Below are 54,570 nucleotides of genomic sequence, written 5' to 3'. Positions count from 1 at the left end.
GATCAGCCGACGCATCGCCGCCGACATGCAGCGGGAGGCCCAGACGATCGGACGAACCCAAACCACCCGGTCACTCCACGAAAACCGGAACCGATGCCAAGTGGCCCGGTATTGATGCTACAGAGACGATATCTAGGTTGATATTTGTGGGGTTGGCCGACCCGCGCGGCTTGGCATTCAACACGCCTTTCCCCTTCGCCAGAGATGCGCCCAACGCCCAGAACCATGCCAGAAAACGGGCAGACGCGACAGATGGTGGAGACGCTGTACAATGGCCGACCACGGCCCGGCAGCGTAGCCAGTCGAGGTCACATGGGAAACGTCGGTTCTCGCAGCATCTGACACTATCCCATGATGCTGCTGACGACCTGACCTCGATTGATCTGGCTACGCGCGATGCCAGAGATCGGAGATCTGTCCATGCTTCGCTGGAGCGTTATCCCACTCCTCGTCGCCAGTATGCCCTGCTGGGGCAACACCTCGGAATCGTTTCCGCTCCGCGAGAATGGCACCATTCCGGTCTGGGTGATCGCCGGGCCGTTCCCCAACGCCCGCGTCACCGACCACGGCCAAGCCTGCTTTGGCTACTTCACGGACTATCTCAAAGAGCAAGGCGGGGAAGCCGAGGTTTCGCCCTCCGAGGGTGGCAGAATCGCCGTTGGGCAGGATCAGCCCGTCGTTTGGAGGGCGGTGTTCAGCAAGCTTTCGGGGCTACTCGACTACCGCGAGCTACTGGCCACCGGCCCCGAAACGGGCGGCGTTGCCTACGCGTTCTGCCACCTTGACGCCGATGCCACCGAGTCAGCACTACTCACGATCCGCAGCAATGACGGCGTGCGGGTCTGGCTCAATGGCCGACTGGTACATGATCATCATCTTGGCCGAACGATCGATTCTGGCGAGGACCAGATGCCCATCACCTTGCAGAAGGGGCCCAACCGGTTGCTCGTCAAAGTCGACCAGGGCGGGGGCGACTGGGGCCTGCTGGTCCTTTTCCGCCGGCCCGACGGCTCCCCACTGTCAGGAGTGAATTCGACTGTTAGAGTCAACGAGCCTATCGGCGGCCGGGTCCTCTCCGTCAGGCTGGTGCCGGCCCTCCTCTGCCCGAATATGCCGGATCCTGGTCAGGAGTCCGCCACCCTCAAGGTCGTTTCGGGTGGGCTGAAGAACGTCACCTGCCGCATCGCCTTGAAATGCTGGGCGCAGCCCTGGACTGTCCACGTCGGCGACCTGCCCGTCGGGGAGGCCCAAGTTCCAATCACCATCCCGCCCATCACTCGGGGCGGGCCGGCAGCCATCGAACTGCGATCGTCCACCATGCGGCGCGAGTTCACGGAAGTGCCGGTCGCAGCCCCCCGTCCCTGGCTGGTGTACCTTGTCCAACACACCCACACGGACATCGGCTACACGCGGCCGCAGTCGGAAATGCTCGCCGAGCACCTCCGTTTCATCGACAGCGCCCTGGACTGCTGCGACGCCACGGACGATTACCCGGACGACGCGAAGTTCCGCTGGACGTGCGAGGTGTCCTGGACCGTGCGCGAGTATTTGGCCCGCCGGCCGGCGCAACAGATCGAGCGTTTCAAGAGGCGAATAGCCGAGGGTCGAATCGAAGTGACTGGCATGTTCGTGAACATGTCCGAGATCGCTACCGAAGGCAGCCTGGCCGCTTCTCTGCAGCCCGTCCGCGGCATCAAGGATGCGGGTATTGCCGTCCGGCTTGCCATGCAGAACGACGTCAATGGCGCCGCATGGTGCCTCGCTGACTACTGCCCCGATGCCGGCATCAAGTACCTGACCATGGGCATCAACGCGACGCGCTCCCTGCTCCCCTTCGACTACCCGACCGCGTTCTGGTGGGAGTCCCCTGCTGGGCGGCGCATCCTCGCCTTCCGCCCGGATCACTACCACGAGGGCAACCTCCTCAAGATCGGCGACGGGAAGCTGGGGGTCTTCGAGGGCAGCCTGATGAAGTACCTCGGTGAGCTTGAGTGCGTGGGTTACCCGTTCGATCGAATTCCACTGCAGTTCTCCGGTTACTTCACGGACAACTCTCCGCCGGCCATCAGCGAGTGCAATCTCATAAGAGCATGGAACCTCAAGTACTCCCGCCCCAAGCTGCGGAGCGCCACCGCCAGTGAGTTCATGGACTACCTCGCCACGCAGGAGCCAGACAAACTGCCCGTCTACCGGCAGGCATGGCCCGACTGGTGGACCGACGGCTTCGGATCGGCTGCCAGGGAGACTGCCGCCTCGCGCCGAGCCCATGCGGACATGCTGGCCACGCAGGGGCTGTTCGCGGTCGCGTCTTTGACCGGTGAACCGCTCGGGCGCGGCACGGTCGCACGGGCTATGGCCGTCCACGACGCCATCACCTTTTATGACGAGCACACTTTCGGATCATCACAAAGCGTGGAAGACCCCACCGTTGAAAGCACCGTGGTGCAATGGGGCCAGAAAGGCTCGTACGCATGGGAAGGCGTCAAGCTGGCAGCTCTGCTGCGGGAGGAGGCCATCGGCGCGGTTCAGCACCTCACCTTGCAGGACCATCAGCCTCGCCTGACGGTGTTTAACACCCTCAACTGGACACGCTCGGGGATGGTGACTGTCCTGATCGAGCACGAGCTGCTCGGGCGTGGAGTCAAGGGCAGGTTCATCGACGAGGAGACGAAGGAAGAACTCGTTGCCCAGCCTGTCTACGAACGGCCGGAGGGGACCTTCTGGCACGTCTGGGCCAAGGACGTTCCCCCCCTGGGATGCAGGAGCTATCGCATCGAACGGGCGGGGACGTGGACCCCACTCGTACTGTTTGATCCCGCCGGGCGAACGCTGGAGAATGCTTGGTACCGCCTCACGCTCGATCCCTCGGCCGGAGCAGTCGACGGCTTGTTTGACAAGGAGCTTGGCCGCGAGCTGATGGAGAAGCACAGCCCCTGGCGGCTGGGGCAACTCATCTATGAAAGTATCGAGGGCGGGGGCCGGGAGTTTCGCAAGGACGCGTTTCGGCGGACCTCTATCCGCGACGTGTCACTCCAACCCGGGTCGGGAGGACCGGTCTACAGGAGCATCGCTCTTCGGGCGAACCTCGATGGCTTCGAGCCTAACAGCGTCGGGATTGAAATCCGCCTCTACGAAACTCAGAAGCGCGTCGAGCTCTGCTTCGACGCCCGCAAGCTGCCCGTCCGGAAGAGCGGGGGCGTGTATGTGGCGTTCCCGTTCCAGTGGGCCGGCGGCAAGCTCGTCTACGAGGCGCAGGGCGGCATGGTGACCCCGGGCGAGAACCAGATCCACCATTCCTCGTCCGATTGGCAGACCGTTCAGGACTTCGCCGCGCTGCGCGGCCGCGACGGCCAGATCATCTGGGGTAGCACTGAGATCCCCCTGGTGCAGTTCGGCGACCTCAACTGCGGAAAGTGGCAAGACACAGCTCAGGTCGCAAAACCGTTCATTTACTCCTGGGTCATGAACAACTACTGGTACACCAACTTTAATGCCACACAGGAAGGCCAGTTCAAGTGGAGCTATTACCTGACGTCGGCCGCCGACCCGTCCAACGCGACGGCCACGCGCTTCGGCTGGGGCTCGCGCGTACCCCTTGTCGCCCGCGTGTTGCCGCCTGGCAGCGGCCGCGCCCAGGCCACGGGCCCGCGGCCGGCATCACCCGTCTCCCTCCTGCGATGCAGGACCCCGAACCTACTGCTCGCCGAGGCTCGCCCCGCCTGGCACGGTCCAGGCATCATCCTCCAGTGGCGCGAGATCGAGGGCCAGCCTGCCACGTTCGATGTGGCCGATCAGCCGTTCACGCCGCATCTCCGCTCGGCCGACGAGGTGAGCGTGCTCGAGGAGGTCATCGAGCCGGACTGCCGATCCCTGTCCTTTGCCGCGCACGAGGTCAAATTCCTGCGCCTCACCTTCAAGTGACCGACTCACCTCGTTCGTCACGTTCAGCTTTAGCCTGGCGTGATTGTTGGACGGGCTCGGCCGGATGGCGCTTATGAATGCCCTCGAAGCGGAGGTGGTCAGAATGCGGGTTATCTGGTGCATCGGGGCGGAGGAGGTAGCGGCGTCAGTGGGCGTGGGTCGCGCGACAGTGGAAGGGTACTGGAGAGTCGCCCGCGTTCAGCTGAAGAGGGAGCGCGCGGCGCAGGATCGCTGAACGCAACCAGCGGGAATCCCCGCCCGCGGCCGGTTCCAGACCTTCCCCGCCCCCTTCGGTACGATCGTGCGACCTTGCTCCCTGCTCGCCTGATTGGGGATGTGCCGATTCGGCATGAGTATTGTGTCATTTTCAGGAAACCCCTGGGCTTGCTTCCCAGAGGCGCAGATAATCCCGCAGGAGTTCAGGCTTCTCCCAGTACTTGGGGATCAACATGAAGTTGAAATCCATGAACTCCCTCGCATGGCGTGAGTGCTCGCAGTTCTCGAAGGCATGAAGCGCGGTGCAGACGACGTTTCGGATGATCGGGTTGAGCTGCTTCATCTGGGCGTCGGTCAGGTGCTCATGATGGAAGTCCTCCATCGCGTTCCGGATCACCATGGCGATGTGACTGGCGAGCTTCCTGGTGTCCGGCTGGAGTTCGGGCACTTGGCTCTGGGGCATGCGGGCACCTCTGCTCTCTTCGGGCCTCACAGAATCGGACGCGAGACTGCGTGTGGGCTATGCCCGTGCTGTCGCGATACAGCATACCGCCTCGCCATGTGAGCGAGCCGTCCAGATTGAAGAGCAGGGAACGGCAGTCATGCACGTAGCCGCACTCGCCGTATGGAAAACCGCCGCCGAAGAGACCCTGCTGGACCATGTTGAGGATCAGCATGCACTCGCGGAAGTAGCAGACGTTCTCCGCCATCATGTAGAGCTTGCCGGTCTCCTCGACCGCGCGGACGAGCGCCCAGCAGTCGTCCATCGTGACTGCGGCGGACACTTCGCTGAGTACAGCCTTTCCGGCCCGGAGGGCATCGATCGACATAGTCGCGTGATCGGAGATGGGCGTCGCGATGATGACGGCGTCGAGGTCTTTGCGATCGAGCATCCGGCGGTAATCGGTCGGGCCCTTCTCTCCGTCATCTTCGGGAACCGGCCGGCCAGCCCTGACCAGGATGTCCCGGGCGTTCTTCGCCTGCCCCGCAGCCACGTCACAGACCGCGACAACGTCGACGTCCTTGGTGTTTGTTGCCAGCAAAGAACGCGAAGACCAGGACGAAGTCAGGCAGCACGGTGTCGAAGATCTCACCAAAGGCGAAGGTGGGGAAGGGGTTTGCTGGGAACATGAGGAAGGGGCGGGGGCTGGAGTATTTGAATGTGCCGAATCACGAGATGCTGAGCATGACTGCCGTATGTGTGAGCCGGGCGTCAGACGAAAAGATCGCGGCCTCCTGCTGCCGTCGCGGGGGGCATCTCGTCTGCCACCGGAGGAAGGCCTGACCAGAGACGCCCGTCGGCGCGCGCCAGCGCTCCATGTTGCCAGGCTTCGACCCTCTTGGCCCCTGGGCCTGAGCCAGGGCCTGATCAGCCTTGGGGACTTCGGCCGCAATCCACTCGCAGAGAAGTCGCGCCTCGGAGCAGCCATCCATGTGCCTTGTCCCTTTGACAATGACTTCGGCCGGCTCTCCGGTTAGCGATAAGGGTACACCGCGGTGCCATAAGCCACACCCGTGTCCGTTGGCTCAAGTGTGCCAACCTCATCCTTGCCTTCATCCCGCGCTATTTCAACTCTTTCAGATCAATGTTCTTGAACTGCACTTTCATCGGTGGTCCGGGGTGCATCTGCAGCGCGATGATTCCGCTCTTGACGGCGGTACCTGCGTCATTGTCGGTGATCTGGCACATCAGAACGCCATTGACATAGAGCGTGATCTCCGAGCCGCGACAGATGATTCGATATTGGTTCCACTCCTCTTTTTTGAACGTCTTCAGAAGCTCGGCGGCATCTCCGATCTTCTGGACTTCCTTCTTGCCATCGGCAGCGATGGTCACTTTCTCGCCGCGCTCCGCGATCAGCCCGCGCTTGTGATGATAGACATACCCCACCAGGCCGCCGTCGCCGCTCATGTCGGCCTGGTAGCCATAGGTGTCCCAGTTGGGCCGGCTTTCGGAACGGATCTGGACGCCGGAATTCGCGGAGGTGCTCAGTTTGAAATCGCAGGTCAGTTCAAAGTCGGACGGCTGGTCGCCTTTCCAGATAAGGTAGTTGCAGTCTGTGCACGGTTTGTCCGGTGTGCTTTGGGCAGTCAGCGCTCCATCCTCCACCTTCCACCAGCCGGGCGCGCCTTCCCAGCCGGCAAGATCCTTGCCGTTGAAGATGCGGATCATGCCGTCCGAGGCGGTTGCCGGCGACGAACGCCTCAGCCCCAAGAGCTTCATCATGGCTTCGACACAGGCATTGCCGACGAGCAAATACGTCTCTGCATTGTTCCATTCGTGACAGGCCCATCCGCCCGGTGAATCTTTCTCCTCCCGCACGAACTCGTGGGTTTCCGCGAACAGGACATTGCCCCGGAACTCCGGATGCGCCGCTGCGGCCGCTTGCGCCTTCCGGAGTTCGTTCCACTCCCCGTCCGCCTTCACCCAGGGACCCGTCAGTTCGCCGACCACCACCGGCAGCTTCGGGGCCTTGAGGTCCCGGCGCAGGTCCTTGACCAGGTTCACCAGATTCTTCTCGTACTCCGGCACGGCGTTCTTCGGATCACAGCCGTCGTTCCAGCCGTGCCACCAGACCAGGCCTGACAGCTCATAACCGCCGCCATCGTAGCCGGGGAACTCGATCTTCAGATTGGCCAGCACCTTGGCCACCGTCTCCAACATTTGTTTGTAGTTCGGCCCGACCACGCCGCCCGAACTGGGCGGGCGGAAATCAGTGTAGAGACTCTTCCCGCCCCACGCCGTCTTGATGATGAGCACCTGGTTGTCGAGGGCATCTCCCATCACGTGGCCGAACTGAAGCTCGGGTCCGAACAGGTTTGTGCCGGCCCCAAAACCGGCCGTCAGCCCACCTTTGCGGCCGTTGAACCAGACCCAGACGTCATCGCGTACCTTCCAGCGTTCGCCGCCTTGGCGGGAGTCCGCGAGCTTCCTCACTGTCTCGGTCACGTCGCGCATGGCTCCCTCGGGAAGGTCGCCGTAGGTAGCTCTCCGGATCACCACTTGCCCCGGCCTCGCGGCTAGGGTCAACGTCTGTCCCTCGTCCACGGTGCGTTCCTGCAGCCTGCCTTCCACCGTGTACTCGACCTTGAGCTTCTTCCGCTTGTTGGGGGCGGGATCACCAAACTGATCGTTGGTGGCCTCAATCGCCACCGCTTCGGGAACGCGTGCCAGCTGTTCGTCGTGCAGGTGCTTGACCGTCGCAGCTTTCGCGGGGTCGTGCAGCAGGTAGGCCAGCGTTCCCTTCCACTCCTTCCCGTCCTTGTCCAAGCCGGTGACCGTGCCGTAGCCCTCCATGTTGGACTGCCCGGCCAGAATGAAGACTTTGAGCGGGCTCTTGCCGGCCTGTTTCAGCGGGGCACCAGCAGTGGCCGGTTGTGCAGACGCCGGCTCGGCCAGCACGGCCAGGGCGACGGCCAGCGGCAGGACGAACGGGGTGACTTTCTTGTTCATGATCCAGGTTCCTTTGCGGGTTGTTTGATTGCAGCCACACCACTTGGGTTGAGCCAACACGACAACGACACTTCATCGGCTGGTCGTCGGCTCGGAACCGGCTTGTAGGCAAGCGGCTCTCGGTCATGAGTCCCCGGCCTCCTTCATGATCATTGTGCGGTTTGACGCGTGACGATGGGGACGTACCCCGCCCCCAGGCCCTTGGGTGGCGTCACCAGCAAAGCCGGATCGAGTGCCACGAGCGTTCCGCGACTCGGAGGCGCCATATAGTCCCGGTCAATCAGCCAGTTCGCATGGATCTTCTCCACGAAGGCCTGCAACTTCGCTTTCTTCTGCGCACTCCAGCCGTACTGCTGAAACGATGGCTGATCGATGAAGCGATACCACGAATACGTTACGACCGAGCCATCCGCGAGCTTCACCGTGAACGGGCCCGCTTTTGGCCCGGGTTGGGTCCAGGCGCCGCTTTTCGGTGATGTGTAGGGAGCACCTGGCCCGGCCAGCTTGAACTGCTGCGTGTGCAGTTGCGTCTCCGCAGGAACGTCCGCGGCTGCCACCGCGACTCGTCCCTCCCCGGCGTGTTTGAAGTACTGAGGGAACACGCCCTTCGGACTAATCTTGCTCTCAAACCACTCCAGGCCCCACACGTTGCCCTCGAACACCTTGGTGTCGAAGACGCGCTCAACGCCGGTGATCTTCTTTCCGGCCTGGTCGTAACGCGTGGTCTGCGTCGTCAGCGTGGACTTCCAGGCGCCTTTCTCGTCGAACCGTCCGGAGCAGGCCGGGCCACCGTTGCGCCAGGCCTTGAAGGCATCGTGGAGGGCCGCTTTCGAGTAGTAGGTCACATCCTGCACCAGGAGGGTCCTGCCCTGGCCGTCCACCGGGAACTGCAACCTGGGAATTCTCGAGTAGACGACTCCGTGTGCGTGTGGAGCGTCGAACCGTGGCACCGTGTTGATTTCCATCGCCCCGCCGCCCATGTTGCCCGGCCGAGCGTCGAGTCCGCGCCCGTACAGGAAGGGATAGTTGAACAACCTGCCGACCTTGCTCCACGTTTCCGGAATGTAGTACGCAATCGGCCCTTTGAAATTGGCCGCACTCAAGAAGCAGGTCCAACTCTGGTCTCCGGTGGGCGGGTCTTCCGTGGTCGGCTCCGTGAAGGGCAAGGTCATCCAGGTGTAGCCCAGGAACTGGCCGTTGGGATTCCCCTGAAACGGCAGGGCATCGGGAGGAATCAGCAGCCGGTTACTCAGTTGCGCGATGCCGAGTCGATTGTCGGGCAGAGCTTCGTTGTCGTAGAAGAACGACCAACCGGGTGAACCCACCTCGTAGTCGTAACACTGCGGCGTGGCGTTCATGCTGAACTTTGGCGGGCCGTAGCGGAAATGGTTTCCCGCCCAGTAGCCCAAGCCGCCCTCCACGGTCTGGAAGACGCTGGCCCAGGTGGGGCCGCGCTCTTTCCATGTCCGAGCCAGCGTGCCTTCCGGAGCAAGCGGCTTGTCCTTGTTATCTGAGTTGTCCGGCGTGATCCAGGCGCTGGGCAGACCAATCTGAAAGTCGGCGAGCGGCTGGTCAATCAGCGGCCAGACAGCCGAGTAGAAGCCCATGCCCGCACTGTACTCAGACCTGGCGGGTGGGCGATCGGCGTCGAAGCCGATGTACCCATGCAGGCCGTCGGATCGCGCGATCACCTTGCCTGCCTTGGGGGCCGCTGCGTCCTGGACCTGGGTTTCCTGCGCGGCACAGAGACAAGTGATGAAGAAAACGGCTGCAGCAGTCAGCGGTGTGATTCTCATGGTTGCTCCGATTGTGCCAGGGATATCACCTCAGACGATCTCTTCCTTTGCCGTGTCCCAGCGGACCACCCGCCGCTGCTGATACGAAACCAGCGACATCAGGAACGTCGCGGTTTCGACAAACGCCTCGTCCGTCGAGCATTTCGGGATCCCTCGGCTCCGGATGCAGTTGATCCAGTCGTCGAGGTGATTGGGCTGGAGGGGTGTCTTGCTCTGGTCATAGCCCTTGGGCAGGTCCGTGCGCTTGTTGTGTTCCTCGGGGATGATCTGGAACCGCGTGGCCGCGTGGGCAATGTCGTCAAACCGCAGTCCACGTACGCCTTCACATCGGGGTTGCGACTGCGTTCGATACCTTTCTGGCGGTGCGGGCCATAAACGTCGCAAACCGCCACCACCTTGACGTTGGGTACGGCGACGACTGAACTGATGAGGTCGCCCCCGCGCGTGCCCAGGCCGATGCAGCCCACGCCAATCGTCTTGCCGGGGGATGCGGATGAGAGAATCGCTGGAGCAGAAGTGGAAGCGGCCGCGAGCGTCGCAGCCGTTTGGCCAGTGGTGCGTAGAAACTGACGGCGGTTCAGGGTGGGCTTGTCTTTCATGAGTGTGAGCCTTTATGTCGTCTTGTTCAACCGGACAACTGTCACATCAGGGTAGAGTATTGTCGGAGAGCAGGCAATCTCTTTCGGTTCGCAGTTAAACGGAGACCCCGTCGCGAGCCCGAGGATGGCCCGAATACTCCGCCGGCCCTGGCGGATTTCCTCATCGCGGACTTCGGCTTGAACATAAAGAACGACGGGTTGCGGGCCGAACAAGTCGGCGGATCCAAACTGTGCGAAGTGAGGATCCGCCCCGCTTGTTCTCCCTGCCGTGGTGTCAGGACGGTACTCCGCGGGAAAGCCGCGCCCCAGCCGGAAGTTGTGTCGATGTTGTTCCAAACCAGCCTGAAGACAGTCCAAAACCAGTCGGCATCCAGTGCGCACTCAGTGTGCAAGTCCAATGAGGCTTAACGCTTAGAGGGCGTGGAGCCTCATTGCGATCCACCCTGCCGGCCAAGCCTTACTCCGGTTAAACAAAACAAAGCAAGGCTGTGCCGGCCGGCCCAACGGAACGGGCAACGGGTCCGGGCGCTCAACTCCCTAGCCCGGGACGACACAGCCTTGCTGGAGGCGACGGATGGGGCGCATTCAGTATTCAAAAGTAGACACTGAGTTTCAGTTTAACCTCCTTGAAGAACTCGCCGGTCGTGTTGGGTGGAAGCGGGTAGTCCGTCCTGTAATCGCGAAGATAGTCGTACCCAAAGTCGCTTTGGAAACCTGACTCCGAGAAGGAGCCCCACGTATCTCGGACCGTCTGCTCGCGCAGCAGATTCACGCACCCATCGGTGATTCGGTAGGGCTGCGGGACCTCACTGCCATCGGGTAGCCCGATACCGGGGACGTCAAAGATCGGCTCATCCTGTCTGCAGGTGATTTCGGCGGTGATCTTGACTGTCCATTCCCGGTCATCGTAATCGGTATACAGCGTGTCCCCGCATCCCTGCACCGGCACGGCCGACACAGTGGTGAGGTGCCGCGTTTGACGCACCTTCGCAGTTCCCTCCAGCAAGCGTGACCCTGACTCGGCTGCAAGATCGAATTCGATGTGCGTGCGGGCGTCGCGAGTGGCCAGGGAGTCAGTCGAGTTGGGATTGCTGGCAAGCAGATTGACAACGACGTTTTCGACCTCGTCGATCGTTCCGGTCAGCGTCGCGACTTTATAGAGGCAAGGACTGTCGTCGGAGGCAGGCATGTTGGAGTAGCATGTCAATCCGGCCGTGGCCATGATCAGGAGACCTGCCGATGCCGTTCCTGTGGATCCTGCTTCGATCCTACGGTGACGTTTCAGCGTTGTGAGGGCTGCGGCGGCAAGCCACAACGCATGGTCCGGCGCTAGTGCGGCCATTGCGGCCAGGATGTGGCTTCACAGTTTCTGTTCGACGGCCTGGTCTTCGATGCCGAGTACTTCCGGCAGAAGATGGCTGAAAGCCGGGAGCGTAAGCGCGAGCTCCGAGAGCGGGTCCGGCAGATGCTGGCCCAAAACCGGTCACCGGCCATCCAGCCGGAAGCCGTGGATTTGGCCGCGATGCCAGATCTACTGGAAGCACTCGATGGCCTGGTGCAAGCAGAGACCGGCGGCTTTGACGCGCCTTTGCCGCCAGCCTTCAGCCTGAACCGCTACCAGGGCCACGTACAAGCCCATATCCGGTCGTTCCCGATGGGTTTCGATCAGATACCACCCCTCAGTGAAAACACCCGCCTGGACCGAATCTGAACTAAGAGCTTTTGCGTCGGCTTCGCGACGCAAAAGCTCTTAGTTCATTCGATGACCTGGGATGCCTCGCAGTGCCTAAGTGTTCTTGGCTAGAGGATTTAGAGTTGCCGGTCAAATCACCGCCTCCAGCCCCCGCAGTGCCGGCAAATGACGTGCCGGGTAAGGGGATGTCGCCAGCGTGTACAACAGGGCGTACAACGGGATGGTGATCATCCTCAGGTGTTGCATGGGCAGTCTCCACGCCCGGCGTGCCTAGTACCTTCGGCAGGCTGTTGACTGCGCCCGGCGTATCCAGCAAGTAGCGTTCAGCGGCGTCCTCCGGCTGACCACTTCACGATCACTTCGCGCAGTCCGGGTCGGCCGGTTTTCCGGTTCCGCTGTAACACCGCTGGAAGATGCCGAAATCGGACTGGTCCACGTCACCGTCACGATCGAGGTCGGCCTTGGCGCAGTCGCCCATATAGGCAATGGCAGGACCCGACGTGCAGGCCTCAAACGGAATGAAGTCATCACCGTCGACGTCCCCATCGCAGTCCGAATCGAATGACAGCGGCGATCGCCACGGCCGAGCGGCGATTCGTGCCTGGGCGGCGGCGAGCATCTCCGGCCAGGAGGCATCATCGATCGGGAAGCCGTACCGGCCGGCAAACAGGCTGCGCAGGTCTTCGCCGACCGATGCGCTTACTGCCGCGACGAACCAGGTGGCCTGCTTCGCCTCGCCGTCGATGACGCACGGGAGCGGCTGGTCGGTCGGCGTGAAGGTGCTGAACAGCTCGTACCAGACGCGGGGGCCGTAGGCATCGAACAACTCGCAGAGGATGCCGTCGAGCACGTTGGCGTCAAATGCCGCGTAATTGGCTCCTGCGACGCGGTAGTCGGACAGCATTTGCCGGAAAAAGCCCATGTAACCTCCGAGGTGGGCGTCGATATCGCTGACCGCGAGCGACCCCAGACCCGCCGGACAGGAGACGATGGAGTGATGGACCCACATGGCCGCCAGTGATGCCAGGCCCTCGCTGTATGTGGTATTGTGCGCCGGTGATGGCCCGGAGCAGAACTGGCCGAAGCTCCAGGACGACCACGTGAAGTTGTGACCCACCTCATGGAAGATGACGAACCACTGCGGCGTGCGATGCTCGGGGGCGTTGATGATGTAGCAACTGTTGTGCTCGGTCTTGCCCCAGAACCAGCCCAGGCGCATCGGGTTGCCGCTGATGCCGCAGGGCGTGGTGGGTTCATGATCGGAGACTTCGAGGATGAAGTACTGCACGCCCCCGTTGAATGGCCGCACGTCGGTCAGCGTCCGCTCTGCGACGTAGGCCCGCTCGGTCGCCTCCGGAACCTGGTAGGCAGTGGTGATCGCGTCGAGGTCCACGCCCTGGATGGTTGACGGCAGGTAGAACGCGATGTGCTCGGCCGGATACATCTGGTAGGAGAGGCCCAGGTCGGTAAACGTGCTGCGGACGACAGCGGCGTTGTCGGATGGCACGCCGTCGGCGGAGACCTGGACGTAGGACATGTGGTGCTCCGGCGTCGGGAACGTGTGGATCGTGGCAATGCCCGCGGCGTCGACGGTCGCCGTGGCTTCGTCCGAGCTGGTAAACGCGAGATGATAGTCCTCACTGGGAAGGAGGTTTCCGGCGGCGTCGCGGATCTCCACCGTCAATTGGCCCGTTGCCGGCCCTGTTGGGCATAGCGGCAGAAAGGGCGTCACGATGGTGACGTGGGCTGGTGGGGCAAACGGCAATACGCTCGCGAGGGCGGTGTCTGTCTCGTGGTTGGCTGAGACGCATACGTTGGCGATGGCAAGGCAGGCGTCGCAGCTCCAGCGAAACGCGGCTGGGTTGCCGATTTGCCCGAGCCCGATCGTGATCTGGATCCGGTTCCCCAGGACGGCCAGAGTGCCCAGCCCACCGCCCGGGACCGTTCCAGTCACATCTACGAATCCGCCCCCGTACATCCCGCTGATGACCGCGCGCACGTTGAACTCGCTGCCGAGGTTCTGGTGCGGCTGGCCGGTAAGGGGATTGTCGTCGGTGTCTACGAGCCAGATAAAGGTAAGGTGATCTTCCGGTTCAGCCAGGCTCGGGGGGATCTCGCCCCGAGTCTCTATCACGAAAGTCAACAGGCCGCCATCCTGCTCAACCCAAGCCGAAAGGATATCCACGTAGGCCACCTCGGCCGGCTGCTCCGGATCAGCGAGCTGGCCGATAACCTGCCCGCCGCTCACCGCAGGCGCGAATGCAAGAATGATTGACGACGCCCACATGTGCCGCACATCTGCTCGGATCAGGCTTGACATGCTTCTATCCCTGATATGTGCCGGGTGACGCTGCCGAACAGCCCGCGATCACGGCGCGTTCGCGCTTGGCGCGGTCCCCGGCCTGGCCGCTGGCGCCGATCAGTCCAGCCAGCATTATCGGGTGTGTGCCGGATGAACCGGCCCGGCTACACCGCCGGGCCATTTGCGATCCATTGTACAGCACCACCTCGCCTCGCGCCTAAGAATTTCTTCGGCATCGAGGCCTTGTCTGACCTCTCCTGCGCCGGCAACAGACGTTCCTCGACCAGCCCGGAAAAGCCATGTTCCTCCAATTGGCCCCTGATTGCCCCTCGGACTATCGGACGGGGGAAGAGCCTGAGGCGCCCGTCCGGTCATTCCTGAGGCGTCAAGCCAACCGCAACCGCGATTCGTTCGCTGTACTTCCGGATGTCGGTGAGGTCGGGCGCGTGAATTGACAAGCGTCGCGAGTCGCCTTTTTTCGAGTAATCCGCCCAGCAGCCCGCGACGGGAAGCGGCTTCGGAGTCCGCTGTTGTTTGGAGTTCTCAGCGGTTTTCCCAGGTTGCCCTTCATGTTGCCGGTCCCGAGTTCCTCGCTGCCGAGCCTGGTTTCTCCCGCACCGGCCGTAACGGTACGATTTCACTTTTCTTGAGGAGAAGACGTGGCGCGGGCCAGCTTATCCCGCAGGAAGGCTACACACCCGGGTACCTGTGCTTCGCTCAGACCATGCAGCAAGAGCGGGCCCCGGAATCGGTAGCGATGCAGCAGGGAGACGTACCGATCGTAGTTCAATTTGCCTTGGCCGGCCGGGAGGTGGCCGGCGTCCCCATCGTGATCCAGATCCTTGGCGTGCGCCAGCACGATGTCCTTGCCCACCAGCGCGAATGCTCCGTCGAGCATCTCGTTCATTCGCGGCAGTTCGCCGGCATGAAACAGGTTTGCGGGGTCGATCGTGACTTTGAGGAACGGGGACCCGATTTCATCCAGGAGTCGCCGCGCCTTCTGCGCCGAGTCCACGACGTTGTTGACCTCCGGCTCGAAGGCCAAGGTAACGCGCGTCTGCCGGGCGAAGTCCGTCGCTTTGCGCAGGCAGGCGACCAGGTCCTTCCAGGCAGCCGGCGAGTCATTGTCCGAATGACGCCGCCACATGTTTTCACGGTCGCGCGTGCCAGTGCAGATGTGGATCCTCGATGTGCCCATTTCGGCACAGGCCTCAGCCAAGACCCGGAGCTGTCTGAGACCCCTCCGACGATGCTCGGCATCCGGGTGACTCATGTTGAACGTTCCCTGCGCGGCGGCGATCGTAATCCCGCGGATCTTCGCCTCACGACGGATGTGGGCGGCGACTGCGGTTGGGATTTCCTCGGGCATGTCGGACAGGCCGGCGCTGTCTAGGCTGAGCTGAACGCAGTCAAGTCCAGAGTCCTTGACGGCATCCAGACGCGCCTCCAGGGTCCCGCGGCCGAAGGTTCCCAGCAGGATTCCCACCTGGATCAACGGCGCTTGCTGTGGGTCCTGACCATCGCGGCTGGTGGGCTGCGTAGCGGCGGGTGTGGTCTTGGTATCCGCCCGAAGGCCTTGCCGGCCTGTTACCCCTAGCGCCAAGGCTGTGGCCAGTGCAGAGCTCTTCAGGAGTTCACGACGCTTCAGTTGCCTGACAGGGCCGTTCATGGACGTCAGTGTATCAAGAAGCCGAGCCTCATGTCCACAATAACCACTGATCCATCGTCATCTCACCTCTTTTCCTGCCACAGACAGATAAACCAGCACACGAGCCCGCCGAACGCAAAGCAGTCCAAGAAGCATGGCCGGCGAGAGCACGTGGTGGGATTGGCTGGTGGAGTGGCTGTAAGACGGTGCGGCATCGCTGCTTGTTCGCATCTCCCCGTCGTTCTACCCTGATAGCCATGGCCGTGATCCCCGGAACTTAGCAGCTGTTGATCAGGCTGCGAAGCGCGGCGTCCATTTGCGTCGGGAGGCTTGGTCTGTGCCGGTTCCCGGCTGGCTGGTACGTATACACAGGCTCGGCCAGGAACGGACCGACTCAAAGGGTCGGGTGGCACCTACGTCACGACAAACTCAAGCATTGGCACATCGACTACCTGTTGGCGATCGCGGACAGGGTGGAGGCGTTCGTGTTGCCAGGGACGGTGGTGACGACGTTTATGGAAGCGCGTGCGCAAGCTGCTGCGCGCGACCGGGAATGTCCCCCACGGAGCTGATCGTGATCACCATCACAGCGACACCCCATCTTGGTTGTTGTTGATTTAAGGGACGAGAAGGATAGACTTTTGAGGATCAGACCATCCGTCAGAAGCGAGATTGTGGCCGAGGGAGACGCATGATGTCAGCGCTAATCGCCACCGGGCTGACCGTGATTCTGGCACTCGCCGGCGCCGACAAGCGCGACATCGAGGTAGAACTGAGTGCCGAGCAAGTCCCGCGCTTTACCAAGCTCGAGATGACTCTGAACGCCCAGTCCGCGGGCCATAACCCCTACGATCCCGCCGAGGTGGATTTCCAGATCGCCATCAAGTCACCGTCGGGCCGGAAGCTATCTGTGCCGGCTTTCTGTTACCAGGATTTCGAGCGGCGGCCCTTGAGCCGGGGTGGAGCCAGCCGCGAGTGGCTGTACCCGGTGGGACAGTCCGAATGGAAGGCACGCTTTGCTCCCACCGAGGTGGGCACGCACACGTGCACCGCCGTACTCAAGGATGCGGCTGGCACGGTGCAGTCGGCGGCCTTTCGATTCGAGTGCACGGCTTCAAAGAAGGAAGGTTACATCCGGGTCTCGAGCCGGGATCGGCGCTATCTGGAGTTTGAGGACGGCACGCCGTTCTTCATCGTTGGCCAGAACGTTGCGTTTGTACACAACGGCTACCAGGCCATCGAGAAGATCCGCAGGCTGGGTGAGCATGGGGCCAATTTCGCCCGAGTATGGGCCTGTGCCGAGGATTGGGCCATGGCCATCGAGGCCCGCAAGAGCGCCTGGGGCCGATCGTGGGACTGGGTTCCTCCGATTGTGGCTACCCCAGGTCGGGACGGGTACCACTCGTCGAAGCTGTGCGTGAAGATCAGCGGCGAGGCCGGGGTGCGCGCAAGGGTGTCGCCGGCGCACCCGGTGGGCCTGCGACCGGCAACGGGCTACGTGCTGGCCGGCCGGATGCGGGCTGACGACGGAGTCGGCGTGGCGTTGACTTTGGGGGGAGACCAAGTCATCGCCGGCAAGCCGCAGTGGGCGCCCTTCAAGCGGGAGTTCACATCGGGATCCGACCAGTGGTGGTTGGGCGATGTCGACCTGCGGTTGACGGCCAAAGGTGCAGCCTGGATCAGCGACTTGTCTTTGCGTGAGGTCGGCGGCGGGCCGGAGCTGCTCGGAGAAGCAGACGTAAACCGCCCCGTGCTTGGATTCTATAACCAGGCTGATTGCTTCCTGCTGGACCAGGTTGTGGAAGCGGCGGAGCAAGCAGGTGTCTATCTCCAGTTAACCTTGCTGACGCGCAATCTCTACATGCCCATGCTCACCAAAGCCGGTTCGGCGGAGTACGCCGAGGCTATTCGATACGGCCAGCGTCTCATTCGCTACTGCGCCGCGCGTTGGGCTTACTCGACGCATGTGGCCGTCTGGGAGTACTTCAACGAGATGGACCCAGGCTTGCCCACCGAAAACTTCTATGAAGAGCTGGGCCGGGCGTTCGAAGCAGTCGACATCAACCGGCACTTGCGGGCCAGCAGCACGTGGTCGTCGCCGTCCAAAGACTACCGGCATCCGCAACTGGACACCGCCGACATGCACTACTACCTGCGGTCGGCCAACGGAGAAATCTGGAAAAATGAGGTAGCGTCGATCCTGGCCCGGCGGGATATCCTTCGGCAGAACGTCACCAACAAGCCCGCACTGCTCAGCGAGTTCGGTATGACGGATAACCAGTGGCAGCACGCCCCTGAGTTGGACCAAGACACCGAGTACATCCACCTGCACAATACTCTCTGGGCTTCCGTGATGAGCGGTCTGGCCGGTACCGCGTGCCACTGGTTCTGGGACGACATCCATCAACGCGACTTGTACCGCCATTACCTGCCGATCAGCCAATTTGTGTCCGACGTTCCGTGGACGACTGGACATCTGCGGGACACGTCTGCCACGTGCGACGGTGGCGTTCAGGTGGTTGGTCTTCAAGGTGTGCGGGGGGCGTACCTTTGGCTGCACGACAAGCGAGCCACGTGGTGGAACATCGCCATCGAGAAGCACAAGCCCGAGGAGATCAGCGGGGCGTTGTTGAGCATTGATGGCCTTCCTTCGGACACCTATCGGGTCGAGTGGTGGGATACGTCTGAGGGCAAAGTCACCCGGCGTGAATCAGCCAGGCCGACCGGGAACCGAATTGAACTCGACGTGCCGACGTTCGCGGGTGACATCGCCTGCAAGATCGTCAGGAACGGCAGGCAGTAGGCTGGCTTCGGACCTTCCGATAGTCGGAGACCACCGAAGCAGTGGCGAAAGTAAGGCGTCGGGGCCAGGTGGGGCTGATGGCCTGGTCGACGACACTATCACAGTTGGCGTCCAGGTCTTCCCCGTGAGGCCCGGCGGCGATGGCCAAGCAATCAGAACCGGTACTTCAGTTCGCGCAGTTCGGATCGGCAGGCACGTTCGACCCACTGAAACACCGCTGGAAGATGCCAAAGTCGGACTGGTCGACGTCACCATCCTTGTCCAGATCGGTTCTCTGGCAGGTAACCTCGTTCAAAGGAATGGCCGGTCCCGAGCTACACCGCAAGAGCAACTCAGAATCAGCGGTGTCAACATCGCTGTCGCCGTCGAAGTCCCCGGGGCCAGGAATCGCGACAACGCGGAACCCAATGCTGTTGTCCTCGACCGCTGGACTGCGCCAGCTGCGATACGACGCGAGCAGGTAGTAGTCGCTGGTGTAAAACGCCCCACCCCGCCAGCCGCGATACGCGTACGTGGCATCTTGGGACACAATGGCTTCATTCCACTCCCACACGTTGCCGCCCTGGTCAAACGTACCGTGCGGACTTTCGGAGTTCTGGAATTCGCCGGCGACCGTGGTGTACTTGCCCGAATCGATGGGGTACGGACCGCTGCCAGTATGCTGGTTGGCGTTGTTGCCGGAGGCATCGGTCATATCTCGCCCCGGGGCCGTGTCGCTGCTTGTCGCGTAGTCCCAATACCCCGCATTGGTCGCTCCGCCCTTGTAGTGCGCCGCCTTGTACCACTCATCCTCGCTGGTCACAGCCCACTTCCACCCGACGTTCCGCTGGATCGTCCGGCCGTCGAGACCGTTGTACCCACTGAGCGTATAGGCCCCCGTCTCCGTCGTGCCCGGGCCCTGAGCGCCCGTTGGCTGGTCGTTGTGCAGCCAGTTGGCAAACCGGCAGGCGTCCCAGAAGCTCACATAGTTCACCGGCCGGTTGGCGAAGTCGGCCGCTACCGAGTAGATGTACGGGTTGCTCACGGTTCCCCCCCCGCTTCGCGTGATCCCGCTGCCATTATCGAGCCGTGACATGCTCGGGTTGTATAGCCAGTAGGTGTCCGCCCCGGCGACTGCATTCAGAAACGCCGTATACTGACCAGCCGTGACCTCATACTTGCCGATGCGGTAGTCGTAGGCCACCGCACCACAGATGCGATCGGGGCCGTAGCCGCCGGCACCAGCACCCGACCGCTCCCCCACGTTGCCCGGATTCCCCACGGGGACAATCTCGATACTCAGCCCTGCAGCAGAGCTCACGGCCAGACCGAAGACAGCCAGACAGCACGATGCCGTTGCGCGGAGTGTTTTCATGTTCCGCCTCCTCAGTGCGATATGCTTCCGGTGCGGGTTGATCTTCCCCCACACTGCGATGATCGTCTTGGCCGGAATCTCCGGAACCGCTGATGGAGCTCTGTCCTCGGCTGACCTCGTACTCAGCATACCGTATTCCGGCATGACGCGCATGCCCAAAAAGCCAGATTGCAGTGGGAGCGGAACAGATTCGCAGACTGGCGGGAGCCGCCGGTGGCGGGCTGCTGTCCTTCAAGTGCGGCGGGACCATGGAGATCATCGCCTTCATCGAGGCCCACCAGGACGAAACTATCCGCATGGTCCTCGAACACTGCGGACTGTGGCAAGACCCGCCGCCCCGGGCACCGCCTCGGCCCTCGCCGCCATGCCGGCCGGTTCGGTCGAGCCCCGCCTCGGAGCCGGGAATCACCCACGAGGTCGATCCCGAGTTTCTGGAGCACCTCCGCCGCGAGGCGAGCGAGCAGCCCGAACTGGCCTGGGAAGCGTGATCCCGTGCGGGACATTCTCGATTTCGTTCTTGAACGGGCCGGAATCAAGGGGTATGGTGGGCCCATGTTGCCCGTGGACGGTCCACGAGCGCCCGGAACGCCGGGCTGACTCTGCGACATGGGCCCAAAGTGTCCAACCGCCGGTGGGAGCGGACACCCTGAAGGGCTGGCATGAATCCCCAGACGACCCCCGCCCACCAAACCTTCCCCCGGGGCCACGCCGTCGCTCCTCGCGGAATCAAGTCTCCTCTCAGTCTATCAGCGATTGCTTCGCCCTGGATATCGAGAGCGGTACGGCGCTGGTTCGCGGCTGCGCTTTTCGGTAGAACCTCCAGCAGATCCGCCTCGGCGAGGCCGTCTCCCGCGCGGTGATTACCGGCAGTGTTTTCGCCGGAGAGCAGCGGATCGTCAACAACTCCAATGGTCGGGTGGAGATCGGAATGAATGTCGGGGAAAGGTGAGGACGGAATGAACTCGTATAACCGACTCGTGGAAAGGTGGAGATGGCTCAGTCTTTTTCTGGGTGTCGCGGCGACGGCAGGTTGCTCGGCCGCGCCGGCGGAAATGAAGTTTACCGGAGGCGACCTCCAGGCGATTCTGGACAGGGCGCCAAAAGACGCGATTGTGGTGTGTGAACAAACGGAGCCGATCCCCGTCGCACGAACCCTTCGGATCGAGCGGCCAATGACGCTGAAGGGCTTGAAGGCCGTCCTTCCGGAGCGACTCGGAGACACGATCCTGCTGTCGGTTGAGGCCGGGGGCGTCACGCTCCGCGACCTGGAGTTGCGGGGCAACTACGATACAGTGGATCAGAAAAACCGCGCGCCGCTGATTCATGTCAAGGCAGGACCCTTTCGGATTGAACGGTGCAGGTTCTTCGACGCCAGCAAAGACGGCGTCATGATCACGCCGGACGATGGGACCGGCGATATCGTCGGCGGGGTCGTCCGCGAGATCGAGGGGATCCGCATGGGGCGAGACGTGGTGTCCATCAGCGGGGGCAACGGCGGCCAACGGGTCCGGGATGTTACGGTGGAGACTGTCCGGCTGAAGACAGGATTCTACCGGGGTGCTGTCGAGGTCAGCGACGGCACCGACAACATCACGGTTCGGCATGTGGTTGCCGAGGATGCGGTGTATGCCCTGGATGTTCAGGACCACGGCGCCCGGCAGGAGGGAAAACCAGCGCCCTGCGCGCCCAACACGAACATCACCGCCGAAGACATTGAGGCAGTCCACTGCAAGCACCTGATCCGGACCTCGAATCATCCCCTGGGACATGCCGGGCTGGTGTTGCGGAACCTGCGGGCAAAGCACTGCGCAGAACCCGTTCGGATCTCGAACACCAAAGAAGTTCGAATCCAGGGCTTGACGATTGTCAATGACCCGGAATTGAAGAAGACGCCGATTTTGATCCGAAACTGTGAGGATACGGAAGTTCGGAATGTCACGATCACGGGGCTTCGGGAGGGAGTCGAGCCGATCCTTGGTCAGGAGATGAAGAACTTCCGGATCGACGGGATTCAACGGAACAAATGAAATCGAATCGCGCGGGAGCATGCAGGGATCAGGTAAGGGATCGCGATCCAGCCGAAGCTGTTGATCGTTGTCTTCGAGACCGTCCGCACACGATTAGCCCCCGATCTGTTCTCCGCCGGGCCGTGGTCCAGTCCCGGGCGAAACTGACTCCCCGGAAAGACCCGCCCCCTCCACCTCCGGGACCGCGCCGCCGCCCCTCGCGGAATCGATTTCCTATCCGTATCAGTATCAGTTAGTATCGGTTGCTCCGGGCGGTCCTCTCGGACAGCGTGTCCGTGCCGCCCGGGCTGCGATTTCACGCCGTACATGGCCGAAAGGCGAAGAGGTTCCGATGTGTGACCAATGCACGAGACGGACGTTCCTGGGGACGGGTGTGGCGGCTGGCGGGCTGATGCTCGCAGGAGCGGCTTGGAGGCACGCCTGGGCCTCCGAATCGCCTCCCGGGCCCTCGGGCAAGGCACGGCTCTGCGTCATCTTCACCGGCTCGCCGGGACCGAACGACCGAGGGTGGAACACCGATCCGCCGCACTTCGAGGCCATGAAGGCCCGTCTGGCCGAGGCGGAGAAGAAGCTGGGGAACGTCGAGCTGGCGATCGGTCAGTCGAACAGCGTCGAGGAGACCGCGGCCCTGCTCAAGGCCGCAGGGCCCGGCGCACCGGTGCTCGCCATCAACCTGAGCTGCTTCGCCCTGACCAGGGTCGTGGGCCCGATCCTTGAAGGGAACCACCCGATGGTCGTCTACTCCCTGCCGGCGAGCGGCCACGACTGGATGTATCCTCACCGCTGGCAGCGCCGGGGTCGCCCGGTCACCCTCATGCCCACGAGCGACTACGGTGACCTCGAGCGTGCCCTCCGCCTCCTGAGGGTGATCCCCTTGCTGCAGCAGACCCGCATCCTGCTCTTCCCGCCCGCCCAGGGGACGGAGCCCGCCCGATCGCCGGACGAGGTCAAGAAGCGCCTGGGTGCCGAGGTTGTGGCCGTCGACGAGAAGACCTTCAGCGACCTGATCGCCTCCGCCGATGGCAAGGCGGTCCAGGACGAGGCCGCACGCTGGACCGGGGAGGCGAAGGCCGTCTTCGAGCCCAACAAGGAGGACATCGACAAGGCGGCCCGCGTGAGCGTGGCTCTCCAGGACCTGATGCGGCAGCAGCGGGCCCAAGGGCTGGCCATCGGCACGTGCATGGGCTGGTTGCCGAAGGGGTTCCCCTGCCTGGGATTCACGCGCCTCCGCGACTCGGGCATCCCGGCCGCCTGCGAGGGGGACATGGACTCGCTGCTGACCATGCTCCTCTTTCAGTACGCCTTCGATCGCCCCGGGTTCCAGGGCAACGCGACCTTCGACACCTCGCGTAACGTCCTGTGGACCGCCCACTGCACCGCGCCGCTGATGATGGACGGCGCGGCCGGGAGGCCGGCTCCTTACCTGCTCCGCGGGCACTCGGAGGTGGGGGGCAGCGGCTGCGTGCCCGAGGTCCAGTACCGCATCGGCGAGACAATCACCCGTTCCAAATTCGTCCGGCTGGATACCATCCTCGCCTCGACCGGCAAGATCATCGAGGTGCCGGAGAAGTCGGTTCACGCCTGCCGTACCCAGATCGTCACGGAGGTGCGCGACGCGGCGAAGATGGCCGCCAACTGGAGCAGCGTCCTCGAGACCGAGGATGCCATGACGCTGTTGCACCGGGTGGTGATTTACGGCGACCACATGGACAGCCTTCGCCACCTCGCCCGGCTCATGAGCCTGGACATCGTCGAGGAGGGATAAGGTGCTTCTCTCGCCGGGAGCGTGGAGGCGATCCGGGCCCTCAGCATCGCTCGCTCAATCCACCCCGGATCGCCTTCAATCGTTAGGCCACGGATGGCCGGTTTCGCCTATTGGAGGCGCCACGTCAACCAGGATCTTCTGGCCGACCCGCTTCTTGCGGCGGCCCTGTCCGCGGAGAATGTCGAAGCTCGGTGCCGGTCAGTCGGGTATCCTTGGAGGTGGCACGCAGCCGAGGGCGGCAGATAAAGGGTCGCAAGCCATTCTCTAAATAGAGGTTTTGTACTACCTGCACGGGGCCCTGGGCAGCGTGGTCGGGCTTGCGTCAAGTACGTCTTTCTTGATCAACTCCTTAATCGTAGATCAGCCAGGTGGTGGCTGTGCAGTCCTTGTCGGTGGCGACGCGCAGCCAGTAGGCCGCAAATCCGGCGGGGAAGTCGTGCTCCACTTTCGCCCCCGCGCCCACCTCGAATGTGCGATAGCTTACCCAATCGCCAGTGCCGGCGATATCCACCTCCACGCACATGGTCACGGTGTCATTGCGATCGTGGGAGAGAGCAAGCCGCTTTCGATCGTAGCCGGTCATCAGATAGGGATCGGAGGGCGCGTTAGCTTTGACGGCGGTGCTTCTCCAGGGGCCGCCCTGTCCGGTGGGCTTGCCGAGCTTCCAGAGGTCATCGACCGCGCCCACCCACACGGCCGCCCGGCCGTCGTCGGAGCGAATAATGTGACGGTTGCCCTGGCCGCCGTCGATCCCGGTCATCACCAGCAGGCCCCGATAGGAGCAGTAGTCGGTGATTTTGCAGTTATGGGTGGCGATGGGCCGGACCTTGGCGAACCCGCCGGCGTTGTCGGCCGGCAGTTCGTAGAATGTGCCGTGGCAGTTGAACAGGTCGCGCTCGGTGACGACTTCGCGATCGATGCGCAGAAGGCCCCGGCCGGTCAGCTCATCGAACGCTGCGTCGCCGCGCGGCAGTCGCCATCGCTGGCCGGCATCGTCGATGCACAGCACAGATGCCGCATCAACACTAAGAATGCCCCCTGGGATGGCGGCGTTCTTCTTGAGCCAATCGTGCGCCGCAGGGTCATCAACGCGACTCAGCTTCATCGAGCCGTCCATTTCGTAGTAGGCGCCGTCGGTTAGCACATTCCCAATCAGCATGGCGGCGGCGAGGTGGAGGGTGCGTCTGTTCTCGCCGCGAGCGCGGAGCAGGCCGGCCGTGAGCTGCCGATCAGAGGCCTTGGCCAGGCCGTCGAAGATGGGGTCAGCTGCCTGTAGACGGCGGTCGACGTTGCTGTACATAAACTGCACCGTCGCCCGGGCGCAGTCGCGGCTTGCTTTGACGCGCACCCACTGGCCCCGTTCGTGCTCGGGGAAATCCAGCCACTCGTAGCCGTTGACGGTCGCGTCGCGCAGCTTCTGCCACCGGCCGTCACCTGCCGCGTCCACCTGAAACTCAAAAGTGACCGGCTCGTCCCCGCCGGTTGCGAGGTGTACCCCGCGTCGATCGAATCCCGCGAAGAGGAACGGGTCTGACCACTCGCCGGCCTGGACAGGCTCGTTCATACATACGGCCCCGCGTCCGAGTGCCGGCCCGAGTTGATCCGGCAACCAGGGCGCGGCGAACCAGAGGTTTGACTGTGACTGGCCGGGCCCGGCGAGGCCCCCTTTGGCCCTGCGCTTGTTGAGGAATTCGGTTTGGGCTGCGTCGTCGCAGCCGAAAACAAGGCGATCGTCCCACCGGCAGAAGTCGCCAATGACCTTGAGATAGGTGGATCGCGGGCGGATTCCGGCGGTGTTGGCCAGAGAGAATGCGCGGGGAAAGCGCCAGAACATCCCGTGCATGGTCATCAGCAGGTCGGGCTCGCCGATGTCGCGAATCCTTGGCCACTCGGTGTTCCAGCCGTGCGCGCCGTCGTAGGTATGGGTTGCCTTGGGAAGGCGGAAGGCGTGCCACGACCCCCCATCCAAGAGCATGAGAATCAGCGAGCGGTGGTCCCAGCCAATAGCCCAGATGGGGTCTTTCTCCGGGTTGGCGTTGCCGTAGATTCCGCCGGGACCGGTTACATCGCAGAACTGGTTGCGGCGGACGACCTTCCATTGGCGGCCGTCCCATTCGGCCAGGCATCCGGAGGGGGTGTCTGGCTTCCTCATTGCGTCGGGCGACAGCTCGCCGTTGTTGGCGTAGACGACGCGCCCCTGGCCCCTGTAGGCCCCCTTGCCGTGATAGCCGGGCAGGAGCGTCCCGGCGTGGCCGCCCTTGTCCTTGTTGGCGTCGGGGTAGAGCTCCTTCACGGCCAGCGTGTTGACGTCCACTTCGTAGAAACCCTCTTCCATGGTGGCGTAGTAGATCTTCCCTGCGGCGTCGGTCAGGTGGCGCATAGTGGCGGTGTGCCGCCCGGGCATAGTCTGATAGGAGATCGCCCGCACATTCCGCTGCCCGTCGATGGCATAGGGCCCGATGAAAAGCTGGTTAGATTCGCGGTGGATCATGCGATTGGCCGGGGTCCCGCCGATGCTCTCGGTCCGGATGACTGCCGACAGGTCGTTGGCGATTTCGTAGAGCTTGTCGGAGGATCCGTTGGGCAGGTGCGGGCCGTAGGTAACCATCCAAAGCTTCCCCGCCCAAGGGACGACCGCGCCGGTGCCACACTCGCCCTGCTCGTTAAAGTACGCCAGGTGGGGGTAGATGCCGGAGAACTGCAGCGAACTGGGGGCGATGGTCTCCGCGCCCGGTGCGACCGCGCTGATCAACAACATCGGCGCCAAGAATCCGGTCAGTTTTCGCATGGTGCGTTTCCAGATGTCCCACGAACGCAGCTAGCCCCCCCCGCGTCTTCCCCCGCGCCACCAGCACGCTAATGAGCGCGTGCCGCAGCGCGTGACAGCCGCAGCGGGCATGGCGGCAGAGGGGTTTGTAGGCTTAACGACTGCCGTTGCCGTCTCGCGTCGTGACACCGCCCGGCTCGACGGACCAGGCCGCGATCAAGTCAATCACCCGCGCATCAACGTGCGTCTCGTCGTTGTACTCGTCCGGGATGGCCTTTATCTCGCCAGTCGCGAAGAGGTGGTTCAAATCCTCGAACAGCTTCAACGTCGCCTTGGGACGCTTGCCGAGCGCCGCTTGCCACAGCTTGAAATCGTCGGTCGTTGACTGGTAATCCCTCCCGCCTTGCACGACCAGGATGCCGCATTTCAATCCCGCCGCCGTCTTTACCGCTACCTCGGCATCGCGCCCGCACAGATCGTACCAGTACGCGGCGGGCGCTGACATCACCTTCTCATCCGGTTTCAGCGTGTGCTTGCGAATGCCCTCCATCTGTTGCCGGACCTGGCCGACATCGGGCGAGCCCAGGTACGTCAGTTGGTCGACGATCACGTCCTCCATCGGTCGAGCCGGGCCGGCAAGCAGCACGGTCCCTGCGACCTTGCCGTCCCTGGCCGCAATCTCCGGCGCTAGAATCGCCCCAACGCTGTGTCCGAGCACGTACACGGGCACGTTCGCCAACTCCGGCTGCGCGCGAAGCACGTTCAGCCCAGCCAGTGCGTCATCCACAACCTCCTCGTCCACCGTGATGCCGCCTTTGAGGGCCAGCTTCGATGCCAGCACCAGTTTGTGTGCATAGGTGCGTTTGTCGTATCGCAGCGTGGCGATGCCTTTCTCGGCCAGGCCCAGGGCCAGATCGCGGAACGGCTTGTTCGGCCCCAGCGTCTCGTCGCGGTCGTTCGGCCCCGACCCATGTACCAGAACGACGCCGCCCTTGGGCTTGCCCGACTTCGGCAGGGTGAGCGTGCCTGGCAACGACCAGGGTGCTTTGCCCACTGTGATGTCCCGTGTCGTCACCTCCGTGTGGAGGTAAGGAGGGCGAACCCCGGCCGATTTCAAAGCGGGCGGCACCACAAACAAGCCAACCACCTTCCGTTGCGAATTGACCACGACCCTCAGCCGGATGCGGCCGTTCACCCATTCGCAGGGCACCAAGACCCACTTGTACACGACCAGGTTGGTTACGGTAGGCGTGCCCACGTTGCGGAACTCGCCCTTCCCCTCGGACATGTTGGTCCAGACTCCCTTCAGGACGTTGTGGTTCATCTGTGCCTTGACGCTGTCGTCAACCATGCCAGCGGCCTCGGCGTACCGGCCTTGAGAGAGGTGCCGCACGAAGGTCATGCCCACCTCGCTGCTCCGGTCCGTGCTTGCCGAGCGGCTTTGGGCAAAGGCTCCAGCGGACAAGCCGAAAACCACGACACATACCAAACTCGGGAATCTCATGGTTGCACCTCTCAAATGACACTCGGGCAGGCGGCCCCCAAGCCGAGCCGATTCGCAAGGTCAGCTGCCTGCGCTCCGGCGAGTGCATCGCCCATGCTCCGATCGTTGATATCGGCCATGTGACGATCCATCGCAACGGATGCAACCGCATCACGCACCATGGTGGGAAGCATCACGCTGGAAAAGGGTAGTACGCCCACCACAAAACGTACCAGCACGCCGTCACGTCACTCGAATAGCGTCGGGCCTCCCGACATCTCAGGCTATCGCGTCAGTGCCTCGAACTTCTCCTGCTTGGTGATCAGCTCGCAATGGGCGTCCCCGAAGCCCACCCAGATGCCCCCCTGCGGCCACTCGTCGAACGCCTGGTACAGCACGACCGCCTTTGTCGGAGCAACACCCGCTGGAGGCTGTCGATACCGGAGCACCGGCGGTCCGTCCGGCTGATCGGGAGCAGCCAGGATGCTCTTGAGCGTTTCAGGCGTGATGCCTTCCGACTGAAGGTCTGACAGTTCCTTGGGGTATTGATTATTGTGGCTGTTCGCGTAGCTGCAGCACGCCACAAGCAGATGCCTCATCTTGGCGATGATCTTCGCCTTATCATCCGACACCCGCTTGCGTGGTCCGTCGCCGATCAACGTGTAGCCAGCCGGTGGCTCCATGCTGAGCAGGGCGTCGTCCACCTCGGCATCGATCTGAATGGACGTGTACATCCGTAGCCACTCAGGCCTGTCCACGGCGATCTGAACCGGCAGGCCGGTCTGCGGGTGAACCCAGACCTTCGTCACGCGATCGCCCTGCCGCGATTGAAGCAGCCGAACGGATTGCCCGGCCAATTCGACGTTTCCGAGGTCGACGACGGCCTCGGCACGCAAGGCAAGCATGCGGTCGCGAATGCTGGTGTCGAGTTCCGTCAGCTTCAACTCTCCCGATTCGGTCTTGACCTCGTACTCCGAGCTGATGTCATCGAGTTCCGCAAGCTTATTCGCCGGGATGAAACGGAGACGCCGACGCTGGCCGTAGTCGGTGATCGTCACGTCGCCGACCGAGGCCACGCCCGAGAGCCACTCGCTCCGCTCGCGGTACGGCTCCTTGAAGATAATCGATCTTTCATAGACCTGACCATTTCGGCGAGATTGCAGGACTTCCTTGCACGAGAACGTCCTCGCCTTCTGCGCGCCTGCAATCGCGGCCGCGAAGGCTTCTTGGGCGTTGCCTCCCCCCGCGACGACCCAGAGCGTCACGATCAGGGTCAAGCACGCGGCGAGGCCGGTAAGTGCTCTCACCGGTCTCTCGGCCAGCCAACGAATCGTCTTTCTCTGAGACATGGCGACGAACCTCCTTCGCACGTGCCGCTGACCCGGGAGTTGTGCAATCGGATGGTCCCCACGCTGGGCACCATCAGCCAAGTCGGTCGGCACATCCGGAACGAGCCGAACGGCGGCTTGTCTGCGGGCCTGCGTGTTCGTCGTCAAATCGGGAGTCGCCTGAGTCTCAGCGACAGGCTGGGCGGCGGCCGCACCCCGCAGCAAGGTCGAAAGCACTCTCGCCTTGCTGGATTCGGGCATGGACAGCCTCGGCTCCCCTGAGGACATGAGCTTGCCGATGTTCCCTTCGAGATGTTCGTCACCGGGTGTGATCGGAGTATTCATTTCGCACCTCCTTCCAATGAAGGCTCGGCCGCCATCGCGTCGGAAAACGCAACGAACGCGGTCTTGAAGGCGAGCCTTGCACGGTGAAGCAGGCTCTTGATCGCCCCTTCACTCAGGCCGTGCGATGCCGCGATTTCCTTCAACGGTCGTTGCTCCAAGTAGTGCTGCGTCAGGACCTGCTGGTAGTTCCCCGGTATGCTCGCAAGGGTAAGCTGCACCAGCTCCTTCGTCTCCTGCTGGTGCAGGATATCTTCGGGCAGGGGGGCTGTGGCCAATTGCCGATACGCCGCGAGCAGCCTCCGATCCGTTTCTTCCCAGAAGTCCGCAAGTGCATCGCCCCCCTTGCGCTGACGGAGGGCATTGCGGATCGAGTTGCGACAGCGGTACGTCAGCCACGGCAGCATCATCCCTCGCCGTGGGTCGTATTCCTCGATCTGGCTCAAGGCGGCGACAAAGGTGTCCTGTACGACCTCCTCCGCCAGATCCGAGTCTCTTCCCACCCGGTAAAGGGCGAAGGTGTAGACGGCGTCCGCGTATTCATGAAACCATCGTTCCACCGCCTGGGGCTCCCTGGCCCGCAAGGCTTCCATGGATCCGGATTGGCTCGGGTCTGGTGCCATCTCGTCAGTTAATGTACACGAAACGTGTGGAGGTTACGCGCATTCCGGGAGGAAACGCGGCCCGCTCACGGCACACATGGTTGGGCTCCCCGCGAAACCCGCTGCGCGCACGATGCGCCCAGAGGTGAAAGACGCACCCTCACGAAGCTGAAAAGGAGTGCATTTGACGAATCAAAGCCATCGGTGCCGAGCTCTCGGTATTCCCTCCCGCGTCTCGGTTAGGTTCCGCATGCAGTGTTTGCGGCGCTCCGTGACCGTGGCACAGATCCAGGAACGGGCAGTAGAGGACTGGCGTCGGGGCCTTCGGCGGCCACGATCTTCTCAGAAGTCGGCAACGCGGCCGTCTCAGTTGGTACAACCTGCTCCCGCCGGCTGGTTGGCTCCGCTGACGCATGGCCGGAGAATATCGAGGTTGGATCGGCCGGCCTCGACATCCTGGCCGGGGTCGGCCGCGTCAGCGTCAGCCACCCCCCGACCGTGGCCGCGTCGAACAGAGCCCAGCATCTGCGAGCGGCTGGACGATGTGTTGTCCGGCGTTAAACCCTTGATTGGCCGGGCCATCGCCATCATGCCAATTGTCGAACGGCTGTGTTTGGATCAGCCTGATGAACAAGCGGTTACGAAACGCCCGGGCTGCCTGTTGATCATCCGCATCGTTCCCTGGCGGGCTCGCCAGCCACCCAAAGCGATCGCTACCGCCCCACGGATAAGAACGGCTGGCAGGCCAGACAGAAGGAAAACAGGACGTTCTTGAGCGGGTTCTATTTTTTACGATGGGCCAGAGCCAAGCCGCCCAAGCCGAGTAGGGCCAAGGTCGCCGGTTCGGGGACCGCGGAGCCGAAGTCGGTGGCGACGACGAGATTGTCCCACTGGGTCTTGCCGCCGGAGGCCAGACGAACGGCGGTGTTCCAATTCGTGCCGGTGTAGCCGCGGACGATATCGGCGGAATTATTGCCGGCGCCGTTGTCAAAGTCGCTCTGATCGGGATTGACCCACATGCGGACCTGATCGCCGTCAAAGTCAATGACCGACAGAAGGCGATATGACCGGTTGAACTCGACGGGAATCGTGCTGATCTCAGTGCCGACGCCGGACTCATCAATGCCGAAATGGCCGGTTTGCCAGGGCATGCCCATGAACAGCCGTTCGGTCGGGAAGTCATAGCCGCTCATGCCGGCCCAGCCGCCGTCGGTGAGGAAGGTCACGGTCACGCCGTAATAGATGGACCCCGTGCCGCGGAACGCCCCAACCCGTTCGTCGGTTTCGGGATTCTCATGCCACATCTCGGATGGCCCGTTGTATTGACGCATGGCGCCGCCATTGTCGGTGATGAGAGAGCCGTTCTGGATGTAGGTGCTGCCCCAGCTGCAATCCCAGTCGGACACCGTGCCGGTGTGGATCTTGTTGATGTTATCCCAATCCCAGCCCTGTCCGCCGGTTAAGCCGGTGGCGTCGGCCACATCGTACTGATTGACGAACGCGCCGTCGGCATAATCGAAATTGTCCGAGCCAATCACTTCGGCGTGGACGGAGCCGGCGGCCAGCATCGCCGCAATTGCGACTATCAATGTCGTTGTTTTGTTCATTTCCCTGATCTCCTCATTCTGAATACACTACCTCTCCCGTAACCGTTCAGACCCCAGTGGACAGATATACCTAGACTCTACCTCCCCCCCTGCAAAGACTCAAGAGAAAAATGGCTTGGTCGCTGCCTTTCTGTCGGCTGTCACCATCGTCCGATAAAGATCCCAGGTGCCGAACATGGTTTTCTTCTCCTCGGCGCCAAAGAAGTGGGGATGACTCGATGCCGGATCGGACGCGTGCGACCACGCGATCAATGTCGGTTCTCGTAAGTGACGCTTCTGGAGGCATTTAAAGCGGGCACTGGGATTCAGACCCACGGCATCTGACTGGGGCAGCTGACATCCTACCACTGAATGACGCCCGCGAGACTGGATTCAGCGATCGTGATCGGCTGCGTGCCCTCAACCGTCGGCCTGGACGGTCAGCGAGCGGGCGGTCAATGCGTTGTGACGTTCGGATGGTCCCTTTGTCAAGGGGCGCCTCATTCTCCGACCTCCCGAGGCGGGGCCAAACACAGATTGTTACGCCCTATAGCATGTTCATAGTTTGAAATCGGTGGGCACATGCACTGGAAGACGCAATTCCGGCACGGCTTGACGCATGATCGCGTGCGGAACCAGCTTTCTCCCCGGCGAACCTCGTGGCACAGCATCTTGTGTACCGAGGTGGATGCGAGATCGCCGAGCTTCGGGGTGTTCGGGTTGGCGAACACCTCGCCCGTGCTGAGCACGACCAGACGCCCGAAATCCAGTCGGTTCGTGCGGCTGCTCGCGTACAAATCCTGGGGGCTCGGCCTGGCGGCTACCACGTCGTCCTTGGTGAAGAAAACGTTTTCTTCAAAGAAGGCGAGATTCTGGCCGTTGAAGTGCGGACGAACCGCAAAATCGACGAGCCCCAGCGCGTCGATCAGTCCCTCAGCCTCGGCCAGATCGTCGTCGGTCTCGACGACTAGGTGCACGACATATGGTAATCCCGCCGCGCGGAGCATGCGTAGGGCCTCAGCCAGCCGGGCCCGGTCGACCGGCATCGGCACCAAGAGCTCCATCGTCCATCGCCGGGCATCGAGTATCTCCAAAGTCGCCGCCGTTTCGGGCAGATTGAGATAGTGCGTGTGCAGGGTGGCATAGAATCGAGATGCTGCCACGAGTTTGATGAGCTCCTCGAAGCGCGAATAGGAAAACACATCCCCGCCGATCATGTTGACCTGCATCGTGCCGCTACTCGCCAACTCCGCGAGAAGATGGCGGATCGTCGCGAGATCAAGCTCCTCGTTGCCCCCCTCGATTCGCGTGCAGCAGCGGAACTGCTTGTAGGCGCTCGTGCACAACGCACAATCCAGATCACACACACGATTCACATGAATCGTCACCTCCTTCACGTACCCCATGACCGCTTCGCCGAGCATGATGTCCGCGTCTTGGGTGTCCTTTCTCGGATCTCGTTGGACACGGGCTCTGGGTGTCATCTGGATCGGCTTGCCCGTCGAGTGTTTCTTGTCGATCAAACCGCCCATGTGGAGGGCCCGAACTCGGTCGACAAAGTCGGCCACCGCCGGTTGAGTGACCGATACATCTGCATAGTCGACGACTCGCAGATTGTCCGGTCCGTCGAGGCTGGCGACCAGCTCGGTGATGGCCGTTTCGTTGGTGTACTCCAGCGTGTGGCCGGTCAAGGGATCGTAAAGCAGCCCCGACGCCCCCTGGGCACACGTGTGAACGTGCGGGTGAAGATAGAACCACTGGCTGCGACCGCTTTCAGGCATCGGAAACCTCCTCGCTCACCTTGCTGAATCGCACATCAGATGACGACCGTGTCCATGGCCTCGGAGTAGAATTCCGGGCGGTCCTCAACATCACTCACCACTTCGCTCAAGTGCTGGGCATATCGGTCGTAATCCATGAAACGGCGGCACTTCGGACCGTCCGGACCCATCTGTTTGAACAGACATTGTCCGCATGTGTTGGCCTTGTAGCACCGGGCGCACAGCTTGGTCATTTCATCGTAGAGCTTGTTGTAATGATCCGCGATCGAACGACAGTCGAGATCCAGATGACCTTCCGTCACCCGGCCAAACGCAAACGCATGTGGTATCCTTTCGCAGGGGAGAATCTTGCCGCTCGCGGTGACATAGAGCTTCCTGGAGAACGGAATGCAGGTTCCGGTAGGCAAGATCTTCGACTCGTTCTCGGGCCATACGAGATCCTGGTAGTTGGGGACGCTGAATTCCAGCTGCGCGTTGACAAAGTGCAGGAGCCGATTCGTGCTCGGCAGGTTGGTGTGAAGATCCTGCTCGATTTCACTCCGGTTCTCGCTCTCGGCGAAGCTCCGGGCCACGTCCAGGTGCATTTTGTAGAATTCGTTCCTCTTGCTTTGTTGAAGATTGGAGGTGTCCAGAGCGCTAAGCGCCGGGAACTGCCCAAAACGCTCCTTGTAAAACTGATGAACCTCAGCGACCGAGTTGCGGTCATGCATCACCGCGTTGAAGCAAACGTTCTCCTCGAAGTATGTTGGATGCTCGGCCCGCAGGGTTTCGAGGTTCCGCATCACGTCGTCAAATGACGATCGGCCGTCGTGGTATACGCGGTAGGAGTCGTTTGTGCGATTGCCATCCAGGCTGACCAGGATCGAGAAGTTGTTCGAAACGAGGAAATCCATGTTGCGTATGAGCAAGGTGCCGTTTGTTGTCATTGAGAACACCAGACGATCTCTCAGGAACTCGCTCGCGCGTGCGTGACGCACGACTTCCTTGATGAAGGCGGCGTTGACCAGTGGTTCTCCGCCGAAGAAGCTGAGGCGAATCCGGCGGTCCGGGTTCGTGTTTTGAGGGGATTTCCATCGTGTCTCGAGGGCATGCAAGAGTCTCTTGGCGGTTTCGGGGTCGAGCTGCTTGTTTTTTCGCCCGTCGAAGCCCGCATAGAACTGCCCGTAGGAGCAGTATTTGCAGTTCAGGTTGCAGGCTTCGGTGGTTTCGAAACAGATGTGGTGCGTATTGGCCAGGGAATGAGCTACGTCCTCTTCGGTGAGCCTTCGACTCAGCCGAGCCCGGTCGTCGATGGGGGCGAACATGTCGTTCCTCTTCAGGAGCAGCCACTCTTCGGCATAGTAGAGAATCTCGGAATCATCGAAGTCGGCCGGGGATACGCCGATCTCGAAGGGGAGTTCCCGAGAGGCTTTGGACCACTCGGAAACGTCGATCCCGCGTCGGTCGAGCTCCGCCATGAGGTAGAGCAATGGATGACACAGCAGCAACCTCTTGGTTCGTCGGTCGTAGACGTAGCGGTTTCCCGATTTCGTTTGAAAGGTAACAAGCGATTGCATCGCGCCGGCTCCTCATGAGCGGAACGGGTTCGTCAAGGCCAATCAAGCGCCCGAGGGGGAGCCCCTCCATCCCTTTGAAGGATGCGGAAGCAGGGCTCCTTCGATGGTGGGGCATACCCCCTCTGAGCGCTCAGAACTAGCGGTCGTACTCCTGTTCTTTACACCCAGTGCACATCGTAATTGTGCTCGCCGTCCTTCGACGTCTGACAATAGCACGTATACGAAGTTGAATTCCCACCGGTTTGGATGGGGCCGCCCGGCAGGGGGTCCTCGGGCGGAAACGGAAACGTGGGTGCGCAGCTACCCAGCACACCGGCCCGCGAACCCAAGACTCCCTTGAGTTCGGCCTTGGACAGAAGGACGAGATTCATCTTCTTCTTCATGATTTGTTCCTTTCCTGATGGTTCGTCGTTACAGCTTTTCGGGACGGCCCACTGCCGTCTCGACAACTCGGATTCTCGAATCGAGAACCAGGGGCCCTGAAACTCGGTTCATATCTGGCAGACCGACAAACGCAGGATGTGTTCACGTGCGCGGCACGGATTATTTGGGAAGTCGATCGCGCCGGAATTGAGTCATTGGGCAACAATGCGGTTGCAGAGTGAACCTTGGTCCGTGGTCAACTTGGCGGGCGCAGACCGTGAGCGGAGCCAGTCATTTTCGGTGTACTGGGATAGGAGCGGCCCGCCCACAGGGCAAGGGCTTGCGGCAACGGGTCAACTCAACCAGGGAGCCGCCGTGATCGCTACAAATCCCACAACCGTCCCCACCCCGCCGGAGTCAGCCACTCACGCCGTCCGGTCTCCACGCTGGCGACGCTGGCTGAGGCGTTACCCGAACATCCGTCAGCACGATGCGACCGACTGCGGTGCGGCCTGCCTAGCGATGATCACGGCCTACCACGGCCACCCCGTGGGCGTTGCCCGCCTGCGAGACCTGGCCAACGTGGATGCCGACGGATGCAGCATGTGGTCGCTCGCTCGGGCGGCAGAGACCCTGGGTTTCCATGCCCGCGGGTTCCAACTCGACTTCGAGGCGTTGAGCGGCATCCAGGTCCCCGCCATCGTCCACTGGGAAGGCTTCCACTACATTGTGCTCTACAAGGTGGCACGAGGCCACGTCGTCGTGTCCGACCCGGCCATGGGCCGCCGCCGGATGAGCAAGGCCGAGTTCCTTGCCGGCTGGACGGGCAAGGCCCTGGAGCTCGTTCCCACGCGTAACCTGACGTTGCTGGAAGCACGTACCTGCTCCTGGCGTCGCTTCCTCCCGATCATGCGTCCGTACCGCGCCATGGTCGGGGAGGTGTTCGCTGCTTCCCTGTTGCTCAGCATTCTGGGCCTGGGAATCCCGATGTTCACGCAAATGGTCATCGATCGCGTGCTGGTGAATCGGTCGGTCGACCTGCTGAACATGCTGCTCGGGGGCATGCTTTTGGTGGCGGTCTTCCAGGCCATGATCAAGTCCGTCCGCCAGCTCCTGCTCGTGCACGTGTCCATCCGCGCAGACGCCCGCCTGATCGGCGACTTCTTTCGCCAGATGTTCCGGCTGCCGATGCGTTTCTTCGACCTTCGGCGCGTCGGTGACGTTGTCTCCCGTGTGTCGGAGAACCGGAAGATCCGCGCGGCGATGGCTGGCACCATCCCCGGCGTCGCCCTGGATGCCACCCTCGCGATCGGGTATTTCGCCGTGTTGGCATGGTACAGTCCCAGTCTGACGGTGGTGGTGCTTGCCGTGCTGCCGGTGTTTGCCGGGCTCACGTTCGCCTTCACCCCCGCCCTACGTCGAAACGAGAAGGAACAGTTCGCCCGCCGCACCGACGCGACCACCTACCTCATCGAATCGGTCACCGGCATGAGTACGGTCAAGGCCATGGCCATCGAACCGCAGGTCCGCTGGCGGTTGGAGTCTTTGTACATCGACTCGCTGCTCGCCGCCCGCCGAGGCGCCCACCTCACTACTGGCTACTCTGGTCTAGCCACCCTGGTGCAGACCACCGCCGCGGTCATTTTCTTGTGGTATGGGGCCCACCAGGTCATGAACCACGCCATGACTGCGGGCCAACTGCTGGCATTCGTTGCCATTGCCGGCAGCGTCGTCACCCCGATCGTCAATCTGATCGTGGCCTGGGACGATCTGCAGGAGGTACGCAATGCCGTTGATCGACTGAATGACGTGTTCGAGTCCGCGCCGGAAGAGGAGAATGGCCGGACACTGCTCACGCCGTCGCGGCTAGAGGGGCGCATCTGTCTGGAGAATGTGACCTTCAGCTACAAAGGAGATGAGGATGAGCTGGCCCTGACCGAGATCAATCTTGACGTCGCAGCCGGCGAGACGGTCGCCCTGGTCGGCCGCTCGGGGTCGGGCAAATCAACGCTTGCCCGCTTGATTCTTGGCTTGTACGAGCCCACCCGGGGCAGGATCACGCTAGATGGCAACGACCTGCGGACGATCTCGCGGGCGGCCTTGCGTCGGCGAATGGGCGTCGTCCCGCAGGAGGTGTTTCTTTTCTCCGGCACCATCCGCGAGAACATCGCGGTAGGTGACCCCGAGGTGTCGTTCGAGGAGGTGGTCGAGGCGGCCCGGCAGGCCGGGGCCCATGAGTTCATCAGCGAGATGGGTATGGGCTACGACACAAAGGTCGGCGAGCGCGGCATGTCGCTATCCGGAGGGCAGCGCCAACGGATCGCCCTGGCGCGGGCCCTGCTCCGCAATCCGGACCTACTCATTCTCGACGAGGCCACCTCCGCCCTGGACAACATCTCGGACCGGGCGATCCAACGGAACCTGGAGCAGGCGGCCGCGGGTCGGACCACGCTGGTGATCGCCCATCGGCTTTCCACGGTTCGCTACGCTGACCGGATCGTGGTGATGGACGCCGGTCGGATCGTCGAGGAGGGTACGCACGAGCAGCTCCTGCGTTGCGGCGGCCTGTACACGACGCTTATCGGCCAGCAGCTCAACCAGTGACGTTGACGGCGCAGGATCGAAGCTTGCAGGAGGAAATGACAATGGAACTCGATACGACCATGCCAGTCACGCCACTCCGGGGATCGGACAAGCTGCTTCCCGGCCCGGGCATCCTTATCTCGCGTGGCCTGGTCTACCTCGCCCTGGCCTTGGCCGCCACCGCACTCATGTGGATGTGGCTGGCACAGGCGGATGTGGTCGTGAACGCCCGCGGCCGGCTTATCATCAAGGGGGAGCCGCTGCACATTTCGGCACCCGAGTTCGCCCTCGTCGTCGACGTGCCCGTGCGAATCGGCCAGCACGTGTCCGAAGGCGACGTGCTGCTTCGGCTCGATGCCTTTCAGCACACCTCGGAGGCGGATCGCCTATCGGCCGAGATTGCCACCCTGCGGCTGGAGACGTCGCGTCACCGCGCGAACGCAGATGCGCTCGCGCAGGTGCGGAGGGCTCTGGAGACGGAGCGGGACACAGCCAAGCGGTCGGCCGGACTCGTCACTGAGCAACTCGAGCGTCTCCGAACGCTCGAGCAAGGCTCGGCCGCCACGCACATGGAGGTACAGGCCAAGCAACGCGAGTTGCTCGATGCAGAGAGCCGGCTTGCCCGCCTCGATGCAGACCTCAAGCGGAACCTTGTCGATGCCACAGAGCGGGGCCGGCTGGCGCTGGAGGCTGAGGCCCGCGTTGAAACCCTGACCATCCAGCTCGGCCAGCTCCGGGAATATGCCCGCCGATCGGTGATTCGGGCCCCCGTCGCTGGGACCGTGACCCACCTGGCCGTGCTCCATCCCGGCAGCGCGATCGACACCAGCCGCCCGGCCGTTACCGTCATGCCGGATGATCAGCCCTTGATGGCCTGCATCGCGATCCCCAACGCGTCCATGCGGCGGCTGCATAGCGGCCTGCCGGTGCGTCTGGCATTCGACGCGCTTCCTCGGGAGGATTATGGCTATGTCGAAGGGCGGCTCGTCGAGGTCGAACCGGACGCGGGAGAGGAAGGCCACTACCGGGCGTGGGTCTCCCTCGAACGGCAGGAACAGGCCTCGGCCCCGTTGCTGCGGCAGATCAAGCCGGGCCTGATGATGGAGGCCCGTATCCTTGTCGAGCGCCGCAGCATTCTCGATCTGCTTCTCAAGCCCCTGAAGCGCCTGGGCGAGCCAGCCAGCATCAGTGCCTGATCACCCAAGAGCTCAGTTCGCGAGATGGTGACGAGGCGTGGGGGCTGGTCAGAGCTTGCTCACCCACTGCATGCACATAATGCTTCAGGATCCTGGTATATCAGGGGACACCGACCGAACCTTCGCTTGTTTTGTTCTCGCTCGCCGCATAGACGTGACCGGCCAGGTCGACTTGCGTCACCCTGAAGGTGAACACGTCGCCGCTCTTGGCCACCTTTCCTGGTGAAGTAACGCGGGCGTCACCGTTGATATCTGTAATACCCGACGCACCTTGCTGGATGAGGGCTCCCTTGAAATACCAGTCACCTGAAACAGCAGCTCCCGTTCGAGCCGTTCCTGTCTGATCGGCTATGCGAATCGTCGCTGTGGCCTGCCAGTTCCTGCCGACCTTGGCAATTCCCATCGAAATGGCCTCAACGTGAACTGTGGGCTGCTGCTGACTCGGTGTGGCGGCCACCTCCATGCTCAGTGAGCTTTCCTGGCCCGCCTGATCCGACGCAGTCACTACATAATGATAGGTGATCCCATTCGCGACAGCTTGGTCGAGATAGGTGCTTTCTGCCAAATGACTGCCGTTGAGCCGCTCATACGGGCCGCCTGGCGCAGCGGAACGGTAGACGTTGTATCCGGCCAAGTCGGTCTCCAGGTTGTCAGTCCAGTCGAGGATCACCTCCGCGTTGCCGGCAGTGGCCTGAAGATCGGTCGGCGCGCTCGGCGGCAGGTCGGGAACAGGCCCAACGTCTACTTCGGCGTAGAGGAGATCGATGGTCAGGGTATCTTTCTGGTCGGCCTTCAGACCGGCGGCATCCCTGAACTGCACGCGAATGTTGCCATCCGTCCCCACGTAGGATCCTGGTGTAGCGGGCGTGAACGTCCCGCCTGTGATTTCCGCGGTGATGTCCTGCCAAGCCGTCCCGTTCCAGATCTCCACGATCAGCGGGTCAGTAGGTTCGATTGCGGTCCATGTTGCCACCAGGTGAAGAGCCAACAGGTTCACAGCAGCCGGGTTGGCTTGCGTATGCAGGCGGTACTCTGCCAGGAGGCTGGCCTTGCCCTTTCCGCTCTGCCCTTCGGTGAGGGTCTGGACCTGGCCGTCGGCAACGAAAGTCCCGGAGAAGCCACCAACCAGCGTGCCGATGGCCACCACTGGATTCTGATCTGCGTAAGCGTCGTAGACGATAGGACTCGCCGTGACAACCACTTCATCGGGTGCGGACAAAAGCAGACCATCCGATACGATGAGCTGGAAAACCAGCGTGGTCGCAGCCTCAACCTGTGGTGCCGTGAAGCTCGGTGTGGCGGTGTTGGAGCCCATCAGCTCAACGGCCGGCCCACTCGTTTGAGACCAGGCGTAGCTCAACGCGTCATGTTCCGGATCGGTGCTACCCGAGCCATCCAGTGTCACGGTCAGCCCTTCGTCAATCGACTGGTCAGGCCCGGCATTCGCAGCAGGACCGTCATTGACGGGTTCTACTGCGATGGAGACCGTGGCGACTCCGCTGTCCGCCTGGCCATCATTGGCTCTGAAGGTGAAGCTGTCATCCCCGTTGTAGTTGGCCTGGGGCGTGTAGGTGAGATCAGGGCCGGCCCCGGCCAGGGAGCCGTGCGCCGGCGGCGTCTCCACCGTATATGTCAGTGGGTCACCATCGGCATCTGAGGCCGACAGATGGATCACCGCGGGCGAATCCTCGCTCGTACTGGCAAAGCCGTCATCGGCAACGGGAGCGACGTTGGGCGAGCTGGTTACGATGGCGAAGAAATCGGTGTTGTCGAGAATGCCGGTGACGAGTTCAGCGTTGACGCCCCAGGCGTAGGCCGGAACGTTCGCACCCGTATGCCCCGTGGTGCTCCACGAAACCACTGGCCAATCACCCGCAACCCCGCTGTGACTGATTACCGACAGGCCACCCGTTTCATGATCGGCGGTCACCAGAATCATCGTATCCGTCCTGCCGGCCGCCCAATCCATAACGATCTGCACCGTCCGCGAGAACTCGACGGTCTCATAGACGTTCTGGTTAAGGTTGTTCGAATGTCCCGCGTGGTCGATGTTGCCTCCTTCGACCATCAGAAACATGCCGTCGGGGTCTGTGTCCAGCTTCTGCAGCGCCCACTGGGTCATTTGGGAGAGGTGGCAAACTCCGGAGTAGTCACCCTGATACTCGTAGGGCATCGGACCTGATCCAAACTGGGCCGAGACCGGTCCGACGGAGGTGTTCAGGGCCAGGAGACTTGCGCAGTCCGTGACCGCCACGTACCCGTAGCCTTGGGCCAGGGTGGGTGTCAGGCCGTTACCACCACCGCCGAACAGGATATCCGGCGTGGTCTGTGTCAAGTAGTCCAATGCGATATTCGATGTGTTGTTGCGGGAGGTTTCGTGGGCTCCAAACGCGGCGGGGGTCGCGTCGGTCAGATAGGACGTGGTGATCAGCCCGGTCGAGTAGCCGAGTGATTCGAAATGCTCCAGCATGGTCTGGAGTGGAAGGCCGTTGCCGGGCAGGGCCATGCTGATGACGCCGTTGTTCACCTTAGTCCCCGTGGCTATCGCCGTCCCTGCGGCAGCAGAATCGGTAATCGAGCTGCTCGCGGAATACGTCGTGACCTGGGCCTGATGGGGCAGGGACTCGAACGACAGCGTGCCGGGGGCACCATACTGATACATTCCGGCGGCCTTCACCTGCTCGAAACCCATGCCATCCCCGATCATGAGGATGACTTTTTTGGGCTGGGCTGAGCAGAAGGTCGCGAAGAACAGGGACAACAGAACGGGGTTCATCTTTCGCATGGCGTGTCCTCTCGATGGGTCCAGACTTCAGGTCGTTGCAGTACGGCTTGACAGAGCGGCAAGGGAACGCGAAGCTCGCGCACCTCTTCCCCGCCCGCCGGTACTGCTGACCTCGCTTGAATATGCAGTCTACAGCCAACGAAACTGGGGGTCAACTTTCTCCTGCCAAACGCGGCGATTCCGCGACTTGGTTGCGTGTCCTTGTTATGGCAAGGGTATGCGGCGCTGAGAGGGGGTCATCAGATTCGCAGGGGTGTTTCGGACACCTATGACGCGGGGAACCGGAATGACAGTAACAAGGTCCGCCTTGAGATGTCGTTCACCACGACGACGAGAGCGTCGGCCAACAGCCGGTCGAGTTTCTGGAGACGCTCCGATCGTTTGGTCAGTACCTGGTAAGTATGCCAAGGAGCGCGTTGCATCGCGTTGAAGACTCGCAGTATCGAAGGAACCGATACGTTCTCATGAAAGAGATCCACGGTTCATAGGCTTGCCGCAAGTCGATGTTTTTCCCCCGCCTCGACCATCCAGCGATCCACCGTGGTCGGGGGCACGTGCACATGGAACTCGCGGAGCATCTGCTCCTGGACGGTCTCAACCGGGTACGGTTTAGCCGTTTTACGCTGCCGCACAGAGCGTGAATTGCAGCGTATTCAGTCACTCGCGTAGTCGGCCCCGTAGGGTCGAGTTGATGTTTATTCGGTGGCTCCACAGGACCAGAACGATTTCGACCGGTTTAAGGATTGCGCCTCAGGTCCGGCGATTCCTCTGATCGCCGGCTGTGAAGCCAGGGATTTCGATCATGACGGCGACGTGGACCAGTCCGACTTCGGCCTCCTCCAAAGGTGCTTCAGCGGAGCGGGTGAGCCGGCCGATCCGGACTGCGTGAAGTGATCTGTGGGTTGAGGACTGGCTGAGCGAAGAGTGCGGCGATCGCCCCGTGTCACCAGTGCCCATGAAATAGCGGGACGGCTTGTGATCAACCAGGCGTCATGGAGGAGAGCACCGCACGCGATACGTCGATTTGCGCGCTGGTGCCTGGGGCCAGTGGGTCACAGGATGGGTCGCCACGCGGTGTAAGACCATTTCAAGCATACAGCTCGAACGTTATCGGCCCGCAATCTCGGTTTTTGCCGAAGAGAAGGCCTATGGCACGCTACCGAATACCAATTCCCACCACGACTGCAGGATGTGTGAGCCGGGCGTGGTGGGAACGGGTCCGATCACGTGCCCGGGGTTGCAGAAGGTCCTGCTGTACCGCTTCCCATCCGAGCCGAACCACCGCACCGCCCAGCGAAAGGCCCGCCTTCGCGGCCACTCGCTCCTGGGCAATAGGTTGCCGGACTCGTCGATGGGAACAGGTCCATGATACTTCCGATACACACCAACCTTTTCAGTCGCCATGTTGAACCTCCCGGCCCATATCGGCCAAGGCCACCACGGACGACTGACCCAGGAGAGATTGTACCGGATGATGTGACGTGGCCCAAGGGCGGAGAGATGGTCATTCTCCACGGCCATTGTGTCATCGATCAACGAACTGGAGAGGCCCGGCGGATTCATGACGGAGCAGCCCCTGATGCGCGACGGGGCGAGTTGTCGGCAAACCAGGTCATCGACTACTGTTTCGGATTCATCACCCGGCCGATGAACAGCACGCTGTTCGAGGGAATGTCCCGGATCAGGAAGACGAAGGGGTGGTCGGCCCGGAAAAACGGCGGCGCGCTTGCTTTCATGATCACGCCGGTTGCCGCCGCTGCTTCCGTGCCTTGCTCGTTGACGTCCACGAACGCCTTGTGTACCGCGTGAGAGATGGACAGTCTCTTCCGGCCGTCCATGCCGGAAAAATCCGCCTGTCCTGAGAACGCGTCAGTCATGCCCATCGCCTTGAGCACATCGTTGAGCCGGAATTCGCTCGTGGTCTTGAATCTCGGCAGCGCGACGCTCACTTCCTTCTCGCGAAGCTTCGCCAGCCACTGCTGGAGGTTCTCGGTGCTGAGTGATTTCTCCAGCGCCGGCAGCCCCGCCACTTGGTTGGGGAGCAGGATGATCATCGACAGCCGCCCGCCGACATAAGGCAATTCCAGCACCTGGAGGCCATCGCCCTTCATGTAGTTGAACATGCCCGTCCGGTGCATGATCAGCGCGTCCACCTTGGTGTTGTCCACCAGCGTAAACGGCTGTCGCTGAGTGTGCTTGTTGTTGAAGGGCAAGGACCAGGAGCCTCTGAAGTAAATCGCGTTGGTCAGGACCAGCACCGTGTTGGGCGTGATCATGTCGGGCTTGATCAGGTCCTTGATCTTCTTCCTGGTTTCCTTCTCCACCCAGGTGTTGATCGTCCGCAGCGCGCTGCGGGCGTTGGAGAAGTCAACCTCGCGGAGCCCGGCCCCGTAGTTGCGTTGCGTCAGATCGAGGAAGTCGGGGAGAAAGCCGTATCCCTTCTGGCCCCAGAGGGCATTGGCCACGCTGAGTTCATAGTCGCCCTTCCTGCCGCCGGCGTTGAGCGCTTCGATCAGGTTGTGAGCAGCCGGATGCAGCCGGTCCGGTTCCAGTTTGAGTTCCAGGGTCTTGGCCATCTGCGCCGCGGTCTCGCCGCGGGCGCCGGCGTAGGTCATCTCCAGGGCGGTGGAGATGCTGTAGGGCGAGAAGAAGAGGTTGCCCGTCCCGCTCCTGAGCTGAGCGTAGAGCGAGAAGGCGAAGCGGTTGTTGCCCTCGGCGAGCGCCTGTTGGTCGCTCGGCGCACTCGTCGGAGCAGCGGCACCGGCCGGACATGACGGAAGAGTGGCGAGCACTGGGATGATGAGCCAAAGCCTGCGGTTCTTGGTCACGGTTGGGTCTCCATTCTTAGCCTACTCAGGACAGCACCGAGCCATGCCTCGCGTGCCGCGGTCTTCGTCCGCCTCATACGCACACCCATTGCGTCTCGCCCCGCCCGCGTGCTCCGCGCTTACTTGCTCGCTTGCCCCTGCTCCCGTTCCGCCGCCTCGACTTCATCCAAAGAGGGGGCACGCCAGATGTAGAGGTCACGCTCGACCGACTGGACGGCAATCGTGCTGTCATCGGGAGAGAACGTCACGCCGCGGAAGGTCGTTCCCTCTGCGCGCAGCGTGGCGATCTGGCGGCGCGTGGCCACGTCCCACAGCAGGACGGCCTCTTCGCGACTGCCGCCGCTGGTCGCCAGGCGCGTGCCGTCGTGAGAGAATGCCAGCCAGTAAATGGCCAACCGGTGGCCGGGGAGAGGAGGCGTGAGCGCCTGCCAGGTCTGCGTGTCCCACAGCATGAGCGTTCCGAAGTTGCTCCCCGTGGCCAGGAGGCGGCCGTCGGGTGAGAAGTCGATGGCACAGATCTCGCCCTGTTGAGGCATCTCGCGCCGGACGCGGCGCCCTTTGAGGTCCCAGATGATTATCTTGCCGTCGTAGGTGCCACAGGCAAACAGCTTGCCGTCCGGCGCGAGTGCACTACCCCCGATCAGTTCCATACTCCAGGAGAATAGCGGTTTCCAGGCGGGCACCTCCCACTCAACATACACGCGCGGTTCGGGCAAGTCCGAGGTCGCCGTCAACAGTCTGGTTCCGTCCCGGGAGAAATCGCTGAGGGTTATCCATGGTCCGGTGCGCTCATCCTGGTCGCGTTGTGGCCAGGCGGGCTGAGAGGTCACCACCTGTTGCTTCGTAAGGTCCCACACCCTGAGGTATCCGTCCAGCCCTCCAACAGCCAGGAAGCGCCCGTCCGCAGACACCTCCGGCCACAGGCTGTTCGTTCCCATCGCCGCGAGGTCTTCCCTGGGTGCCATGGTCCGGGCATCCCATAGGCTCACCGAGCCGGACAGGCTCACGACCGCCAGAGACTCGCCGTCGGGCAGGTATGGCAAGAGATATCGGATACCGGACGATCGCCGGACCGTAAAGCCCTGCGTGGGGGCTTGGGGCTCCGTGCTCCACAGCCAGATCGAGCCATCTTTGCATCCAGTGACCAGGCGACGACCATCCGGTGAGAACGCGAGCGTCCAGACCTCGCGGCTGTGGCCCCGCAGAGCTTTCATTGACTTGCCTGCGAGCGCGCTGGATGCCCCGGGGGAAGGCTGCACGCCGGCCGAAGGCTCGACGCCTCGCGTCGTTGGCATACCATGGGGTACCGGGGTCACCGGTTCTTCAACAGCGGTGCTCCAGAGCCCGATCGAATAATCCGCACTGGCTGAAGCGAGCAGGCCACCCTGGGGCGAAAAGGCCAGAGCATGGATGAATCGCTGGTGACCCTCAAGAGAACCGCGGGACTCTCCGCTGGCCGCATCCCAGAGCCGGATTACAGAATCGGAGTATCCCGCACCAGACGCCAGAATGCGGCCATCCGGCGAAAACGCCAGCGCGAATACATCGTCCGCGTGGGCCTGGAAGTCCCGAAGCCTTGCGCCGTCAGGCAAGGATAGTATGTGAATCCTGCCGTGCGCGTCGCCGACGGCCAGTCGGGTGCCGTCGGGCGAGATGGCGGCCGGGTTGCCATGTTCCGCATCGCGTGGAGGCGTTGACCGAGACCGCTGTCTGGGCGTGGTGTCCTTCGCATCAGGCGGTTCGATCTTGATCTGCGAGGCTTTGACGCCCGTCTGCAGATCCCAAACCGTCACGAACTGAGGCCTCGGCTTGCGGGGATCTGGCTCCCTGGACACTTCCAGAGTGACCAGCGTGCTGCCGTTGGGCAAAAAGGCCAAGGCCGTGATGGGCGCCTGCTGCGCGAGTGACGACCTCACCTTCTTCGCGTCCAAATCCCAGAGCCTGACGGCACTGCTGCTCTTGCCATCGTCCCACGTGAAGGCCAGCAGGCTGCTGTCCGGTGAGAAGGCCACCACGGCCTTTCTGCGACTCTCTGGCTGCAGCGGGGGCTGACAGCGACGGGATGTCAGGTCCATGAGCCCGACCCATCCGTCCACGCCTGCGACGGCCAACCACTTGTCGTCGGGTGAGATCGCAACGTGCTTGACCGAATCCGAGTGCATGAGCAGCTCTTCGAGAAAGGCGCGGTCTCTCCGGCACTGCTGCCAGTAATAGCGCCACTCCCAGCCACGAAGATCTTCCTGGCCGGGCAGAGGTCGCTGTCGTTCCAGAAGGAAGAGAGCCTGGCCCAAGTCCCCCTCGGCCAACGCTTGCTGGGCCACGAGCATGTCCGCAGCGTAGCGTTCTGCGCGCGCCGTCCGTCGCTCTGAAACCGCCGTTCGCCATTGCCACGTCACGCCTGCGAACCCGAGGGCAAACAGCAGCCCCAGTGCCGCCGCCATGCCGGCGATCAACGGCTTTCGTCGGCACCAGCGCCAGAACCTGGCCGTCTGGCCCACGGGTCGGGCCAGGATGGTCCGGCCCTCCAGCCAGCGATCCAGGTCCTCGGCCAGCGCCCCGGCCGAGGCGTAACGCTTCTGGGGGTCCTTCTCCAGGCATTTCAAGCAGATCGTCTCCAGATCGCGGTTGATCCGGCGATTGATCGTGCTCGGCCGGCGGGGCTCACTGTCCCGCGCCTGCTGCAGCGTGGCCAGCGGAGTGTCGGCAGCAAAGGGCGGCTGACCGGTCGAGAGCTCGTACAGGATGGCCCCGAGGCTGTAGACATCGGCCGCGACGGAGAGTTGCTTGCCGCCTCCGACAGCCTGCTCCGGAGCCATGTAGCTGGGCGTGCCCAGCAACTGACCTGTGAGCGTCAGACTGCTGTCCTCAGCCACCCGCCGGGCCAGACCGAAATCGGTCACGTACGGATGGCCCTCGGCATCCAGCAGGATGTTGCCGGGCTTGAGGTCCCGGTGCAGGATGCCGTGCTGATGCGCGTAGTGCACCGCACTGGTCACCTGGGCCATGAGCCGGGCAGCCCGTCGGTGATCATCGGCAAACCGGCGAACCTGCCGGGCCAGCGTGCCGCCCTCGATCAGCTTCATCGAGAAATAGTGCCGCCCTTCATGCGTGCCGACCTCGTGGATGGGTACGATGTGCGGGTGATCGAGATTGGCTGCGGCCTCAGCTTCGGCATGAAATCGACGCACATCAGATTCTGAGGCGAATTCACCGGCCAGGATCATCTTGAGGGCCACAGTCCGCCCCAGGCTGATCTGCCGGGCCTTGTACACCACGCCCATGCCGCCGCGGCCGAGCACTTCCAGTAGCTCGTAGTCGCCGAATGGGCGGCTGCCCGGGGTGGAGTGGGGGCTGCCGGCCTCGGGAACGCGCGGTGCCGGCCGCGTCGGTGGAACCAGGTTTGCCGCAAAGCCGGCCATGTCGCGGGCCAGGCACCGGGGGCAGAGGTCCTCAATCCCCGCGTCGCTGAATTCCGCGCCGCATCGGCTGCACTTCGGTGTTCCGTTCATGGCGTTCCGCTCCGACGGTGACACCACTCCCACTTCTTTCTACGGGAAAAACCTCGGGAACCGGCAGGCAGAGACGGCCTTCGGTGCCTTTCTGTCAGCCCAGAGCGGCGAAGAGCCACTGGACCTCCTCCTGCAGCTCCTCCGGCGTGGTAACCGTCTGGGCGGTCTCGCTGAGCAGGATCTCCCGGCATCGGGCCCGCAGGCGTCGGACCGCCGCTTCCACGGCGCCTTCCGTAGAGCCTAGTTGGGCGGCAATCTCCGCGTACGAGATGGCCGGGTCGGTGCCCCACAGGAATCTCCTGAGGGCTTCGAACTGGGCGCCCTTGCCGGCGGTGACGTATTCCCGGCGCAGGCAGTCCACCACCTCAGACAGCAGCGTGACAGCCCAACGTCGCTCGTAGGCCTTCTCAGGCGTCAGATCGTGGGCCAGCTCAATGCGGTAGCGCTCCTCGGCGCGGTCGAGCTCGAACGGCACGAGCGTGCAGCCGCCGCCGCGCTTGGCGGCCGTGGCCCGGTCCCACTCGTCGTGCAAAAAGTGCCGCAGGGAGGCGAGCAGGAACGAGCGGAAGCGGCCGCGCTGCACGTCCGCCAGACCGACGTATTTCTTTTCCAGGAAGCGGACAAAGAAGGCTTGAGTCAGGTCTTCGGCATCGTGCTGGCCGTACCCCTGCCTCCGGACGTAGACGTAAAGCGGATACCAGTACTTGCGGCAAAGCTCGGCCAGCGCCTGTTGGCTGTCGGGAGCCGCGCCGTCCCCGGCGGTCAGGACCAGGCTCCATTGCGTGCTGGGGAATGAACCCGCCCCCGCCGATGATGAGGTGTGATCGAAGTGGCACGAGTCCATGGCTTGGGGTCCGCCGATAGATCGGACGATCCGCCGCCGGCTCAACCCGTATTCTAACCCACCGGCCGCCCCGGAGAAAACAAGCCGCCCCAAATCGGCGGCTGCCCTGTCGGTTTTTCGCGGATTTCCCGTATTGACTCATAGAGGCCCCGTTTGGACCGCGACCCGGGGCTACCAGACCCCGGAGCTCAACAGTTCAGACGGCCTCGACCCCGGCATCTCCAGACCGGCAGCACGGGCCGGTTCGAAGACGCAAGTTGATTGGTGTCATGCCGCCATCCTGGCGGCGCAAGTGCGGACTGTAAGCGAGGAGGCGCTCTGGGCTTGCAGCGTCATCTGCTTCGGGAGGGGGGGCTGGAGAGCGATACAAAACCGTTAATGCGGCGGGAACCCTGTCCCGCGCGGAGGGGCGCGAGATTCCCTGCGGGAAGGGTCCCCGCCGGGTCTGCCCTGCATTCCAGGGCTGCTGAGCCGAAAGTACCTGTGGATGTTGAGCTCACGATTCTGTACATTAGACGCGGTGCGTGGTCGCGCGGGACCTGCCGGCCGGCGCACGGGCAACTCTGATCGCGATCAAGGCTGATCCCTTCTCCGTCCCCTCCCGAAGCGGGCGCTGGTCGTATCCCGCGGTCTGGATCCGTGTGAGCATCTCGGTTCGTGGAGGTCTTGTCATGTCTCTTTTGAGAAACGGCTGGCCGGTGCGGTGGTGCTTACGGCGAGTTCGTCATTCCAGATACGAGGCTCTCTGGAGAGCACGAGGGCCAGTCAAATGAGCGGATCCGGGCAGAGCTCTCCGCGCCGGACGGATTCAAGAGGAGGAACTGCGATGAATAAGACAGTTAGAGCCTATCCCAATAACCCCTGATCTGCCGATAGTATCGCTGGGCCTGGAGGCCCAGGAAGGCGGGTGCATGGATGCACGCGAGGAGGTCGGTTCAGCGGTGGTTGATATCGGATGAGCTGTGGTCGTTTGTGGAGCCGTTGTTGCCGGAGCATAAGAACACGCATCCCTTTGGCGGGGGGCGGCCTCGGCGGAGCGACCGGGATGCGATGAGTGCCATTCTTTTCGTGGCGCGAACCGGCTGCCAGTGGAATGCCCTGAATGCCACTGGCATCTGTTCGAGTTCGACGGCACACCGGCGTTTCCAGGAGTGGCGGGCGGCGGGGGTGTTTGAGACGTTGTGGCGAAGCGGTCTTGAGGTGTACCACGAGCTACAGGGTCTGGACTGGTCGTGGCTGAGCATGGACGGTGCGATGACCAAGGCCCCCTTGGGTGGGGGGAAAAACCGGGCCCAACCCTACGGACCGAGCCAAGTCCGGCACCAAGCGAAGCGTCTTGGTCGAGGCGGCGGGTTTGCCGGTAGGCCTGGCTGTCGCAGCCGCGAATGTGAACGACTTCAAGCTGGCTCGTGAAACCCTTGAGAGCATTCCTGTGAAGAAGCCGCGCCCGAGGCCGAAGAGACGGCAAAACTTGTGTCTCGATAAAGGATATGACTATGAGGAGGTTCGCGGTCTGGCCCGTGAGTACCGGCTCACTCCCCACATTCGGTGTCGTGGCGAGGAAGCGGTTCTGATCCGACGGGGCGGCCGTTTCAGAGCCCGGCGGTGGGTCGTCGAGCGAACGCATAGTTGGGCGAACCGATTTCGGCGCGTCTTGGTGCGCTGGGAGAAAAAAGCCGAGAACTACGTTGCCATGGTCCATCTGTGTTTCGCCTGCATCGCCTTTCACAGATCCGGACTGTTATTGGGATAGGCTCTTAATGCTGATACGCGAGTTGCCCGAGTCAACGGCACGCTGGATCCGTCAGGGCTACGCGTTCAGCGCACGTGGCTTGTCTCGGGGTGGAACCAGATCTGTGTCGCCGTACACAGTACTCAGCCCGCCACTGACATCTTCGGCAGTGACGCCATCGTGTTCGCCTGGGACGGCAGGGCGTATCAACCGATCAGCCCATCCATGATCGTGCCTCTTGCCCAGCCTTTGTGGGTGTGGATACCAACGAGTCGGCTAGCAGCGGTCATTGGGGCATATGATGTGCGATTGGCCGACATCGCGGTTTCCCCGGGGCACACGCTTCAGGCGTGGCCACGACTCGAGCCATTCGTCCCTACGTTGCATTCGCCAGGCGATGCACGTCTTTACGCCTATGATGCCGTCGAGCAGCGATGGCTTCTAGGCGATAGATGCCTACGCCTCATTGGCTGGACGCTGCCGTCACAGCTTAGCCCTGCGAGTGCATTCTGGCTGTCTGTCCCTTCGGAAGGAACCCTGAGTATATCCTCAACAGATGCAGTGCAGGTCGTGTACTTTCACGGCGATCATCTCGGCTCGCTCAATGTAGCGACTGAGGCAACCGGCAGCCTGGTCCATGAAAGCGAGTACTATCCATTCGGCTTGCAGCGTCAAACATGCCAAGGCGCAGTCGCAGCCCTGGCAACTGACTATGGATTCGCAGGCAAGGAACATGATACTGAAAGCTCTCTCGCCTGCTTTGAAGCTCGCTTTGCCAATCTCTCACGAGCCAGGTTTGCATCGGTCGATCCTCTGAGTCAGGGTTTAGTGAGTGCCGAGTATCAGCCCCAGTGGTTGCATCCCTATAGCTACGCCGCTAATAACCCCGTTACTCTCATTGATCGCACGGGCCGTGAACCGGAGAAACCAAGGCCATGGAGTGGGGAACTAACAAAGGCGGGCGAGGGAGCAGCGCAGGGGTTCGCCAGTGCTATCTATGAGAAGCAAGTAGCAACACCGGTACTGGAATCGGTCTTTGGTAAGATCACAAAGTTCGTGAGCGGGATTGGCACAGCGACGAACTGGATGTTCTCGACAGCTAACAAGCTAGTTAATGCCGCCAAACCGGACCGTGACAAGCGTTTGGATATCATATTGAATGTGGAGGATCGTTTTGAGGAACTGGGAGTGATCGAGAGTTCCCCTGGCCGCAGTGACCCCATCTTTGCTCTGCAGGTCAAGAAGTATGAGGGAACCGTATACTCACAAGCCGCCAAAGACCTCGTGACAGACACCATCATGGGCGTAGCGACAGGGAAGACGGTGGAAGCGGTTACGCCTAGGCTTCCAGAGGAGGTCCAGGGTGCGGCGACAGGCGCGATTTCACACCTAACGATCTGGGAGAAGGCCAAGGATTGGGTGGGAAATGCATTGCTGGGGAATAGGCCGGTGTACTGAGAAGTATGTTGGCCAGCATCCGAGCCCGGCCAATCCGGCAACAGTCGGGGGCATTGCGGGCACACTGGAGCATTACCCCCAAGTGAGGCCGGCTGAGCCGCCGCAGTCACCGGGGCCCGAAAGAACGATAGGTAATATCGCAACTGGGGAACGGCGATGTAGAATGGCTGAACACCGCCTGACGGCTGACTGTCGGACAAGTACCTGGGTGAGTTCGCTTCGGGCTAGAATAGGTTGTATCGATACAGGAGCCTTCGGGGCTCGTGCCAATCTCCGTTTTCAACTGGCTGCGAGAGCAGTGCCAGCCTGAACTTGGCCGTTGAAGCAGTTGTGCGGGTGGAGTTGCCGAGGCCCCATCGAGTTAGTCACCAAGTTGCACGTCATGAAGTTGGAGCCTTACCGGCTGACGGACCGGCATGGCCATGATGTTCAGCCTGACCGGCTGGCAGTCGTGAGGGAGGTCCTACGACTCGGAGCGGCGAACCCGCGACTCCCCAGACGTCGTAGCGGAGCGTCGTGGGTTCGAAACACGTGAGTGGTACTCTACCACATTAACGTGGTAATACTGCGTTTTCGTGCAAAAAAACTACGGCGGCAAAGTCCGCTTGAGCAGCAAGACTTCGAGCTGGGCGAGGTATGCGGCGGGGTTACGGCGGAAGCGATAGCGAAGCGACCGGGCGGAGCGCCGTTGCTCAAGGCTGGCGCGCAAGGCACGCCATGCCCGGATGTTCGCCGGCGCCAACTGGCGGCCTTCCCAGCAGCGCCTGCGTGTGCCCAAGCCGGCCGTGATGCGGACGGAACCCCGCAGCACCAGACTGGGCGACGCAGTCTTGCGACCGGTGCAGCGACGCTCGTGGTAACGGGTCGAGCCGAAGAGTTGCTCCAACCCATTGTTGGTACGCGGCAAATCGGGAAGATCGTAGCAATGGAACAGGCCCGGCCAATAACTCCGGGTGACCTTCAGGAAGTGCCGGAGGGCCGCGGGGAGCTTTCCGGCCCGCTTGGTCGCACCCGCCACGTTCCGCAAGAAGGCCCGATACCGCCGACGGACCACCGAGCCGCGCTGCTCTCGAGGGTTGTCCAGAATCGCCGCGGCCCGATGCACAAAGCCGAAGGCGGTCTGGATGGCCGGCCACATCGGGGCGGTCTGGACCAAGCCGCCGTCCACGATGTCTTTGAGCTTCTTCAGTTCCGGGCAGAGCCCCTTTTTCCTCGGACCCGGTTCAGGCTGACCGAAATAGCCGAGAGCCGATCCCGCAACTTCAGTCCGCTGGCCTGCAAGGGCGGACGGCCATCGTCGGTGATAGCCGAACGAACGGCGGAGCAGTAACCCCGAATCGCGTCGGCCTCGGTGTCCTGGCGGGTCGCCACACGCCGCTCGATCGGCCGAATCCCGCGAACCCGTTTCTTGAGTTCCTTCTTGGCGTGACGATCCGCTTCGTAGATGGGCCGCGCTGCTTCCCGGAGGTAGTGGAAGTGACAGAGTTGATGAGCCACCTGGGGCAGAGCCTTGGCCACCGCGTTTCGGATGGAGTGCTGGCCGTCGGAGACCGCCCCGACGATGGGCACGGACAAGGCCCTTCTCACCTCCGTGATCAGGCCGGCCAAGTCGTCTTCCGTGCTGGAGAGCAAGCTTCGGGCCAGCAAGACCTCGCCCGACAGGCAATCCCGCAAGACCCACAACACCTCGTGTCCCACGTCGGGCTGCAACCCGTCCAGGGCCAGGATCAGCCGTCCTTGCTTTTGGAGAACTTTCTGCAATCGCCGGCTGTCCGCCAGGCGCAGGGACACCAACTCGTCGTAACGGTCCAGCAGGTTGGTCACGCTCCGTTCGCAAATGGGGACGCCCCGGCCGGTCAGTTCCTGATGCATCTCCGGGACGCAGCGATGTTGTTGATATCGAAGCGCCCCGACCAGGGCAATCACGTCCAGACCGAACTCATGCTGCGGCAGGACGATGCGACCTTCCTCTTCAGGGCGGTAGGGCAGATGGTAGCGGGAACACGAGGGATTCTGGCACCGACGAATGTGCAACCGGAACCGTTCCAGACCGGCCAGCGTCGTGACCGTGCGGCAGTTCGTATAGGCTGACCACATGGTCTTGTGGCAGCGGGGACAACGAGTCGCACAGGTGTGAAGCGCCTTCTCTACCGGTGCCTTCGGGCGGGATTGAGTCCTGGCCATCCGTGGCCCTCCTCGCTTGAAGCTCCACCCATCCCTATCGGCCAATTCTCCAGAAAGCCTCAAGC

General features: G+C 62.4%; 36 protein-coding genes and 1 pseudogene. 13 read left to right on the top strand and 24 right to left on the bottom strand.

Features of this window, described 5'->3' with window-relative positions; translation table 11 throughout:
* Nucleotides 1-420: 420 nt before the first annotated feature.
* Both KA354_17640 and KA354_17635 read left to right on the top strand, forming a co-directional pair.
* The gene (locus tag KA354_17640) at nt 421-3,921 is read left to right on the top strand and encodes a hypothetical protein (protein ID MBP7936465.1); all 3,501 of its coding nucleotides are present in this window, start codon (nt 421-423) and stop codon (nt 3,919-3,921) included.
* Nucleotides 3,922-3,985: 64 nt separating this feature from the next.
* Nucleotides 3,986-4,156: a hypothetical protein gene (locus tag KA354_17635; GenBank protein MBP7936464.1), complete on the top strand. Its 171-nt coding sequence runs from the start codon at nt 3,986-3,988 to the stop codon at nt 4,154-4,156.
* A gap of 132 nt (nt 4,157-4,288) precedes the next feature.
* Here KA354_17635 and KA354_17630 read toward each other — a convergent pair whose 3' ends face one another.
* From KA354_17630 to KA354_17605, 6 genes are all read right to left on the bottom strand, one after another.
* Nucleotides 4,289-4,600 (bottom strand): hypothetical protein, encoded by a 312-nt coding sequence (locus tag KA354_17630; protein ID MBP7936463.1) that lies wholly within the window; start codon nt 4,598-4,600, stop codon nt 4,289-4,291.
* Nucleotides 4,500-5,180: a Gfo/Idh/MocA family oxidoreductase gene (locus tag KA354_17625; GenBank protein MBP7936462.1), complete on the bottom strand. Its 681-nt coding sequence runs from the start codon at nt 5,178-5,180 to the stop codon at nt 4,500-4,502. The genes KA354_17630 and KA354_17625 overlap by 101 nt, the downstream gene beginning before the upstream one ends.
* A gap of 521 nt (nt 5,181-5,701) precedes the next feature.
* The gene (locus KA354_17620) at nt 5,702-7,591 is read right to left on the bottom strand and encodes a DUF1080 domain-containing protein (protein MBP7936461.1); all 1,890 of its coding nucleotides are present in this window, start codon (nt 7,589-7,591) and stop codon (nt 5,702-5,704) included.
* A 149-nt stretch (nt 7,592-7,740) separates the two neighbouring features.
* Complete coding sequence (locus tag KA354_17615; GenBank protein ID MBP7936460.1) at nt 7,741-9,387, bottom strand: hypothetical protein; 1,647 nt, start codon at nt 9,385-9,387, stop codon at nt 7,741-7,743.
* Between the two features lie 30 nt (nt 9,388-9,417).
* Nucleotides 9,418-9,771: a hypothetical protein gene (locus tag KA354_17610; GenBank protein ID MBP7936459.1), complete on the bottom strand. Its 354-nt coding sequence runs from the start codon at nt 9,769-9,771 to the stop codon at nt 9,418-9,420.
* An 807-nt stretch (nt 9,772-10,578) separates the two neighbouring features.
* Nucleotides 10,579-11,208 (bottom strand): hypothetical protein, encoded by a 630-nt coding sequence (locus KA354_17605; GenBank protein MBP7936458.1) that lies wholly within the window; start codon nt 11,206-11,208, stop codon nt 10,579-10,581.
* A gap of 132 nt (nt 11,209-11,340) precedes the next feature.
* Here KA354_17605 and KA354_17600 point away from each other — a divergent pair, with 132 nt between their 5' ends.
* Nucleotides 11,341-11,697 (top strand): hypothetical protein, encoded by a 357-nt coding sequence (locus KA354_17600; GenBank protein MBP7936457.1) that lies wholly within the window; start codon nt 11,341-11,343, stop codon nt 11,695-11,697.
* 337 nt (nt 11,698-12,034) lie between these two features.
* Here KA354_17600 and KA354_17595 read toward each other — a convergent pair whose 3' ends face one another.
* Nucleotides 12,035-13,999 carry a hypothetical protein gene (locus KA354_17595; protein ID MBP7936456.1) on the bottom strand — a complete coding sequence of 655 codons (1,965 nt, stop codon included), beginning with the start codon at nt 13,997-13,999 and terminating at the stop codon, nt 12,035-12,037.
* Between the two features lie 619 nt (nt 14,000-14,618).
* A complete protein-coding gene (locus KA354_17590) occupies nt 14,619-15,650 on the bottom strand; it encodes a sugar phosphate isomerase/epimerase (GenBank protein MBP7936455.1) in 1,032 nt (343 codons plus the stop codon).
* Nucleotides 15,651-15,913: 263 nt separating this feature from the next.
* On the opposite strand from KA354_17590, the gene KA354_17585 reads away from it, so the two are divergent.
* The gene (locus tag KA354_17585) at nt 15,914-16,201 is read left to right on the top strand and encodes a DUF123 domain-containing protein (protein ID MBP7936454.1); all 288 of its coding nucleotides are present in this window, start codon (nt 15,914-15,916) and stop codon (nt 16,199-16,201) included.
* 119 nt (nt 16,202-16,320) lie between these two features.
* Nucleotides 16,321-18,432, top strand: a complete 2,112-nt coding sequence (locus tag KA354_17580) for a DUF5060 domain-containing protein (GenBank protein ID MBP7936453.1) — start codon at nt 16,321-16,323, stop codon at nt 18,430-18,432.
* Nucleotides 18,433-18,598: 166 nt separating this feature from the next.
* On the opposite strand, the gene KA354_17575 is transcribed toward KA354_17580, so the two are convergent.
* Nucleotides 18,599-19,786, bottom strand: coding sequence for an SUMF1/EgtB/PvdO family nonheme iron enzyme (locus tag KA354_17575; GenBank protein ID MBP7936452.1), 1,188 nt, complete (start codon nt 19,784-19,786; stop codon nt 18,599-18,601).
* Between the two features lie 173 nt (nt 19,787-19,959).
* Between KA354_17575 and KA354_17570 the strand changes: the two genes are divergently transcribed.
* From KA354_17570 to KA354_17560, 3 genes are all read left to right on the top strand, one after another.
* Nucleotides 19,960-20,274 (top strand): hypothetical protein, encoded by a 315-nt coding sequence (locus KA354_17570; GenBank protein MBP7936451.1) that lies wholly within the window; start codon nt 19,960-19,962, stop codon nt 20,272-20,274.
* A 468-nt stretch (nt 20,275-20,742) separates the two neighbouring features.
* Nucleotides 20,743-21,813 carry a hypothetical protein gene (locus KA354_17565; GenBank protein MBP7936450.1) on the top strand — a complete coding sequence of 357 codons (1,071 nt, stop codon included), beginning with the start codon at nt 20,743-20,745 and terminating at the stop codon, nt 21,811-21,813.
* A 331-nt stretch (nt 21,814-22,144) separates the two neighbouring features.
* Nucleotides 22,145-23,578, top strand: a complete 1,434-nt coding sequence (locus tag KA354_17560) for a hypothetical protein (GenBank protein ID MBP7936449.1) — start codon at nt 22,145-22,147, stop codon at nt 23,576-23,578.
* Between the two features lie 349 nt (nt 23,579-23,927).
* On the opposite strand, the gene KA354_17555 is transcribed toward KA354_17560, so the two are convergent.
* From KA354_17555 to KA354_17520, 8 genes are all read right to left on the bottom strand, one after another.
* Nucleotides 23,928-26,366, bottom strand: coding sequence for a hypothetical protein (locus KA354_17555; GenBank protein MBP7936448.1), 2,439 nt, complete (start codon nt 26,364-26,366; stop codon nt 23,928-23,930).
* Nucleotides 26,367-26,499: 133 nt separating this feature from the next.
* A complete protein-coding gene (locus tag KA354_17550) occupies nt 26,500-27,849 on the bottom strand; it encodes an alpha/beta fold hydrolase (protein ID MBP7936447.1) in 1,350 nt (449 codons plus the stop codon).
* Between the two features lie 263 nt (nt 27,850-28,112).
* Nucleotides 28,113-29,501 carry a hypothetical protein gene (locus tag KA354_17545; protein MBP7936446.1) on the bottom strand — a complete coding sequence of 463 codons (1,389 nt, stop codon included), beginning with the start codon at nt 29,499-29,501 and terminating at the stop codon, nt 28,113-28,115.
* Nucleotides 29,498-30,058: a sigma-70 family RNA polymerase sigma factor gene (locus tag KA354_17540; GenBank protein ID MBP7936445.1), complete on the bottom strand. Its 561-nt coding sequence runs from the start codon at nt 30,056-30,058 to the stop codon at nt 29,498-29,500. The genes KA354_17545 and KA354_17540 overlap by 4 nt, the downstream gene beginning before the upstream one ends.
* 824 nt (nt 30,059-30,882) lie before the next feature.
* Complete coding sequence (locus KA354_17535) at nt 30,883-31,707, bottom strand: PEP-CTERM sorting domain-containing protein (protein ID MBP7936444.1); 825 nt, start codon at nt 31,705-31,707, stop codon at nt 30,883-30,885.
* Nucleotides 31,708-32,186: 479 nt separating this feature from the next.
* Entirely contained in the window at nt 32,187-33,467 is a 1,281-nt protein-coding gene (locus tag KA354_17530; GenBank protein MBP7936443.1) for a TIGR04150 pseudo-rSAM protein, read from the bottom strand.
* A gap of 35 nt (nt 33,468-33,502) precedes the next feature.
* The gene (locus tag KA354_17525) at nt 33,503-35,023 is read right to left on the bottom strand and encodes a radical SAM peptide maturase (GenBank protein ID MBP7936442.1); all 1,521 of its coding nucleotides are present in this window, start codon (nt 35,021-35,023) and stop codon (nt 33,503-33,505) included.
* A gap of 158 nt (nt 35,024-35,181) precedes the next feature.
* Nucleotides 35,182-35,406, bottom strand: coding sequence for a hypothetical protein (locus KA354_17520; protein ID MBP7936441.1), 225 nt, complete (start codon nt 35,404-35,406; stop codon nt 35,182-35,184).
* A gap of 355 nt (nt 35,407-35,761) precedes the next feature.
* On the opposite strand from KA354_17520, the gene KA354_17515 reads away from it, so the two are divergent.
* On the top strand, nt 35,762-37,990 hold the full coding sequence (locus tag KA354_17515) for a peptidase domain-containing ABC transporter (protein ID MBP7936440.1): 2,229 nt from the start codon (nt 35,762-35,764) through the stop codon (nt 37,988-37,990).
* A 41-nt stretch (nt 37,991-38,031) separates the two neighbouring features.
* Nucleotides 38,032-39,165: an HlyD family efflux transporter periplasmic adaptor subunit gene (locus tag KA354_17510; GenBank protein MBP7936439.1), complete on the top strand. Its 1,134-nt coding sequence runs from the start codon at nt 38,032-38,034 to the stop codon at nt 39,163-39,165.
* Nucleotides 39,166-39,265: 100 nt separating this feature from the next.
* Here the strand turns inward: KA354_17510 and KA354_17505 are convergent, their stop codons facing one another.
* Both KA354_17505 and KA354_17500 read right to left on the bottom strand, forming a co-directional pair.
* Nucleotides 39,266-41,950, bottom strand: coding sequence for an alkaline phosphatase (locus tag KA354_17505; protein MBP7936438.1), 2,685 nt, complete (start codon nt 41,948-41,950; stop codon nt 39,266-39,268).
* A gap of 266 nt (nt 41,951-42,216) precedes the next feature.
* Nucleotides 42,217-42,429, bottom strand: a complete 213-nt coding sequence (locus KA354_17500; protein ID MBP7936437.1) for a DUF5131 family protein — start codon at nt 42,427-42,429, stop codon at nt 42,217-42,219.
* A 223-nt stretch (nt 42,430-42,652) separates the two neighbouring features.
* Between KA354_17500 and KA354_17495 the strand changes: the two genes are divergently transcribed.
* Nucleotides 42,653-42,844 (top strand): hypothetical protein, encoded by a 192-nt coding sequence (locus tag KA354_17495; protein MBP7936436.1) that lies wholly within the window; start codon nt 42,653-42,655, stop codon nt 42,842-42,844.
* A 252-nt stretch (nt 42,845-43,096) separates the two neighbouring features.
* On the opposite strand, the gene KA354_17490 is transcribed toward KA354_17495, so the two are convergent.
* From KA354_17490 to KA354_17475, 4 genes are all read right to left on the bottom strand, one after another.
* The gene (locus KA354_17490) at nt 43,097-43,354 is read right to left on the bottom strand and encodes a hypothetical protein (GenBank protein ID MBP7936435.1); all 258 of its coding nucleotides are present in this window, start codon (nt 43,352-43,354) and stop codon (nt 43,097-43,099) included.
* Between the two features lie 215 nt (nt 43,355-43,569).
* Nucleotides 43,570-44,778: a serpin family protein gene (locus KA354_17485; protein MBP7936434.1), complete on the bottom strand. Its 1,209-nt coding sequence runs from the start codon at nt 44,776-44,778 to the stop codon at nt 43,570-43,572.
* Nucleotides 44,779-44,897: 119 nt separating this feature from the next.
* Nucleotides 44,898-48,287 carry a protein kinase gene (locus KA354_17480; GenBank protein MBP7936433.1) on the bottom strand — a complete coding sequence of 1,130 codons (3,390 nt, stop codon included), beginning with the start codon at nt 48,285-48,287 and terminating at the stop codon, nt 44,898-44,900.
* A 94-nt stretch (nt 48,288-48,381) separates the two neighbouring features.
* A complete protein-coding gene (locus tag KA354_17475; GenBank protein ID MBP7936432.1) occupies nt 48,382-49,131 on the bottom strand; it encodes a sigma-70 family RNA polymerase sigma factor in 750 nt (249 codons plus the stop codon).
* A gap of 915 nt (nt 49,132-50,046) precedes the next feature.
* Here KA354_17475 and KA354_17470 point away from each other — a divergent pair.
* Nucleotides 50,047-50,884 (top strand): IS5 family transposase gene (locus KA354_17470; GenBank protein ID MBP7936431.1). Its coding sequence is split into 2 segments (ribosomal slippage): nt 50,047-50,406 and nt 50,408-50,884, totalling 837 coding nucleotides; the frame shifts between segments, so codons are not numbered across the junction.
* A gap of 549 nt (nt 50,885-51,433) precedes the next feature.
* A complete protein-coding gene (locus KA354_17465; GenBank protein MBP7936430.1) occupies nt 51,434-52,321 on the top strand; it encodes a hypothetical protein in 888 nt (295 codons plus the stop codon).
* A 586-nt stretch (nt 52,322-52,907) separates the two neighbouring features.
* On the opposite strand, the pseudogene KA354_17460 reads toward KA354_17465, so the two are convergent.
* Nucleotides 52,908-54,418, bottom strand: a pseudogene (locus KA354_17460) (ISNCY family transposase).
* Between the last annotated feature and the right edge of the window lie 152 nt (nt 54,419-54,570).

This window comes from Phycisphaerae bacterium (assembly GCA_018003015.1).
Classification (GTDB): Bacteria; Planctomycetota; Phycisphaerae; order UBA1845; family PWPN01; genus JAGNEZ01.
Note: the sequence above shows the minus strand (reverse complement) of the source record. Positions and strands in the feature narration are given on the sequence as shown.

Bases quoted from the DNA above. Each gene is read 5' to 3' on its own strand.
- KA354_17545 (MBP7936446.1), bottom strand. From the start codon at position 29,501: ATGAATACTCCGATCACACCCGGTGACGAACATCTCGAAGGGAACATC.
- KA354_17490 (MBP7936435.1), bottom strand. From the start codon at position 43,354: ATGGCGACTGAAAAGGTTGGTGTGTATCGGAAGTATCATGGACCTGTT.
- KA354_17630 (MBP7936463.1), bottom strand. From the start codon at position 4,600: ATGCCCCAGAGCCAAGTGCCCGAACTCCAGCCGGACACCAGGAAGCTC.
- KA354_17480 (MBP7936433.1), bottom strand. From the start codon at position 48,287: ATGAACGGAACACCGAAGTGCAGCCGATGCGGCGCGGAATTCAGCGAC.
- KA354_17510 (MBP7936439.1), top strand. From the start codon at position 38,032: ATGGAACTCGATACGACCATGCCAGTCACGCCACTCCGGGGATCGGAC.
- KA354_17615 (MBP7936460.1), bottom strand. From the start codon at position 9,387: ATGAGAATCACACCGCTGACTGCTGCAGCCGTTTTCTTCATCACTTGT.
- KA354_17565 (MBP7936450.1), top strand. From the start codon at position 20,743: ATGAACTCGTATAACCGACTCGTGGAAAGGTGGAGATGGCTCAGTCTT.
- KA354_17605 (MBP7936458.1), bottom strand. From the start codon at position 11,208: ATGGCCACGGCCGGATTGACATGCTACTCCAACATGCCTGCCTCCGAC.
- KA354_17530 (MBP7936443.1), bottom strand. From the start codon at position 33,467: ATGCCTGAAAGCGGTCGCAGCCAGTGGTTCTATCTTCACCCGCACGTT.
- KA354_17505 (MBP7936438.1), bottom strand. From the start codon at position 41,950: ATGCGAAAGATGAACCCCGTTCTGTTGTCCCTGTTCTTCGCGACCTTC.
- KA354_17590 (MBP7936455.1), bottom strand. From the start codon at position 15,650: ATGAACGGCCCTGTCAGGCAACTGAAGCGTCGTGAACTCCTGAAGAGC.
- KA354_17550 (MBP7936447.1), bottom strand. From the start codon at position 27,849: ATGAGATTCCCGAGTTTGGTATGTGTCGTGGTTTTCGGCTTGTCCGCT.
- KA354_17475 (MBP7936432.1), bottom strand. From the start codon at position 49,131: ATGGACTCGTGCCACTTCGATCACACCTCATCATCGGCGGGGGCGGGT.
- KA354_17595 (MBP7936456.1), bottom strand. From the start codon at position 13,999: ATGTCAAGCCTGATCCGAGCAGATGTGCGGCACATGTGGGCGTCGTCA.
- KA354_17635 (MBP7936464.1), top strand. From the start codon at position 3,986: ATGGCGCTTATGAATGCCCTCGAAGCGGAGGTGGTCAGAATGCGGGTT.
- KA354_17575 (MBP7936452.1), bottom strand. From the start codon at position 19,786: ATGAAAACACTCCGCGCAACGGCATCGTGCTGTCTGGCTGTCTTCGGT.
- KA354_17555 (MBP7936448.1), bottom strand. From the start codon at position 26,366: ATGCGAAAACTGACCGGATTCTTGGCGCCGATGTTGTTGATCAGCGCG.
- KA354_17620 (MBP7936461.1), bottom strand. From the start codon at position 7,591: ATGAACAAGAAAGTCACCCCGTTCGTCCTGCCGCTGGCCGTCGCCCTG.
- KA354_17560 (MBP7936449.1), top strand. From the start codon at position 22,145: ATGTGTGACCAATGCACGAGACGGACGTTCCTGGGGACGGGTGTGGCG.
- KA354_17580 (MBP7936453.1), top strand. From the start codon at position 16,321: ATGATGTCAGCGCTAATCGCCACCGGGCTGACCGTGATTCTGGCACTC.
- KA354_17640 (MBP7936465.1), top strand. From the start codon at position 421: ATGCTTCGCTGGAGCGTTATCCCACTCCTCGTCGCCAGTATGCCCTGC.
- KA354_17520 (MBP7936441.1), bottom strand. From the start codon at position 35,406: ATGAAGAAGAAGATGAATCTCGTCCTTCTGTCCAAGGCCGAACTCAAG.
- KA354_17535 (MBP7936444.1), bottom strand. From the start codon at position 31,707: ATGAACAAAACAACGACATTGATAGTCGCAATTGCGGCGATGCTGGCC.
- KA354_17525 (MBP7936442.1), bottom strand. From the start codon at position 35,023: ATGCAATCGCTTGTTACCTTTCAAACGAAATCGGGAAACCGCTACGTC.